At 45.3% G+C, this 57671-nt stretch carries 51 protein-coding genes and 1 tRNA gene (2 of these 52 only partly in view); 24 read left to right on the top strand and 28 right to left on the bottom strand.

All coding sequences use genetic code 11. The features are described 5' to 3' along the window. From ABHV44_RS01840 to ABHV44_RS01890, 11 genes are all read right to left on the bottom strand, one after another. A protein-coding gene (locus ABHV44_RS01840; RefSeq protein WP_459072934.1) for a cell division protein FtsX crosses the window boundary here: on the bottom strand, positions 1–232 show its beginning. 644 nt of this gene lie to the left of the window's left edge; only the first 232 of its 876 coding nucleotides appear in the window; its start codon is at positions 230–232; its stop codon lies off the left edge, out of view. Positions 233–310: 78 nt separating this feature from the next. Beyond that, positions 311–1150, bottom strand: coding sequence for a DUF4249 domain-containing protein (locus ABHV44_RS01845; protein WP_459072935.1), 840 nt, complete (start codon positions 1148–1150; stop codon positions 311–313). A gap of 1 nt (position 1151) precedes the next feature. Further along, on the bottom strand, positions 1152–3527 hold the full coding sequence (locus tag ABHV44_RS01850) for a TonB-dependent receptor (protein ID WP_459072936.1): 2376 nt from the start codon (positions 3525–3527) through the stop codon (positions 1152–1154). A 184-nt stretch (positions 3528–3711) separates the two neighbouring features. Then, positions 3712–5130 (bottom strand): pyruvate kinase, encoded by a 1419-nt coding sequence (gene pyk, locus ABHV44_RS01855; RefSeq protein WP_459072937.1) that lies wholly within the window; start codon positions 5128–5130, stop codon positions 3712–3714. 12 nt (positions 5131–5142) lie between these two features. Continuing rightward, the gene (locus ABHV44_RS01860; protein WP_459072938.1) at positions 5143–5550 is read right to left on the bottom strand and encodes an IPExxxVDY family protein; all 408 of its coding nucleotides are present in this window, start codon (positions 5548–5550) and stop codon (positions 5143–5145) included. Between the two features lie 41 nt (positions 5551–5591). After that, entirely contained in the window at positions 5592–6308 is a 717-nt protein-coding gene (gene rnc, locus ABHV44_RS01865; protein ID WP_459072939.1) for a ribonuclease III, read from the bottom strand. Between the two features lie 3 nt (positions 6309–6311). Next, on the bottom strand, positions 6312–7559 hold the full coding sequence (gene fabF / locus ABHV44_RS01870) for a beta-ketoacyl-ACP synthase II (protein ID WP_459072940.1): 1248 nt from the start codon (positions 7557–7559) through the stop codon (positions 6312–6314). Positions 7560–7580: 21 nt separating this feature from the next. Next, positions 7581–7817, bottom strand: a complete 237-nt coding sequence (locus ABHV44_RS01875; protein ID WP_459072941.1) for an acyl carrier protein — start codon at positions 7815–7817, stop codon at positions 7581–7583. Positions 7818–7912: 95 nt separating this feature from the next. After that, on the bottom strand, positions 7913–8602 hold the full coding sequence (locus tag ABHV44_RS01880) for a nitroreductase family protein (RefSeq protein WP_459072942.1): 690 nt from the start codon (positions 8600–8602) through the stop codon (positions 7913–7915). A 21-nt stretch (positions 8603–8623) separates the two neighbouring features. Beyond that, a complete protein-coding gene (locus ABHV44_RS01885) occupies positions 8624–9379 on the bottom strand; it encodes an ABC transporter ATP-binding protein (protein WP_459072943.1) in 756 nt (251 codons plus the stop codon). Beyond that, positions 9376–10116: an MlaE family ABC transporter permease gene (locus tag ABHV44_RS01890; protein WP_459072944.1), complete on the bottom strand. Its 741-nt coding sequence runs from the start codon at positions 10114–10116 to the stop codon at positions 9376–9378. Before ABHV44_RS01890 ends, ABHV44_RS01885 begins: the two co-directional genes overlap by 4 nt. A 105-nt stretch (positions 10117–10221) precedes the next feature. Here ABHV44_RS01890 and ABHV44_RS01895 point away from each other — a divergent pair, with 105 nt between their 5' ends. From ABHV44_RS01895 to ABHV44_RS01905, 3 genes are all read left to right on the top strand, one after another. Next, positions 10222–10392 (top strand): hypothetical protein, encoded by a 171-nt coding sequence (locus ABHV44_RS01895; protein WP_459072945.1) that lies wholly within the window; start codon positions 10222–10224, stop codon positions 10390–10392. Then, positions 10376–10999: a sprT domain-containing protein gene (locus ABHV44_RS01900; protein ID WP_459072946.1), complete on the top strand. Its 624-nt coding sequence runs from the start codon at positions 10376–10378 to the stop codon at positions 10997–10999. The genes ABHV44_RS01895 and ABHV44_RS01900 overlap by 17 nt, the downstream gene beginning before the upstream one ends. A gap of 70 nt (positions 11000–11069) precedes the next feature. After that, positions 11070–11819 carry a flavodoxin family protein gene (locus ABHV44_RS01905; RefSeq protein WP_459072947.1) on the top strand — a complete coding sequence of 250 codons (750 nt, stop codon included), beginning with the start codon at positions 11070–11072 and terminating at the stop codon, positions 11817–11819. Positions 11820–11854: 35 nt separating this feature from the next. Here ABHV44_RS01905 and ABHV44_RS01910 read toward each other — a convergent pair whose 3' ends face one another. Continuing rightward, complete coding sequence (locus ABHV44_RS01910; RefSeq protein WP_459072948.1) at positions 11855–12835, bottom strand: hypothetical protein; 981 nt, start codon at positions 12833–12835, stop codon at positions 11855–11857. A gap of 143 nt (positions 12836–12978) precedes the next feature. Continuing rightward, positions 12979–14325 carry a magnesium transporter gene (gene mgtE / locus ABHV44_RS01915; RefSeq protein WP_459072949.1) on the bottom strand — a complete coding sequence of 449 codons (1347 nt, stop codon included), beginning with the start codon at positions 14323–14325 and terminating at the stop codon, positions 12979–12981. 351 nt (positions 14326–14676) lie between these two features. Here mgtE and ABHV44_RS01920 point away from each other — a divergent pair, with 351 nt between their 5' ends. From ABHV44_RS01920 to ABHV44_RS01930, 3 genes are all read left to right on the top strand, one after another. Continuing rightward, positions 14677–15768, top strand: a complete 1092-nt coding sequence (locus tag ABHV44_RS01920; protein ID WP_459072950.1) for a mannose-1-phosphate guanylyltransferase — start codon at positions 14677–14679, stop codon at positions 15766–15768. A 106-nt stretch (positions 15769–15874) separates the two neighbouring features. After that, positions 15875–16234, top strand: a complete 360-nt coding sequence (locus tag ABHV44_RS01925) for an arsenate reductase family protein (protein ID WP_459072951.1) — start codon at positions 15875–15877, stop codon at positions 16232–16234. A 107-nt stretch (positions 16235–16341) separates the two neighbouring features. Continuing rightward, positions 16342–18876: a DUF7619 domain-containing protein gene (locus tag ABHV44_RS01930; protein WP_459072952.1), complete on the top strand. Its 2535-nt coding sequence runs from the start codon at positions 16342–16344 to the stop codon at positions 18874–18876. 4 nt (positions 18877–18880) lie between these two features. On the opposite strand, the gene folB is transcribed toward ABHV44_RS01930, so the two are convergent. From folB to ABHV44_RS01960, 6 genes are all read right to left on the bottom strand, one after another. Beyond that, positions 18881–19231: a dihydroneopterin aldolase gene (gene folB / locus ABHV44_RS01935; protein ID WP_459072953.1), complete on the bottom strand. Its 351-nt coding sequence runs from the start codon at positions 19229–19231 to the stop codon at positions 18881–18883. Between the two features lie 11 nt (positions 19232–19242). Next, entirely contained in the window at positions 19243–20778 is a 1536-nt protein-coding gene (gltX, locus tag ABHV44_RS01940) for a glutamate--tRNA ligase (protein WP_459072954.1), read from the bottom strand. A 99-nt stretch (positions 20779–20877) separates the two neighbouring features. Then, positions 20878–21621 carry a tryptophan-rich sensory protein gene (locus tag ABHV44_RS01945; RefSeq protein WP_459072955.1) on the bottom strand — a complete coding sequence of 248 codons (744 nt, stop codon included), beginning with the start codon at positions 21619–21621 and terminating at the stop codon, positions 20878–20880. A 156-nt stretch (positions 21622–21777) separates the two neighbouring features. Next, a complete protein-coding gene (locus tag ABHV44_RS01950) occupies positions 21778–22758 on the bottom strand; it encodes a c-type cytochrome (RefSeq protein ID WP_459072956.1) in 981 nt (326 codons plus the stop codon). Between the two features lie 73 nt (positions 22759–22831). After that, positions 22832–25057 carry a helix-turn-helix domain-containing protein gene (locus ABHV44_RS01955; protein ID WP_459072957.1) on the bottom strand — a complete coding sequence of 742 codons (2226 nt, stop codon included), beginning with the start codon at positions 25055–25057 and terminating at the stop codon, positions 22832–22834. Between the two features lie 332 nt (positions 25058–25389). After that, positions 25390–25962 carry a hypothetical protein gene (locus ABHV44_RS01960; RefSeq protein WP_459072958.1) on the bottom strand — a complete coding sequence of 191 codons (573 nt, stop codon included), beginning with the start codon at positions 25960–25962 and terminating at the stop codon, positions 25390–25392. A 90-nt stretch (positions 25963–26052) separates the two neighbouring features. On the opposite strand from ABHV44_RS01960, the gene ABHV44_RS01965 reads away from it, so the two are divergent. The 10 genes from ABHV44_RS01965 to ABHV44_RS02010 all read left to right on the top strand — a co-directional run bounded on the left by ABHV44_RS01965 (position 26053) and on the right by ABHV44_RS02010 (position 41945). Further along, entirely contained in the window at positions 26053–29583 is a 3531-nt protein-coding gene (locus ABHV44_RS01965; RefSeq protein WP_459072959.1) for a two-component regulator propeller domain-containing protein, read from the top strand. Next, complete coding sequence (locus ABHV44_RS01970) at positions 29570–29899, top strand: GIY-YIG nuclease family protein (protein WP_459072960.1); 330 nt, start codon at positions 29570–29572, stop codon at positions 29897–29899. Before ABHV44_RS01965 ends, ABHV44_RS01970 begins: the two co-directional genes overlap by 14 nt. 637 nt (positions 29900–30536) lie before the next feature. Then, positions 30537–31265 carry a hypothetical protein gene (locus tag ABHV44_RS01975; RefSeq protein ID WP_459072961.1) on the top strand — a complete coding sequence of 243 codons (729 nt, stop codon included), beginning with the start codon at positions 30537–30539 and terminating at the stop codon, positions 31263–31265. 150 nt (positions 31266–31415) lie between these two features. Further along, a complete protein-coding gene (locus ABHV44_RS01980; protein ID WP_459072962.1) occupies positions 31416–32519 on the top strand; it encodes a PD-(D/E)XK nuclease family protein in 1104 nt (367 codons plus the stop codon). Positions 32520–32613: 94 nt separating this feature from the next. After that, entirely contained in the window at positions 32614–35673 is a 3060-nt protein-coding gene (locus tag ABHV44_RS01985; RefSeq protein WP_459072963.1) for a type I restriction endonuclease subunit R, read from the top strand. After that, positions 35670–37286, top strand: coding sequence for an HsdM family class I SAM-dependent methyltransferase (locus ABHV44_RS01990; protein WP_459072964.1), 1617 nt, complete (start codon positions 35670–35672; stop codon positions 37284–37286). Before ABHV44_RS01985 ends, ABHV44_RS01990 begins: the two co-directional genes overlap by 4 nt. After that, positions 37240–38658: a restriction endonuclease subunit S gene (locus ABHV44_RS01995; protein WP_459072965.1), complete on the top strand. Its 1419-nt coding sequence runs from the start codon at positions 37240–37242 to the stop codon at positions 38656–38658. The genes ABHV44_RS01990 and ABHV44_RS01995 overlap by 47 nt, the downstream gene beginning before the upstream one ends. 17 nt (positions 38659–38675) lie before the next feature. Next, on the top strand, positions 38676–39362 hold the full coding sequence (locus tag ABHV44_RS02000; protein WP_459072966.1) for a hypothetical protein: 687 nt from the start codon (positions 38676–38678) through the stop codon (positions 39360–39362). A 119-nt stretch (positions 39363–39481) separates the two neighbouring features. Next, positions 39482–41350, top strand: coding sequence for a GmrSD restriction endonuclease domain-containing protein (locus ABHV44_RS02005; RefSeq protein WP_459072967.1), 1869 nt, complete (start codon positions 39482–39484; stop codon positions 41348–41350). Between the two features lie 34 nt (positions 41351–41384). After that, the gene (locus tag ABHV44_RS02010) at positions 41385–41945 is read left to right on the top strand and encodes a hypothetical protein (protein ID WP_459072968.1); all 561 of its coding nucleotides are present in this window, start codon (positions 41385–41387) and stop codon (positions 41943–41945) included. 41 nt (positions 41946–41986) lie between these two features. Here ABHV44_RS02010 and ABHV44_RS02015 read toward each other — a convergent pair whose 3' ends face one another. Beyond that, on the bottom strand, positions 41987–42481 hold the full coding sequence (locus tag ABHV44_RS02015) for a hypothetical protein (protein WP_459072969.1): 495 nt from the start codon (positions 42479–42481) through the stop codon (positions 41987–41989). Then, a complete protein-coding gene (locus ABHV44_RS02020) occupies positions 42478–43296 on the bottom strand; it encodes a hypothetical protein (RefSeq protein ID WP_459072970.1) in 819 nt (272 codons plus the stop codon). Before ABHV44_RS02020 ends, ABHV44_RS02015 begins: the two co-directional genes overlap by 4 nt. A 324-nt stretch (positions 43297–43620) precedes the next feature. Here ABHV44_RS02020 and ABHV44_RS02025 point away from each other — a divergent pair, with 324 nt between their 5' ends. Together ABHV44_RS02025 and ABHV44_RS02030 are read left to right on the top strand one after the other, a co-directional pair. After that, a complete protein-coding gene (locus tag ABHV44_RS02025; RefSeq protein WP_459072971.1) occupies positions 43621–44466 on the top strand; it encodes a GIY-YIG nuclease family protein in 846 nt (281 codons plus the stop codon). After that, the gene (locus ABHV44_RS02030; protein ID WP_459072972.1) at positions 44459–44878 is read left to right on the top strand and encodes a hypothetical protein; all 420 of its coding nucleotides are present in this window, start codon (positions 44459–44461) and stop codon (positions 44876–44878) included. The genes ABHV44_RS02025 and ABHV44_RS02030 overlap by 8 nt, the downstream gene beginning before the upstream one ends. 233 nt (positions 44879–45111) lie before the next feature. Here the strand turns inward: ABHV44_RS02030 and ABHV44_RS02035 are convergent, their stop codons facing one another. Next, positions 45112–45606, bottom strand: coding sequence for a hypothetical protein (locus ABHV44_RS02035; RefSeq protein WP_459072973.1), 495 nt, complete (start codon positions 45604–45606; stop codon positions 45112–45114). Between the two features lie 270 nt (positions 45607–45876). On the opposite strand from ABHV44_RS02035, the gene ABHV44_RS02040 reads away from it, so the two are divergent. From ABHV44_RS02040 to ABHV44_RS02060, 5 genes are all read left to right on the top strand, one after another. After that, positions 45877–46215, top strand: coding sequence for a single-stranded DNA-binding protein (locus ABHV44_RS02040; RefSeq protein WP_459072974.1), 339 nt, complete (start codon positions 45877–45879; stop codon positions 46213–46215). A gap of 826 nt (positions 46216–47041) precedes the next feature. Beyond that, positions 47042–47767: a succinate dehydrogenase cytochrome b subunit gene (locus ABHV44_RS02045; RefSeq protein WP_459072975.1), complete on the top strand. Its 726-nt coding sequence runs from the start codon at positions 47042–47044 to the stop codon at positions 47765–47767. Positions 47768–47789: 22 nt separating this feature from the next. Beyond that, positions 47790–49793 (top strand): fumarate reductase/succinate dehydrogenase flavoprotein subunit, encoded by a 2004-nt coding sequence (locus tag ABHV44_RS02050; protein WP_459072976.1) that lies wholly within the window; start codon positions 47790–47792, stop codon positions 49791–49793. 44 nt (positions 49794–49837) lie between these two features. Continuing rightward, positions 49838–50590 (top strand): succinate dehydrogenase/fumarate reductase iron-sulfur subunit, encoded by a 753-nt coding sequence (locus tag ABHV44_RS02055; protein WP_459072977.1) that lies wholly within the window; start codon positions 49838–49840, stop codon positions 50588–50590. Positions 50591–51196: 606 nt separating this feature from the next. Continuing rightward, positions 51197–52012 (top strand): hypothetical protein, encoded by an 816-nt coding sequence (locus ABHV44_RS02060; protein ID WP_459072978.1) that lies wholly within the window; start codon positions 51197–51199, stop codon positions 52010–52012. A 145-nt stretch (positions 52013–52157) separates the two neighbouring features. Here the strand turns inward: ABHV44_RS02060 and ABHV44_RS02065 are convergent, their stop codons facing one another. From ABHV44_RS02065 to ABHV44_RS02075, 3 genes are all read right to left on the bottom strand, one after another. Beyond that, on the bottom strand, positions 52158–52430 hold the full coding sequence (locus ABHV44_RS02065) for a hypothetical protein (RefSeq protein ID WP_459072979.1): 273 nt from the start codon (positions 52428–52430) through the stop codon (positions 52158–52160). A gap of 150 nt (positions 52431–52580) precedes the next feature. After that, a complete protein-coding gene (locus ABHV44_RS02070; protein ID WP_459072980.1) occupies positions 52581–53870 on the bottom strand; it encodes a M23 family metallopeptidase in 1290 nt (429 codons plus the stop codon). Between the two features lie 283 nt (positions 53871–54153). Beyond that, positions 54154–55128 (bottom strand): tryptophan 2,3-dioxygenase family protein, encoded by a 975-nt coding sequence (locus ABHV44_RS02075; protein ID WP_459072981.1) that lies wholly within the window; start codon positions 55126–55128, stop codon positions 54154–54156. A 110-nt stretch (positions 55129–55238) separates the two neighbouring features. Here ABHV44_RS02075 and ABHV44_RS02080 point away from each other — a divergent pair. Further along, positions 55239–55310: transfer RNA gene (locus ABHV44_RS02080), tRNA-Arg, on the top strand. Positions 55311–55424: 114 nt separating this feature from the next. Here the strand turns inward: ABHV44_RS02080 and ABHV44_RS02085 are convergent. The 3 genes from ABHV44_RS02085 to ABHV44_RS02095 form a co-directional block, all read right to left on the bottom strand. Continuing rightward, a complete protein-coding gene (locus ABHV44_RS02085; RefSeq protein WP_459072982.1) occupies positions 55425–56204 on the bottom strand; it encodes a transporter in 780 nt (259 codons plus the stop codon). A 103-nt stretch (positions 56205–56307) separates the two neighbouring features. After that, positions 56308–57087, bottom strand: a complete 780-nt coding sequence (locus tag ABHV44_RS02090; RefSeq protein WP_459072983.1) for a hypothetical protein — start codon at positions 57085–57087, stop codon at positions 56308–56310. A gap of 12 nt (positions 57088–57099) precedes the next feature. After that, positions 57100–57671: the 3' portion of a succinylglutamate desuccinylase/aspartoacylase family protein gene (locus tag ABHV44_RS02095; RefSeq protein ID WP_459072984.1), read on the bottom strand. The gene runs 373 nt beyond the window's last position; 572 of the gene's 945 nt are visible here — the last part of the coding sequence; the start codon falls outside the window, past its right edge — the gene reads right to left on this strand; the stop codon is at positions 57100–57102.

Consider the following 57671-nt stretch of genomic DNA (forward strand, 5'->3'; position numbering starts at 1 on the left):
CTTCCGCTTCGAGAAATTTCTTTAGCTGCAAAATCTCAACTTCTTTCACATCGTCCTTCAGAAAAACCTGAACTGTAACGTTCTCGCGGAAGTAGGTCGAAAGCTTGTTAGCGTTGATCAGCACGAGACTCAGCATTCCCAGCATGAAGAGCACCAGGGCAATCCCGATAATGGTAGAAAGCGTGGCTGTCCAGTTTCTGCCTGATGACGATTTGAAAGGTGATTTCGACATGGCGACTAAATTAACAATTGCATTTTCAGTGCAAACGGGAGCTTCTGCAATTTTATTCCCAATGGATAGTTAACTACCTCATTCGGGAATAATGGCCGTGCGTGAACTCACGCTGGCAGCGCCAAAATACCCGATGGCGCCTTCCGAAAGATTGGTTTCCACATTGGCAGGTGGCGTGTCGAAAAGACCTCCGCCCCAGTCGGTTTCTGTAAGAATCCCATTAAAAATGTCGTAGGCTTTGATTCCGATGTTCCACTGCTCCAGGTATACTGTGTCTCCGGCATTGGCTTCTTCGCCAATTTCCAAAATGTCGATAGCCGTGTTGGCCACGTAGTTTCCATCGTAGAGATCGTCATTTACAAACGAGAGCTCCGAGAGCGTATCTCGCTGCTGTTCACCGTTCACTTCCAAAAACCAGGTGTAGCAATCGCCAAGTCCAGCAAGCTCCTGAGTCCACACTTTTACTTCGTAATAGGGGTCGCCTTCAAAGCCAAACTCCTCGAAAGGATCGATGTATTCGAAAGCCATTGAGTCGACCGGAGCGACCGGCCTCATAAAGCTCGTAGCTGTGTAGGTTTGCCCTTCGTAGTCGATGGTGAGCGTGTAGGTTTTTCCGGCTTCACCAGCCACATCAGGAGTAGTCTGGTAAATTCCCGGTTCGTTTTCGCTGAGTGTCCAGGTGGTTTCACCATCGCTGATGGTCACCTCAGCACCCATCACTCTCGGTGCAGGCTGATTTTCAAAGTAGCTCGAAGTGAGCGTGAGTTCCACAGTGTGAGCCTTTTCCTGATCGGTAATCCATCCTTCCACAACAAGACGTTCGTTTTCCTGATCATTCAGCTCCAGGTCAATTCTTTCTGTGCAAGAATAAAATCCAACACAGAGCAGAACAGGCAGTATGAATTTCAAATTTTTCATGTTAAAAGCTAAAGTTATAGGTGATAGCAGGGACGATTGGGAGCAGGTAGACAAGCTCCGCGTACGTTTCGTTAGGCATGTTGGCATCTTGCCTAAAGTTTATCAAATATGGATTTTTGCGGTAGTAGGCGTTGTAAACGCTAAACACCCATTCTCCGTCCCATTTGCGTGTTTCGTTCTTTTTGCTTTGCAGCGTTGCTGACAGGTCGAGTCGATGGTAGGCAGGCATTCGCTCACCATTTCGGTCTGAGTAAACGGGCACCACTTCGCCCATGTACTCAAACCTTCCTGTCGGGAAAGTGACTGCAGCTCCGGTGGAGTAGACAAAATTGGCTCCGAAGCTCCATCGCTTGTTGAGTGTGTAGGCGGCCATGATGGAGAGGTCGTGGGTTTTGTCGTACTGAGCCGGGAACCAGTCTTCCTGTATTTCCGGAATTTTCCTCTCGGTGCGGCTCAAGGTGTAACCGATTGTCCCTGTGAGGTCGCCCACTTCTTTGCGAACCATGAGTTCCAGACCGTAGGCTCTTGCTTCACCAAACCGCAGTTCACCTTCGAGGTGCTTGTTCAGCAAAAGCTGGGCGTGGTTTTTAAAGTCAATCGAGTTTTGCATGCCTTTGTAGTACACTTCAACTGATCCCTGAAGTTGGTCGTCCAAAAAGTTTCTGAAGTATCCCACTGCCACCTGATCCGCAATCTGTGGTTTCACTGTTGGGCTCGAAACAAACCAAACATCCAGCGGTGAAGCTGAAGTGGAGTTCGATGCCAGGTGCATGTACTGGTACATTCTGTTGTAGCTGGCTTTCACGCTGCTCGATTCGTTGAGTTGATAGTTCAATCCCAGGCGCGGTTCAAATCCGCCAAAAGCGTTGTAAACGTCCCACTTGCCGTAGTAGGTAGAGTCCACTGGTTCGTAAACATCATTGTAGTCCCACTGCGTGCCTTCGCCCATGTTGAGAAATACCGAGTATCGCAGACCGTAAATTGCTGTGAACTTTTCAGTGATTTCGTGTTCGTTACTCACGTAAATTCCACCTTCGAGAGCATTGTCGAGACTAATGTTGATGTCGTTCAAAATCGACTCGCTGCCAGTGGACCGGGTTTCACCAGGGTTTAATTTGTGCTTGATCAGCGAAGCACCAAACCTCAAATTATTTCTGGAGTTTGCGTAGTAGTTGTAGTCGGCTTTTAGTGAGATGTCCTCGATGTTGCTTCTCCACTCAAAGCCGAGCTGGTCGTCTTCCTGAGCCAGACGGTAGTCGTAGTCAGAGTAAACAAAAGTGATGTTTGAAAAGAGCTTGCTGTTGTAAATGTGATTCCATCTCAGAGTCCCGGTAGTGTTTCCCCAGGCAAAGCTGAAAAGGTCGGAAAAGCCAAACACATCGCGACCGAAGTAGCCGGAGGCAAAAAGTCGGTCGTTTTCACTGAGCTTGTAGTTGGCCTTGGCGTTGAAATCGTAAAAGTAAAGCCTCGAATCCTGAAGTGCCTGTTCGGGCGAAAGTTTAAGGAACAAATCCACGTAAGTCCTTCTTCCGGAAATGAGAAATGCTCCTTTGTCTTTTTTGATTGGTCCTTGCAGGGTTAATCTTGAGGCAACAGTTCCGATTCCTCCAGAGCCGGTAAATTCTTTAGCGTTTCCTTCTTTCATGCGGATGTCGAGCACCGAAGAAAGTCGCCCACCGTAGCGAGCGGGAATTCCGCCTTTGTAGAGCTGCACATCTTTTATGGCATCTGAGTTGAAAACCGAGAAAAACCCGAGCAGGTGAGAAGCGTTGTACACTGTAGCTTCATCCAGTAGAATGAGGTTTTGGTCTACAGCACCACCGCGAACGTAAAATCCCGAACCGCCTTCTCCAACGGTTTGCACGCCTGGCAAGAGCTGAATGGCTTTTATCACGTCCACTTCGCCCATGAAAGCGGGAATCTTTTTGATGGCTTCCATGCTCATGTTCACAGTACTCATCTCGACCGATTCCACATTTTTTCGGGCTTCGGAAGTGCCTTCAACTACAGCTTCTTCGAGTTCCACACTAGAAGGTGAGAGCTCCAGGTCGAGCTTCACATCTTCGTTGAGGTCAATCGTTTTTGTCTCTGTTTTGTAGCCGATAAAAGAAAAAAGCACTTCGTACTCTCCTTTCGGTACCGACAGTGAGTAGTAGCCATAGGCGTTGGTGCTCACGCCCCGCCCTGTTGATTTTACGGTGACCGTGGCTCCGATTAATGTTTCTCCGGTTTTGCTATCTGAAATGGTGCCGCTGAGTGTCGACTTATTTTGTGCGCTTGCCGTGAGGCAAAGGAGAAAAAGGGCACAAACGGAAACTGAAGTTTTCAGCCATTGCAGCTTTAGCATGGAGCTTATGGCCTTAGTAGGGTTTAACATAGGTTGGAAAGCACTATTGATTTTGTTGTAATCACTTCTCCATCAGCAGACAATCAATTAATTGGCAGTCTTCTAAATGGAGTGCAAATATTTGGATAAAACTCCATTCCTCAACACCCAATTGTGTTAAGCAATTAGAAATTATCCATGAACGGAAATCAATGAATGCCAGTCGGCAAGAACCTTATGTTTTTGTGAGCTTCACCATATTCGACATGCCCATTTCCGAAATTGGCATCGAAGCGATGTTGATGATCAGATCGCCCTCTTCGATGTGACCTTTTTTCTTCAGGATGTACTTGATGTCGGCAATGGTGTGATCGGTGCTCACCATTTTGTCGTAGTAGATCGCACGTACACCCCAAACCAGGCTCATCATCGAAAGAATCTTCTTGTTTCCGGTGAAAACGAAGATGTGTGACTTCGGTCTTTGGCTCGAGACTTTTATTCCGGTGTATCCCGAGTGAGTCATGGTGATGATCGCTTTGGCGTCAACGCGTTTGGCCAGTCGGCACGCATTGTAGCAAATCGAGTCAGAAATAAATCGCTCTTCGCGAGATTCTGCCGGAGCCGTTTCGTGGTAGTAGATGCTTTCGAAATTTTCAACTTCTTGCACAATGTTTACCATTGCTTTAATCACCTGAACAGGATATTTTCCAACGGAAGTTTCCGCGCTGAGCATCACGGCATCGGAGCCATCCATTACAGCATTTGCCACATCATTTACCTCAGCCCTTGTAGGCCTGATGTTGGTAATCATCGATTCCATCATTTGAGTAGCAACAATTACCGGCTTGCCGTTTTTGATGCACTTTTTGATCAGCATCTTTTGGATGAGCGGAACGTTTTGCATCGGGATTTCCACACCCAGATCTCCACGTGCTACCATCAAGGCATCCGTTTCCTTAATGATGTCGTTGATGTCGTCAATCGCTTCTGGCTTTTCGATTTTTGCCACCACCTTCGAGTCTTTTTCCTTTTCGCGGATGATGTGCTTCAGCTCAATGATGTCTCGCGCAGAGCGGACAAAAGACAGTCCGATCCAATCCACATTTTGATCGAGTGCGAAGTCGAGGTCCTTAAGGTCTTTTTTCGTGAGGCAGGGAAGAGAAATCTTTGTGTTGGGGAGGTTGATTCCTTTGTTGGAAGACAGCACACCTCCGTAAATGACTTTCAGCGTTACTTCATCTTTGCCGTTGGTAGAAAGCACTTCGAGTTCAAGTTTCCCGTCATCAAGGAGAACCTGTTCGCCTGGCTTCACATCCTTTGGAAATTGCTTGTAGGTGGTGGAAACACGCTTTTCATCGCCAACTAGCTCTTTGGTCGTTATCACAATTTCAGACCCCGGCTTAATGTCCACACCATCGTCTTTCATATCGCCAACGCGGAGTTTCGGACCCTGTAAATCAGCCAGAATTGCTGTGTGAGTTCCGAGCTCTTCATCAAGTTTTCGCACGTCAGAAATCACTCTTTGGTACTCCTCGTGGAGGCCATGAGAAAAATTCAACCTCACAACGTTGAGCCCTTCCTGAATCATTTCTTTGAGCACTCCCTTATCGGAAGATGCCGGTCCTATGGTCGCTACTATTTTTGTTCTTTTCATGGTATTCTTTAATCAATCCAAAACGAGGTTTCCCTTCGATTTGAGGTTTTCTACAGCAATTTCGAAAGCTGTTATCACAATCGGAATTTTTCTCACGGTCTTCAGCAACTCGGTGGTGTCAACAGGCATGTCGTTGTTTAGCCTCAGCAAATAATCGACCTGCTTGTATTCCGGGCAAATGTAACCACCCTCGGCTCGGTTTGCTATCAGGTCGAACCGCACTCCTTCATCTTCTTCGTGAGTGTAGAGTGTGTGTCGACTGGTGCTGTTCTTTAGTGTCATTTCAATAGGTTGTTGCAACGACATCTGCAGACCAAGTGCCCTGTTCAGAAACCAGCACAGTCTGTATTCCTTTTCGTGACAACTAATGCCCAAAAGTAGAAAATCATAGTCGTACTCGATTTCCAGTCGGTGTAACATAAACCTAATTTAACTTCGGTTGCAAGGTAGTGCAGAAGGAGCTACCTTCTGACGAGCTTTTTCAACGCTTTTTTTGCGGCTTGTTGCTCAGCGAGTTTTTTGTTGGTACCAATCCCTCTTCCTGCTTCGGTGCCCTCGACCTTCACGGCCATCTCGTAGGTGCTTTTTCCGTTACTGAGTTCTTCTTTCACCATTTCAAAGGTAAGAGACTTCCGGTGCTTTTGACACCATTCGTGAAGCTTCGATTTGAAATCCGTAGTGGCGTGCACTTTCTTTTCCAGATCGTACTTTTTCAGCAATTCCAGTGTAACTCGCGAAGCAAAATCGTAGCCTTTGTCCAGGTAAATCGCTCCAATTACTGCTTCCAATGCATTGCCGACCAGCGATTTTTGAAGCTCCTGCTTTCCGAGATTCAGCTGAAGGTTTTTGTCGAGCTCGATTTTCTCCCCAACCACGTTGAGGTATTTTCGACTGACCACTTTGGCTTTCATTTTTGTGAGCTGGCCTTCGGGAGTTTTTGGATAGTTGGCGTAGAGGTAGTCTGCCAAAACTGCATCGAGGATGGCATCACCCAAAAACTCAAGGCGTTCGTTGCTGTTCTTCACTCCCCGTGCAATCGATTTTGAAGCAGAGCTGTGTCGCAAAGCCTGCACGTAATAATCGAGTTGCTTCGGTTTGAAGCCAAAAGAATTTTTGATGAATTGAGAAACCTGCTTTTCGCGGTCGGTCGTTTTCTTAAACCAACTGATATTCCACAAAGGCTATATCTTTTTGAAGATTGCAGAAGTGTTGTGACCTCCAAAACCGAAGGTGTTACTCAAAGCGGCTTTGATTTCGCGCTTCTGAGCTTTGTTGAGCGTCAGGTTGAGATTGTTGTCCATCTCAGGGTCTTCGTGCTCGTGGTTGATGGTTGGAGGTACGATGCCATTTTGAAGAGCGAGAATACAGGCAATAGCTTCAGCAGCTCCTGCGGCTCCGAGCAAGTGTCCGGTCATCGATTTTGTAGAAGAAATGTTGAGGTCGTAAGCGTGATCACCAAAAACGTCTTTGATAGCAATCAGCTCCGCAACATCTCCTAGTGGAGTGGAAGTACCGTGCACGTTGATGTAATCGATCTCTGATGGATCCATGTGTGCGTCTTCGAGAGCCGCTTTCATCACATTGATTGCACCCAAACCTTCAGGATGTGGCGCTGTCATGTGGTGAGCGTCTGCAGACAGTCCGGCACCTACAACCTCGCAGTAGATTTTTGCTCCACGTGCTTTGGCGTGCTCGTACTCTTCGAGAATGAGTGCGCCAGAACCTTCACCGAGGACGAAACCATCGCGGGTTTTGTCAAACGGACGAGAAGCAGTCTTGTAATTCTCGTTGTTTTTGGAGAGCGCGTGAAGTGCGTTGAATCCTCCAATTCCGGCTTCGTTTACTGTAGCTTCACTACCACCTGTTACAAACATGTCGGCTTTTCCGAGACGAATGTAGTTAAAGGCATCAGCCAGTGCGTTTGTAGAAGATGCACAAGCAGAAACGGTTGTAAAGTTTGGACCCCTTAGGCCGTACTTAATAGAGATGTGGCCGGAAGCGATATCCGCAATCATCTTGGGGATGAAGAACGGGTTGAATCGCGGAGTGCCGTCACCTTTAGCAAAAGCGAAGCACTCTTCCTGAAAAGTTTGCAAACCACCAATTCCCGATCCCCAGATCACTCCAAAGCGGTCGGTGTTTACACTTTCCAGGTCGATGCCACAATCTTTCATTGCCTGCTCGGCAGTCACCAAAGCGTATTGCGCATAAGGGTCGAGTTTGCGGGCCTCTTTGCGGTCGAAGTGATCTTCCGCGTTGTAGCCTTTCACCTCGCAGGCAAACTGGGTTTTGAATTTAGAAGCATCGAAGTGCGTGATCGGAGCCGCACCACTAACGCCATTAGTCAATCCCTGCCAATATTCTTCGACAGTATTTCCAATGGGTGTCAGGGCACCTAAACCGGTTACGACCACGCGCTTCAGCTCCATAAATTCGGGGGTAAAATATTTTTACTTAGTGTTGTTTTCGATGTATTCTACAGCCTGACCAACAGTCTGAATTTTCTCAGCCTGGTCGTCTGGGATAGCGATGTTGAATTCTTTCTCGAATTCCATGATCAGCTCTACTGTATCCAGGGAGTCCGCTCCGAGGTCGTTGGTGAAGCTAGCTTCGTTGTTTACTTCGCTTTCATCAACGCCCAATTTATCAACGATGATGGCGGTCACTTTAGAAGAAATATCTGACATTTTAAACGGTTTTTGTGATTAATCAGGCTGCAAAGTAAGCAAAACTTCTTTTTTAAAACAAAATTTTGAATTCGCCCTCAAACAAGGCGTATAAGTCAATGCTGGCCTGTGTTTTGGCGACTGTAATATACAGCAATCTCATCTAATTCCTTTCGCTTTAGATCGGGGATTTGAGCATTTTCTGCAGGATGCCCAACAGGAATGAGTAAAAAAGGACGCTCATTCTTCGGCCTGTCGAGGATTTCGGAGAGAAAATTCATCGGGCTTGGTGTGTGTGTTAAAGCTGCCAAACCAGACTGGTGAATAGCCGAAAGAAACATTCCCGCTGAGATGCCAACAGATTCGCTAACGTAGTAGTTTGTCTGTTTTTCACCTTCAGCACTCTTGTCGTACACTTTTTTAAAAATGATCACCAGGTAAGGAGCAATTTCCAAAAACGGCTTGTGGTGATCGGTGCCGAGTGGCTCAATAGCATCGAGCCATTCATCACTCATCCGGTTGGTGTAGCTCTCGAGTTCTTCGGCTTCTGCTTTCTCTCGAATTTCTTTTTTCACTGCAGGGTCGGATACGATGCAGAAGGTCCACGGTTGTTTGTGTGCCCCTGAAGGTGCAGTGCCAGCAGTTCGAATGGCGTTTTCAATAATTTCCAGATCAACAGGTTGGTCAGAAAACTCGCGAATACTTCTCCTAAGGTTCATGAAATTGTAGAAGTCGCGGCTGCGCTTCAACATTTCCTCATCGCTGAATTGCATCCCTTTATAAGGTATGAATGCGTGTTTGCTCATGATAAAAAAGTTAAGGTTAGTCTACTTAAGGTTTTCACGCACCTGCTGCATGAATTCCGAAGCATATACAAATTCGTTCAGCTCCTTGTGATCGGTTTTTAGGATTTGGTCCTTGGTACCGTGCCATGCAATCAGTCCTTTGTGAATAAAGTTAATCTCGTCTCCGATTTCAATCACGGAGTTCATGTCGTGAGAAACAACCACGGTTGTGATATTGAACTCTCGCGTGATGTCGTGAATCAGATTGTCGATTACAATTGCCGTCTGCGGATCGAGGCCAGAGTTGGGCTCATCGCAAAAAAGGTAACGCGGGTTCACAGAAATCGCACGGGCAATACCCACGCGTTTTTTCATCCCACCACTTAGCTCAGCTGGCATCAGGTGGTTCGTGTTCGGGAGATTCACTCTTTCGAGGCAGGTGTTCACCCGATCGAGCATTTCCTTCTTGCTCATCTTTCCTAGCATCTGGAGCGGAAACATGATGTTTTCCTCCACCGTTTGAGAATCGAAAAGGGCAGACCCCTGAAAAAGCATCCCGATTTCTTTACGGATGGTTTTTTGCTCCTTTCGGGTCATGGCGTAGAAATCCCGGTCATCGAAATAAACCTCGCCAGAATCAGGCTTAACCAAACCTACGATACATTTGGTGAGAACCGATTTTCCCGATCCACTCTGCCCGATGATAAAACTCACCTTTCCGGGAGTGAAATTCGCTGTGATGCCTTTAAGAACATCGTGTTCGCCAAACGACTTCGATATGTTTTTTACTTCTATCACAGGAGCATGAGTTGTGTTAGAACGTAGTTCGACAAAATAATAATGACGCTGCTATTGGTAACCGCCTGGGTGCTCGATCGACCCACCTGCAAAGCACCTCCGCTAGTATAATAACCGTGAAATGAAGAAACAGATGTGATGACGAATGCGAAAACAACCGTCTTCACAAGCGCATAAAAAACGGTATACGCTCTAAAATCGAAACGGATTCCGTAAGCAAAGTCGTTCATTGTGATGACTCCAGACCACTCTCCAACAAGAGCCCCGGCATAAATCCCCAAAAACATGCTGATCACAATCAAAAAAGGAAAAAGGAAAATGGCAGCAACAATTTTGGGTAGGATGAGAAAGCTTGCCGAATTGATCCCCATGATTTCGAGCGCATCGATCTGTTCGCTCACACGCATGGTTCCTATCTCTGAAGCGATGTTGGAGCCGACTTTACCGGCCAAAATCAGAGAAATGATTGTGGGACTAAACTCCAGAATCATGGTTTGCCTGGCGGTGAAACCAATCGTGTAAACCGGAATCCAGGCACTTTCGATATTCGAAGCCGTTTGCAGCGTAATTACCGCTCCCATGAAAACCGAGAGTAGCGAAATGATTCCCAGCGATTTCACACCGATTTTGTCGGCTTCGAGAACCGTCTGGCGCCAATAGATGATGAACCGCTCTGGTTTTGAGAAAACCTGAGCGAGCATCAAGAAATACCTGCCGACTTCGCTGATTAGATTCATATGAAGTTGCTAAAATAAGTATTGACAACCGAACATCGGAAGGGGCTAATAAATTTCACTTCACCCCGTTTTATTATTCATACTTTTGACAAAACTGCAAATAAGATGTCGACTAAGCGTTATCCGGTTTATTTCTTTTTGGTGTTTTTTCTCATCGCACTCACAATGAGCTCTTGCGCTGGAAACAGACGAAACAAAAAATGCGATTGCCCCACCTGGGATCACATCGATTTGTCAAACTCTGCTACACAAAACTCTCTTGAAAAATTCGACTGATCTCGAAAAAGGACTTTCGCGATTTGTTCCTGGCGAAGCGCTTCCGTTGGTTTGCAAATACCTGCGGACACATCGTTGTCATCTAAAAGTGACCCCGGGAAGAAAATCTAAGCTCGGAGATTTTCGGCCAGCACATGGCAAAAGAAAAGTTCATCATCTCAGTGTGAACGGTGACTTGAATCGCTATGGGTTTTTGATTACCCTCGTTCACGAAATTGCCCACATGACCACCTGGGAAAAACACCAAAATAAAGTGAAACCTCACGGTGTGGAGTGGAAGACTGATTTTAAGGAATTGATGGACCCGATTTTGGAGCTGAGCATTTTTCCAGAAGACGTTTACCGCGCTTTGACGAAATACATGAACAATCCTGCAGCTGCATCGTGTTCCGACCTAAACCTTTCGCGAGCTCTGCGCAACTACGACAAAAACAAGTCGACCATCCACCTCGAAGAGCTTCCGGCTAACTCCACTTTTATTTTCCATGAAAAAAGAGTGTTCAAAAAAGGCGAAAAACTGCGCAGGCGATATCAGTGCATCGAAGTTTCTTCCAACAAAAAATACCTTTTTCATCCGCTGGCAGAAGTGAAGCCAATTGAAAACTAGTGTTTCAGACTTTTTGTGAACTTTGGTTCCTAACGATTGATTAGTTCCTACGAACAGAATCGATTCTTTTATGGAACTGAGTAACTATCAAAAGGAGTTAAATGAAAACAGCCCGGTCGACTTCTCTGACCTGAAGGCAGTTTTTATCAATTGCACATTAAAAAAATCCCCTGAAATTTCGAACACAGCCGGATTGATGGATATGTCAAAGTCCATCATGGAGGGTAATGGCATCAGGACAGAAATGATTCGCGCTGTTGATCACGACATCGCCACGGGCGTTTTTCCCGACATGACCGAGCACGGGTGGGACAAAGACGAGTGGCCACCTATTCAGAAAAAAGTAATGGACGCGGACATTTTGGTGATTGGAACTCCCATCTGGCTTGGCGAAAAATCTTCGGTGGCCTCGAAAGTGATTGAAAGACTCTACGGTTGTTCCGCTGAGCTAAACGAAAGTGGCCAGTACGCCTACTACGGAAAAGCAGGCGGGTGCATCATCACTGGGAATGAAGACGGCATCAAACACTGCGCTATGAATTTGCTCTACTCATTGCAGCACCTCGGGTACACTATTCCGCCACAGGCCGACTCGGGCTGGATTGGCGAAGCAGGTCCCGGTGCATCCTATCTCGATGAAGGAAGTGGCGGACCGGAAAACGATTTCACTAACCGCAACACGACCTTCATGACCTGGAACCTGATGCATTTGGCGAAATTGCTAAAAGACAATGGTGGTGTTCCGGCCTATGGAAATCGTGCAACGGAGTGGAAGAAGAAAGCAGATAAAGATCATCCGAATCCGGAGTACAGGAATTAAAAGATGCTGCTGTCATAAGTAAGTGCAAGACTTTTCTAGAGCACTTCAATTCTTCCTTTCGCCAAGAGAATGATTGGCATCTTAAAAGATACAGTTCTGATCTCACCTTCTTTTATGTTGACATTAATGTCGTTGTCTCCGCAATAGCGATTTAGAAAATAGGGGACATACACTCTAACTTTATGATTACCGGGTGCAAGCTCGAAGAAAGTCATCCCCCAATCATGAGCAGATGTCTCACCATTAACTTCAATTTTTGGAGTACAAAAAAACATTAGCCAGGCCAGGGGATAGAATGAGGTTTTAACATGAATTCCGGATCTGACCTTAGACTTTCTGATGTTGTCTCTGTGGGTTTTTTTATCTGTAGTGCTTTCAGCAGATTGGGTAGGAAAATTTGTCGAAGGAGATTCTTCGCCAGTTCTATTGGCGGGTGAAGGATTTTTGCTGAAGCTGAACTGACATATTTTGAGGATGTAGGATTTGACATATTCAAGATCTTCTTTGAGAAGAGCTTTTTTATCATCCCAAATTTCGAGCAGTGTGAACTCTTTTTCATCCTGAGAAACAATTGAGAGTCTCCCTCGCACGCCCTGGCTTTCAATGTCTCTGTCCGTTCGTATGATTAGGTCTGTAATATCCTGCTGTCTGAAAGTCAACTCTTTATCTTCATATACTGAGAAAAACCGGATTCTTCCTTTTTCAAAGACCTTGAGATCGATATTTCCTGCCTTTCTGGATTTAGTCTTTTTTCTGGCTGAAGCTCCAAATCCGAATAAAGCGACCGACAGGAAAATCAGGATAATAAATGATCTGCCAACAGCCGCTATCAATATTAGAAAAATAAGAAGTGCAAGCGCACCGGCTATCATTGGAATGGTTGACTTCAAAAAGTTTTCATTAGAGAGGTTTCCAGAACCTCCAAGCTCTAGAGAGTCTTCGTTTTCGGAGAGCTTAAAGCTCAGCTTATGTCGGTCTAGTTTTAGTTTTAAGGTGTAAGAGTTGAGCTCTTTCATTTTGGTAGTTTTGGTTAGTTCAATGGTTGTTTTTCAAATATATATAAAGAATTGAAAATCTCAGGAATGCGTAAGATGAACCAAAAACAAATACACAAATAAAAATTCAGGGTTGGGAGTCGCTTGGCCAGTTGAACCCCGGTTTACATCCCCAAATACCAGGAAGCGATAGAAAAATAGATGAGCACCCCTGAAATGTCTGCAATAGATGTGATCAGCGGTGCGCTGGCGGTGGCCGGGTCGGCTCCAAAGCGCGTGAAAACAAATGGAAGTGTTAACCCAACGATACTTCCAACCACCACGATGCTGACCATGGTGAGCGCTACTACGACAATGATATCTGGAGCGCGGAAACTCGCCACCAGCCCTACAGCAAGCGCCATCGTTACACCGAGTAAAATTCCCACAAGAACTTCTTTTCCAACCAGTCTGAGCCAGTCTTTCATCTGCACTTCGCCTGTGGCCATGGCTCGAATCATGAGCGTTGCCGACTGAGCTCCGGCATTTCCTCCACAATCGATGAGCAGCGGCAAAAAGAAAACCAGCGAAACGACCTCGGCAATCGTGTCTTCAAAACTGGCGATTGCCGCTCCTGAAAACACGTTCATAAAAACAAGGGCGAAAAGCCAAACGATTCTCTTTTTGAAAAGGTAAGAGACTTTTGCTTTCAGTGGATTCATCACGGCATCTGAGATGGAACCAAATCGGTGGAAATCTTCTGTTGCCTCTTCTTCTGCTACATCGAGCACGTCATCGACAGTAACTATTCCCAGCAACACACCCCGGGTGTCGGTCACCGGAAGGGCAATTCGATCGTAGTCGCGAAAAGCTTTCACGGAGTTTTCCTGGTCGTCTGTAGCCAACAACGCCACAAACTTGTTATCCATCAGATCGCTGATTTTTTGATCGGGCTCGGCCAGCAAAATTTCTCGCACGCGCAGGTCGTCAATCAACGTCCATGACTCGTCAGTCACGTAAATCACGTTGAGCGTCTCCGAGTCTTTTCCAAAGTTTCGGATGTGCTGAAGTGTTTCTCTGATGGTGAAATGCGGGCGTACCGCCACAAAGTCTGGCGTCATCAGTCGACCGATACTTTCTTCGGGGTAGCCGAGAAGTTTGGTGGTGACTTTTCGCTCTTCCGGGGAGAGAATTTGGATGAGCCGCTGTGCTACAGGTCCCGGCATTTCCTCGAGCAGCTGAGTACGATCGTCAGGGTCGAGATCGTTCAGTAGACTGGCAAGTCGATTTTGCTTTTCCGCAAGCACGTCAATCAGTTCTTGCTGCTTGTCGTAGGTGAGATCCTGAAAAACGTCCGTTGCCAGTTCGTGCGGAAGCAGTCTAAAAACGATGATGTCTTCGGGAGCATCCAGGTCGGTGAGCAGCGTGGCGATTTCGTAAGGCTCCCAGGTCTCGAGTTCGTGACGGAGGTTGAGCAACTCCCGCGCTTCAATCATTCGCTCAATGTGCTCTCTGTCTAAAGCTTCTTCCATTTTTTCTGTAACCTGTTCAGACAAAAGTATCCAATTTATGGCAAGAAAATCTGCAAAGCTCAGCTTCGTAGAATAAGAAGTTAACGAGAATTTAAAACGAGCTGGACTTCTTGTCGACAGTGGTATTCCTATAAGTTTGGCTGGTTCAACCTGTGGCGAAAATCAAAATTTGATGGACGCTTTTTAGTAGTTTTGCTGCGGCTGTGAAAATGCGAGAAATTTTGCTTTTCAACCTGGATGACAACGCAGCTGCTCGATCTTTAGGTTTATAGCAGACGGAAAATAAATGTGATGAAATGGAAATGGTTTGTGTGCTCGCTCGCAAACCGCGCTGATTAACCTCAATTGACAATGGCAAATAAAGACAACTATTGCATAATAATGGCCGGAGGAGTGGGAAGCCGCTTTTGGCCGATGAGCCGATCGACTTTCCCAAAGCAATTTCACGACATCCTCGGAACAGGGCAGACACTGATCCAGATGACTTTTGAGCGCTTGTCGAAGATTTGTCCTGAAGAAAATATTCTGATTGTCACCAATGTCAATTACAAAAACCTGGTTTTAGAGCAACTCCCCCAAGTTGCTGAAGAGCAAGTGCTCACCGAGCCCTACATGCGAAACACAGCACCGTGCATTGCATACGCCAACTTTAGAATTCAGGCGCAAAACCCTAATGCTTCAGTCATTGTAGCCCCTTCCGATCACCTGATTACGCGAGAAGATGAGTTTGTGAAAACCATAGAGATTGCTCTGGAGCAAACCCGCAAGAGCGGCAACCTGATGACTCTTGGGATTAAGCCATCGCGCCCCGACACGGGCTATGGCTACATTCAGTTCGAAGATTTTGATGAAGCTGTGGACGATCGGGTAAAAGAGGTGGTTACGTTTACAGAAAAACCAGATATCACCTTGGCTAAGAACTTCCTGGCATCTGGAGATTTCTACTGGAACTCTGGCATTTTTGTGTGGACGCTCGAAGCCATTCAACGCTCTTTCAGTCAGCACCTGCCAGACATCTACGAAGCCTTTCAGGCTGGAATGGGCAAGTACAACACTCCAGAAGAAGAGGCTTTCATAAAAAACACCTATTCCACCTGCGAGAACATCAGCATTGACTATGGTGTGATGGAAAAAGCGAAGAATGTGAATGTAGTGCTTTCAGACTTTGGCTGGAGCGATTTGGGAACCTGGGGCTCACTCTATACGCACGTGCCGCAGGACGATCATAAGAATGCAGTTATCGGTAAAAATGTAATGCTCTACAACTGCGCCAACAACATGGTGAATGTTCCAAAAGACAAGCTGGTTGTGCTGCAGGGATTAAACGGCTACATCGTGGTAGAGTCGAACGACACGTTGCTTGTCTGCAAAAAAGAAGACGAGCAAAAAATCAAAACCATGGTGCAGGACATCAAGGTGGAAAAAGGCGATAAGTACGTTTAGCCGTTTTTCTTAAAGATCCTGCAAGTGTTTGTCGATCAGTTTTTTATTGACTTTGTGAGATGGATTAGCTATCTTCATAGCGTTCACCCATCAAAATCTTCAGGTCATGCACTACGACAAAAACGAGTTTATTCTGCTTTACAACAACAATAACGACAAGGATCGCAAAACACTCGCATACGCCCTCACTATAACCAAAAAAATCAATCGCCAGGAGGTAAATTCTGTGCGAGTTTCCGACACTCTTTTTGGAATGCTGCTCGACAAGTTGAAGCTTGACGGAAAGTCACTGGTCAACAAGGCAGATCCTTATTATCAGGAAAATATTCGCGGACGGGAACTCACCAACGATGAGTGGTACTCGGTGCTTAAAAGTCGCCCCTCACTGCTCAGGTCCCCTGTGGCCATGTATCGCAACAAGTGTGTGATCTGCGAAACTCCTACCGATGTTTATCGGGTGACTTAACTTTTGTTTTGATAAACCGGCTCTTTGCTTTTCAGTAATTGCCGGTTTTTTGTGTTTCTGATTTTCAGCGATTTAATATCTTACCATCGAATCTAAACTATTCTACTATGTTTTTACTGAGAACCTTTTCCCTTTTTGCAGCAATCCTCTTCACTGCCACCGCTGGTTATTGTCAATACGAAATCGACCCTGCATTCCTTTTTGAAGCTACTGACATAGACGGCAACACACACAATGTTCAAGAGTATTTGGACAACGGCACACCTGTTATTCTCTTTCACTTTTATCAATATGAAAATCAAAATGGAGAAATAAGCCAGAACTCCTGGGAGCTTCACGAAGAAGCCAACCTTCCCGCACTTTACAGCTCTAATGGAATGGGAGGAACAGGCGATGTGGTAATTCTCTATGTAGCTACATACGGCTTTCCCGATGAGCAATCGCTTTCAGGCCTCGACTACTCTGAGGACTATGGCCCAGGATATGAAGACCTGAGCTACACTGAGAACAATCCCATTCCAATAATTCTCGCATCAGATAATGATGAGATAAACGAATATTTCATTGAGTGGGGACCTTTTTTAATTCTGTGCCCTGAGAATGAAATGTGGGGAGCAGGTCCAGAAACAGACTTCATGCAGAGTATATATTCAAATTGCTGTACAGATCTTGAAACATTCGACCCAGCATTGCCCGAAGGATCCTACAATTCTTCCCCAAACTGTGACCCGACAGAGTTTGAGTACACCATTGCGAACGAAAGCACCACACCTATCAACAGCCTGGATATTGATGTGTATGTCAATGGGAATTTTTCGGAACAAATTACAATAACCGAAACCCTTGAAGGCTGTACATCCCAGAACTTCATCTACGAATCGGATAACTTGCAGGGAGGTGAAGAGATTACGTTGGCTATTGCTAATGACAATGATCAACTTTATAACGACACAATCTCTCTCTCTACTCAGGAGGTGGATACCATAGGCACTCACATCATGGGAGAGTTGGTTGACGTGCAAGGGCAACAGTATTACATGTCACTTCACTTGTTTCCTTCTTATGAAAGTGCGTGGATTGGACAGCAGAATGACTGGCAAAATCATCTTTTTGTTCAGGAGCCAGGATGTTATCGTCTTGAAATGGAAAACTTCTGGGAAGACGAGCAGGTGACGGTAGAAAATGGAACCTACCTGGTCGGTTCTTTGGATGAAAACCAGGTGATGACCGATACAATTTTTTCAGGCGAAATAATCGACCCGTATTACTTAGCACTAGAAAAAACCGTATTTATCGAAGGAGATCCAGCAGAGCCTTTCATTTGGGGATACGTCTTTGAGGACACAACTTACCAGCAGTTTTTCGACCCGGATTTCAACCGCATTGCTGGAGTGCAAGTGGATTATGGCAACATGACCACTTTCACCGACAATGACGGCTACTACGAGTTTGAAGATTATGTTCTGTTTCAGGATGTGACTATAACCTACAATGAAAGCGACTGGCCCGTTTACACAAACCCAAATGCTGGTGAGTGGGAGCAAAATACTTTCTTCTACAATTTTGGACTCAACTCGGATGATCCGGTTTGGGATCTTCAGCCGTTTTGGAATTCGGGAATTCCGTTTCTGTGCGAAACCGACTTTCAACAAGCTATACCGATAGAGAATGTAGGAAATCAACCCACTACAGGAGAATTGATTTTTACTCACGACCCGGCTCTTACAGTAGAAAACACTTCTCCTCCTTTTACTTCGCAAAACGGAAACACACTCACTTTCGATATTTCGGAAATTCAACTCGGTGGTTGGACCACCGTTTGGATCGAGTATGAAGATGCCACTGCAGACTTGCTCGGCACAGAGGTTTCCACGGACTGGGAACTGAATACTTTTGACGACCAGGGAAATGTTGTGAACACAGTAACCCAGTCGCAGACCGATTCACTTTTTTGTTCTTACGACCCCAACGACATCTACGGGTTTCCGCTCGGAGCCGGACAAGAAGGGTTGATTGCAGACTCCACTCAAGAGCTGAAATACCGCATTCGCTTTCAGAATACCGGAAACTATCCGGCAACAACTGTCGTGGTGAAAAACACGATTCCCGAGGAGTTGAATTTGTCGAGCTTCAACCCCGGCAGCTCCTCTCACGAGTACTCGGTGACAATCAACCAGGAAACTCGCGAAGCGACCTGGACGTTCGACAACATCATGCTTCCCGACAGTGCCTCGAACCCAGAGGGCAGCATCGGAACACTTTGGTACGAAATCAATCTGGTAGAAGATCTACCGTGGTGGACCACCATTGAAAACTCGGCAGAGATTTACTTCGATCAAAACGATGCGATTTACACAAATACCTCTATTCACACCATCGAAGGTGAGGTGTCAGTTCACGAAAATGGACCGCTGGCCAACTTTGAAATCTTCCCAAATCCGGCAAATGATGAACTTTTCTTAAGCGGAAATATCCCTGTGGGAGAAGTCCTTGAGATTAGAGACATGCAAGGAAGGCTGGTGAAAGAATTCCTATGGAAAAACGAAAATGAATCACTTTCTGTTTCAGATCTTCCAGCAGGTGCTTACATCGTGAATCTTCGAGGATTCTCCGGGCAGAAGAAATTGCTTATTGCCAGGTAGTAGACTACTCCTCCAGAGTTACGCTCACGTGGTGCACGTGGCCGTTGATCGGTGGGTTGATCTTGCGAACGGTGACAATTACTTTTTCGGCTGTGTCGAGCGTTGACTTGAGCTTGCGGACTATGCGAAGTCCAACATGCTCGATGAGTTTCGCGCGGATTTTCATCTCCTCTTTCACGACTCTGTTCACCACCACGTAGTCGATGGTTTTGGTGAGGTCATCGTTTTCCGCAGCTTCCTGAAAATCGGTGTGAAGCTCTACATCCACTTCGTAGTCGCAACCGATAGTGCCTTCTTCATCGAGGCAGCCGTGGTAGGCGTAAACCTTTATTTGATTAACTCTGATAATTCCCATTCTCTCTATCTCTATGCTTTGGCGAGATCACTCACGCCTTTGTCCATTCTCTCCATTGTTTCTTCGCGGCCGATCAGTTCGATGATTTCGAAAAGCGATGGACCACCACCTTCTCCGGTAAGCACCAGGCGCAGTGCTGGTCCGGCCTGGCCAAACCCAACGCCTTTTTCCTCGAGATATGATTTGAAAGTGTTTTCCAGCTCTTCGGCTTTCCAGTCGCTGAGTTTTGCAAATCGCTCTTTGAGGTCACTCACGATTTCCGGTGATTGCTCTTTCCACTTTTTCTTCACCGTTTTGGCGTCATACTCAGTTGGTTTTTCGAAAAGGTACGATCCGTCTTTCAGCATTTGCGGGATAAAAGTCACTCGCTCTTTCATCAGTTTACTCACTCTTTCCAGGTAGTTGAGGTCGCTGTTGAACCCGAGTTTTTCGGCTTCCGGCTTCAGGGCTTCAGCAATTTTGCTGTCTTTCATTTGGCGCAGGTAGTTTTCGTTGAACCAGTGCGCTTTTTCAGGATCGAATTTAGCTCCGGCTTTTTGCACTCGCTCAAGAGAAAAAGCTTCTACCATTTCCTTCATGGTGAAGATCTCCTGCTCCGTTCCCGGGTTCCAGCCCAGCATGGCGAGCATGTTTACAAAAGCTTCCGGCAAGTAGCCTTCTTCTTTGTAGCCCATCGAAATATTCCCGCTTTCAGGGTCTTTCCACTCGAGTGGAAAAACCGGGAAGCCGCCTTTGTCGCCATCGCGCTTGCTGAGTTTACCGTTGCCGTTGGGTTTGAGAATCAACGGCAGGTGGGCAAATTTAGGCATGGTGTCTTCCCAGCCAAAGGCTCGGTAAAGCATTTTGTGAAGCGGTGCTGAAGGCAGCCATTCCTCTCCGCGGATCACGTGAGAGATTTCCATCAGATGATCGTCTACGATGTTGGCCAGGTGGTAGGTCGGCATCCCATCCGATTTAAAGAGAATCTGATCGCTGAGGTTGCTGCTGTTCACGCGAACCTCTCCGCGAATTTCATCGTGGAATATTATTTCTTCATCTGCAGGCATGTCCAGACGGATCACGTACTCGGCACCTTCATCGAGCAGCTTTTGAGTTTCTTCTTTCGAAAGGGTGAAAGAATTACGCATCTCACCGCGCGTTTCGAAGTTGTACTGGCGGTTCGAGGCTTTTGCTTCTTCCAGTTTTTTGCGCATAGCGTCCAACTCTTCAGAAGTGTCGAAAGCGATGTAAGCTTTTCCTTCATCGAGCAGTTGATCAACGTATTTTTTATAGAGGTCTTTTCGCTCCGACTGGCGATAAGGGCCAAAGTCACCACCTTTTGCAGGGCTTTCATCCGGTTCAAAACCACACCACTGCAGCGATCGCATGATGTAATCTTCGGCACTTGCCACGTAGCGTGTTTGATCCGTGTCTTCGATACGAAGCACGAAAGTTCCGTTCAGCTTTTTAGCAAAAAGGTAGTTGTAAAGTGCAGTGCGGACTCCACCGATGTGGAGTGGTCCTGTGGGGCTTGGGGCGAAACGTACGCGAACAGATGGATTGGCCATATCTTATTTGATTTTGGACTTTTTGAATTCTCTAGTGGCTGACTCTAATTTGGCTGCAAAGATAGTTTAAGCCCGGAGGTTAGCCAATCTTTGAAGAGGTTAATAGATCACACGGCCATTGCCGCGTACGGCCGCCATTGCTGAGTAGATTAGGATGACGCCAGCCAAGATTAGCGGAAAATAGAAGAGACCAAAGTCAGAGTCGTTTTGGTCGAGGGAAATTGCAACAAAGGCCCACACAATGGTAAGGCTGTAAAAGAAAGCTCTAAATTTTTGTAGGACGACAAACGCGAGAATTGTGGCAATAGAAATTAAAGTATAAAACCAAAATTGCTCGCTGAAAGCCATGAGCAAGTCAGAGTTTAAGGAGTTAAAACACGAAGAGAAATTGACCACTGTTGCAACGGTGATCCAGCCGAAGTAAACCTGAAATAGCCAGGCGACCCAGCGGGGGACGGCTTTCTCCTCCTTGTTGATCAAAATATTGATATAGATCAGTGAAACCAATACTCCGAGCATGGCAATCAAACTCGACCAAATGAGTTCGAAATGAAAAAATGCGAGCCAGACTCCATTGAAGAACAGGTTAACCCACAGGGCCGGAGAAAATTTGTCGATTGCAGAGTAGCGCCTGCCAGCCGGTGTGAGTTGAAAAATTGCAAAAGCGATCAATCCCAGGTAGATCAGTCCCCAGATAGAGAATGCATAGGGAGCGGGATTTATGAGAGTAGCATATTTCTCTGAGAGCTCAGCGAGCGTGACATCATTTAGCGGTAGGGAGGTAGTGAAGTAATTCCAGCCAATGATCACTAAAATCAGCAATAGATTTAAGAGTCGGTTCAAAGTAGATTAGGTTTTTTTGGAAACACTAATGTAGAAAATTGAATCTTGCTCCCTGTATTAAATTACAATCACGACATTTATTCAACAAAACAAGGGAAAAACCACCAGCGGCTTTTAGGGGGTTTCTCCTGTCTAAATCCCTTTCGTTGCTCACACCTACTTTTTCGCCACAAACTTTTCAACTTTATTTTCGATGGGCTCCAAACTGTGCAGATAAGTGAAGATCGCGGATAACTCGTCTTCACCCAGGCGTGAATAGTAAGTCCAGGGCATAATGGAGTTGAACTCCCCATTCTCTACTGAAGATGGTTCGAAAACTGAATCGCTGTATTCCTTAAATCGATTTATGAACGATTGCTCTGACCACCGGCCAATGCCTGTCACCTGATGGGGAGTGATGTTGGCTGCTGTAGAAACTCCACCTTCGGGAAGTCCAAAACTCATTCCGCCAGCCATGAATTTGTCCATCTGATATTCGCCTTTCACTTGAGGCGTGTGGCAATCGGAACAAGCAGCTGCATTCACCAGATACTCTCCATACTCCAACTTATTTGTTTTATCCGGGATTTTCATTTTTGACTCTTGCTTGCTCGGCATGGTGTTCACCAAAAAGTTCAGAGGGAAATCGAGTTCTCTTTCCGGGTAGGATCCCGGCTTTTCGGGCAATGTTCGCAAGTAGGCGATCACCGAGTAAATTTCTTCATCTGGCACTTGTCCATAATGTGGATAGGGCATGATCGGGAAAAGTGCCTCTCCATTTTTATCTACCCCTGCGGTGATTGCGCGATATATTTCTCCATCGGTCCAGTTTGCGAGATTTGTGGGAGTGATGTTGGGAGCATACATTTTTCCCGGGAAAGCCATCTTTTCGTCCCAGAGTTCACCTCCTGCGCCTTCTGTCCCATGTTTAACCGGTCCAGTGAGTTTTGAAAAGTCTCGTTGAGCATGACAATCCATGCAGCCCATAAGATTATTCGCCAGGTATTCTCCACGAGCAATTCGTTCGGGAGTAGCTTCAATGTTGAGCTCAGGAGCCTCCCCAACATCGGGCAGGGCAGTCGAAACATAGGTTGCTGCTCCAGCAACCACAACGATAAGGATCAGCAGAATGATCCCAAAGATTTTTAGGATTCGCATAGCTAGTAAGTATTTGATTTTGGTTACCACCAAATTAGTCAAATACTATATTGGCCTGACAGACAGTGATGTATTAATCATCCACCCTCTGATGCACCGCTTGCACCATTCTGATTTTTCCGAAGCTATATTTTCCCTTGAGTTTTGAGTGAACGTCTTTGAGTGACTGGTGAAAATTGTTTCCAAAACCCGTTTCGATTTTCTCGATTTCGTCACTCTTGAGGATTTCTTTAATGCTGATTTCTCCCAAACTGATCCCGCGGGCGATGTGGCTTTCGATGGTGGTTTTCGCCAATTGTCGCTCATCGGCAATTTCGGCAATGGATTTCCCGGAGCGGAAAAGTGAAAAAGTCTTGTCGTAGGTTTCTCCTTTTGCAAGTCCTTTCCGCTTGCGGCCGGTTTTCGTGGAAAGGTTTTTTGGGTTGTCTTTCACATGTTGAGCGGCTTTAGCCACGAGCTCTTTTCGAATTTTATCGCGCTCGGCTTTTAGACTTTCCTGCGGCTCAATCTTTTTGTTTTTGACGATACATTCGCTCAAGTACTCGGCCTTGAGCACCTCTTCGATGCTTTTGGCGATCAGCTGGTCCAGCTCCTTGAGCAAATTCGTGTAAGTCTTGGTTTTCGAAAGTTGCGACACCTCTTCGATGTGCACCAGAAGCTGTAGGTTGACAGCGCTGAGAAACTTCAGGTAGTAGGCGCTTCCCTTTTTCACTCGAGTGAGCAGCAACTTGTGATTTCCCTCGCGAATCAGGATGGTGATTTGGTTGCGAAAGCGCTGCGTGTTGATGTGCTCGTCAAGAAATTTTTGCTTAATGTCATCCAGAGCTGTGCGCATTTCTTCATCTTCGAAATCGAGCTTGTCGCCTGCCTTCTTTTTGATGTAGTCGATCTGCTTCGGCACGGCCGTAAAGTCGAACGTGTCGGTGAGCATCTGGTGGAGAAAACGACTTTGATGGGCTTTCAGAAGCTCGGGAAGTTCCTCGTCTCTTTTGTAGCGACTAGAAAAGCCAACCACTTCCTGATCGGAACTGATCACGCTGTCCGAAATTTTGGTGCGCAAGGTTAGCCCTTCGAGCGAACGCAGTCGCGAAAGCGCCACGTAAACCTGCCCCGGAGCAAAGGCTTTTCCCACATCGATCACGGCTTTTTCAAAGGTCAACCCCTGGCTTTTGTGAACGGTTATCGCCCAGGCGAGTTTTAGCGGAAACTGAGTGAAAGTCCCGATCGTTTCTTCCTCGAGCTCTTTGGTTTTCGGATCGATGGTGTAGCGGATGTTTTTCCAGGTGTGTCGCTCGAGTTGAAACTTGTCGTGACCATCCATTTTCACCCAAATGTCGGTATCGTCAAGTTCGATGACTTCGGCCAGCTTTCCGTTGAAGTAGTTGTTTTCTTCCGTGTCGTTTTTGATGAACATCACTTTGGCTCCCACTTTCAACTCCAGACTTTCGGGAATGGGAAAAATGTGTTCCGGGAAATCGCCATCCACCGAGGCTTCGTAGTAGTGGCTCGGCTGTTTGATGGCATCGAGCGCATCGCGATTCATGCTGTCGGCAAGTCGGTTGTGGGTGGTGACGGTGATGGCGTCATCTGCGGGTTTGTCGGGCGAGTAGTGCTCGTTGAGCGCAGCAATGTCTTCTGCTGTGCAGCGATCGTTTCGCAGGTTGTTGAGGATGTCGATAAACTTCTGGTCCTGCTGACGAAAAATCTTGTCGAGCTCGATGTAGGTGAAACCATCGGTTCGCAGAGCTTGCGACTGAAAAAAGTGAATGCTCGGATAAAAGTGCTGCAGGTGATGCCACTCGTGGTCTTTAACGATTGGCGGAAGCTGAAAAAGATCTCCGATCATCAGCAGTTGGACACCACCAAAACTTCGTTGGAAATCGCCTTTGGCCGCCTTCAGTCGGTAGTCGATGGCATCGAGAATGTCGGCCCGCAGCATGCTCACCTCATCGATCACCAACAGGTCGATGTTGCGGAGCACCTGTTTGCGCTTGCTGTTTAGCGAATGCCTGCGAGCGAGTTCGTGGCTGGTGTAGAAATTACCATCGGGAGCATTGTCAAAATCTTTTCGAACCGGCAAAAAGGTGCCGAAGGGCAGCAGAAACTGCGAGTGGATGGTGACGCCCTTTGCATTGAGCGCGGCAATTCCCGTGGGTGCTACCACGAGATAATTTTTGTGAGTGGCTTTGGCGAGGTTATGCAAAAACGTGGTCTTTCCAGTTCCGGCTTTACCGGTAAGAAAGATGTGACTCGAAGTGGAGTTGATGAACTGTGCGGCTAATTCGATTTTCGTTGGCATGCTAAGAATATTTGCAAAAACTCGAATTTACAGAGTTCGGATGAGTAATTCAAATGTTGGAGAATCAAAAGATTACGCCTGAGGTTAGAACTTTTTACAGCAGCTTCTTTTCTCAACAAAGCAGCGATTCGCAGTCCATCCCTGACGAGCACAAATTTAGGATTATCAGCGATGACGACATAATTTCGTTCCGCTGCCTTCCTCTAAAACATGAAGAACATGAAGTGATGAAGGTTCATTAAGGTCTACTTAAGTACTTCAATGAAAGCTCTTAATGTCTTCATTTTAAAACACTGGAGTTGGTAGCTTTGCACCTTTTTGTGCCTCTACCTTCAGGAAAAGAAAAACTCCACTCCCTTCGCACTTAGATAAGCTGCAACAATCGGCAGAACCAGATCTCCCAAAATCAGCGGAAGGGCAACTTTGCGATACGGATAATTGCTGAGCGCGAGCAGACCAGTGAGAATGTTGTTGGGGAAAGGAGTGAAGCCAACGTAACCAAAGATAAAAAGCTGGATCACCAGGTCGGATTTTTTCTTGAGCCATTTGAGTGTGTTGCTCAACCAGTTTTTGAGCTTGCTGGAAGCCACGCCACGCGCTGAAACACCAAAGTAGTAGAAGAACGTGTCGCCAATAGCCAGGCCGATTCCGGCAACCAGTCCGATGAACAGCGGATCTAGCTTTCCGGCAGCCATGGTCACAATCACCGGGTAGGCAGAGAAAGTGGTGAAAGACGAAAACGCGCCAATCACCGCCACCAGAAAAACCACCAGATAGCTGTTGCTGACACCGATCATTTCTACGATTTCCCTCGGTGAAAAGTAAAACAGCAGCACCGTCCACCCCACTACAAAAGCCAGGATGCCCCAAAAGGGAAGCGAACGTTTTAGCGATTTATCGACCATGTTTTTCAAAAAGGTGAGCTGATAAAGTAGGGCAAAAAATTGAGGGAAGTTGTAGCTTTGGTTCAACTTTCAACCAAAAGAGATCTTTCGATGGTAAAATACTTGCTCCTAACTCTCAGCGTCCTGATTTTCTCACTTCAGGGATTTTCTCAAACCGAACAATGGACAATTTACACTCCGGACAATTCGGGATTGCCAAGTGATCAAATTCGTAATCTGACATTCGACAACAACGGAGATCTGGTGGTTGCCACAAACCTCGGTATAAGAAAATTTGACGGTACCAACTGGACTGCTTATGACGGCAATGGTACAGGTTTGCCGAGTAACAATATCAGAGAGATTGCAGTTGATCCCGATGGCAATATTTGGGTGGCAACTGCCAGTGGACTGGGCGTTTATAACGGCACTACCTGGACGACCTACAATGAGTTTAACTCACCACTTCCAGATAATTCTATAAGATCGATGGCACTAGACTCCAATGGGAACGCGTGGATAGGAGCTTCCAATTTCAATGGAACTTCTGGCGGACTTGCGCATTTTGATGGAACGAACTGGACAATTTACGACACCGACAACTCTGACCTTCCTAACAATTATGTAAGATCGATTGCCATCGATGAAAATGATGATCTTTGGTTGGGATCCAATTCTGGCCTCGCCTTTTTTGACGGCACCGACTTTACAATTTACAACACATCAAACTCAGACCTACCATCTAATCAAGTCCGAGCACTGGCAGTAGACAGCGATGGATTGTGGATGAGAAGCGAAGGGCTCACCTTTTTTGATGGTACCAACTGGACGAATTACAACGAGAATAACTCACTACTTCCAGAGAACGAGATCATGGAAATCGCTATCGACTCCTTTGGAGGACTTTGGATGGGCTTGTTCTCTGAGGGACTGGTATATTTTGATGGCACCAACTGGACGCACTACACAGACACCAATTCCGAATTGCCTTATAACCTGGTGCGGGCAGTCAATGTGAGTGAAAATGATGTCAAATGGGTTGGAGGAACGATCAACGGATTGGCAAAACTCGAGACCTGCACTTTTCAGGTTGATCAAATCGATGTGACGAACCCAACTTGTTTGGGCGATGAAGACGGATCGATAACGGTCAGCGCTACAGGCGGAACAGAGCCTTACACTTTCAACTGGGTGGATGGCCCACAGGATTCTGACACCTACAATAATGTCGGGGCTGGCGAATACACCGTAAATATTTCGGAAGTCGGTGGCTGCGAGCTTCAAGTCAATGTCACCGTAGAAGAAGGAGCCGATGTGGAGGTTACTCTGGATGCGACATCTCCGCTGTGTTTTGGAGAATCCAACGGAACCATCACAGCCACAGCCACAGGCGGGGCAGAACCCTACACTTTCAACTGGACAGATGGTCCTGACAATGCCGCGACCTACTCTGATCTTGCTGCAGGCGACTACACAGTTATCGTCACAGACGGCAACGGATGTGAAGCAGAAGCTACTGCAACGCTAACTGCACCAACAGAACTCACCGCACAGATTGAATCTTCGACAGATGAAACTTGCGCAGGTCTAGAAAATGGAAGCATTACCGTTACTGCCAGCGGAGGAACAGGCGCCCATCTTTTTAGTCTGAATGGAGACACACCGCAAACTAGCGGGATTTTCAATGGCCTGGCAGCAGGAAACTACACCATCACTGTTACAGACGATAATAACTGTGAAACAGAAGTCACGGCAGAAATTGCCGCAGGAGCAGAAATAGAAGTGACACTCGAAGCAACTGATCCACTTTGTTTTGGAGACAGCAACGGATCCATTACGATCATTGTAACGGGCGGACAGGAACCCTACACATTCGACTTGACTGGCGCACCAGAGGGTTTTCCTCCCTACACTGATCTTTCTGCAGGAGTCTATACCATTGGCGTTTCTGATGCCATCGGATGCGCAGCACAAGCTACAGCAACACTCAACGAACCAGAAGAACTCACCGCACAAGTTGAATCTACAACGGACGTAGCATGTGCAAGCGAAAACGATGGCAGCATCACAGTGACAGCGATCGGAGGAACAGGCGATCACAGTTTTAGTCTGAACGGAGAAACACCACAAGCCAGCGGCACTTTCAGTGGGCTGGCTGCGGGGAATTACACGATCACCGTAACAGACGAAAATGGATGTGAAACAGAAGTAACTGCAGACATCGCTGGTGGAACTGAACTGGATATCACATTTGAATCGACTTCTCCGCTGTGTTCTGGAGAAAGCAACGGAACTATCACTGCTACGGCAACAGGCGGAGCAGAACCATACACCTTCAATTGGACTGACGGACCTGACGATTCTGCGACCTACTCAGATCTTGCTGCAGGCGACTACACCGTGAATATCACAGACAACAACGGATGTGAAGCAGAAGCAACGGTAACGCTTACTGAGCCGGAAGAACTTAGCGTACAAATTGAATCATCGACAGATGTTACTTGCGCTGGCTTTGACGATGGTGGCATCACAGTTTCCGCCAACGGAGGTACAGGAGCTCAACTCTTCAGTCTGAACGGAGACACACCGCAAACCAGCGGAATTTTCAACGGTCTCGCAGCAGGAAACTACACCATCACGGTGACCGATGCGAACGGTTGTGAAGCGGAGGTTACAGCAGAAATTGCCGCTGGAGCTGTAGTTGAATTGACACTGGATGCGACTGATCCACTTTGTTTTGGAGAATCCAACGGAGCTATCACCGCCATAGCAACTGGCGGACAAGCGCCCTACACGTTCAACGATACAGATGTTTCTGACGATGCTGTAACCTACTCCGACCTTGGTGATGACACCTACACGATTACGGTCACAGACTCCAACGAATGCGAAGCAGAAGCCACAGCCACACTCACCGAACCTGAAGAACTTACGGCACAAATTGAATCTTCAAACGATGTAACCTGTGCTGGGGATAGTGATGGCAGCGTCACGGTGACAGCCAGCGGAGGAACGGGTGCTCACCTTTTTAGTCTGGACGGAGGCACACCACAAACCAACGGAACTTTTGAAGGCCTCTCAGCAGGAGATTACACCGTCACGGTAACGGACGAAAATGGGTGTGAAGCGGACGTTGAGGTGGTCATTGACGAGCCCGAAGCAGAAGAAGCGGATTTCGATTTCACTTCAGATCAGGGCGAGGTGACTTTTACTAACAATTCCTCTGAAGGCGATTACCTCTGGGATTTTGGAGATGGAAACACCAGCGATGACGAAAACCCGGTTCACTCATACGCAGAAAGCGGAACTTACCAGGTCTGTCTAACTCTCACGACAGACTGCGGAGAGTTTACCACCTGCCTGGACGTTGAGGTGATCATCATCAGCGTAGAAGAAGGTGAAGCGATTGCAGTACGTGTTTACCCAAACCCGGCAAGCGAAAAGCTGATTTTTGAAGTTTCGAAAGGCGAAGCACGCACCATAGAATTCCGCGACACGCAAGGCCGACTGCTAACCACCCAGCTTGTGGATTCGCAAAAAACCTCCATCAACATTAGCAGCCACAGCTCAGGAGTTTACTTCTACCGCATCCTCAGCCAGACGGGAGAGGTGGTGAAAAGAGGAAGAGTTGTGGTGGAGTAGGAGGTTTATTACGATCGTGAAAACCGGTTACGTCTACATCACCAGCAACCGCAATAGAACTACCCTTTACGTTGGAGTTACCAGCAACATCAAAAAACGCGTCTTCCAGCACAAGTTTGCTAAAGGCTCAAAATTTACCAGCAAGTACAACTGCTGTGACTTACTCTACCTCGAGACCATCCCCGGCATGATGAACGCCATCAACAGAGAAAAGCAACTGAAACGCTGGCACCGCGATTGGAAGTGGAATCTGATAAAAGAAGGAAACCCGGAATTGAGGGATTTGAGTGAAGGGTGGTTTGGGGATTCTGGATGACTATTGCGGGGTACTTGCACAGGTCCTGACACTGAAACAAGTTCAGTGTGACAGTTCAGGACGACCGTCTTCGATTGGACGATTTGGGTGGGAGGGTTTTCGTTTCTATTCTACAATCGTTCTTTAGATGGTGGAGCCCAACTCACTGTAACCGTCAATTGAAAGCGAGTCACCCTGAACTCGGTTCAGGGTCTCGCGAGTTCACCTCAATGGCCCATCGAAACCCCACTCTTCTCCTCCCCGCCTTTCCTGATCCACCACCGCGCGCTGGCCTTTGCTAACCCTTTCACCTTCATCTTCTCCACGCCCGGCCGTTAGTCGATTCTCAACTTTTTGTTGTAGAGCAGCCCTTCAACCACGTTTCAGGAAGGCGAACCTGTTAAAATTCAATTCATTCTGCCGGTGAGAGTCGGGGGTGGTGAATAAAATCATCGTACTTGGAGAACGACCTTTCAACTGAGCTAAGAGAAATTCAAAGAGCCCGCTCGTCAGAATGGCGAAGCAGTAAAGTTTCAGGAAGTTGTACCCGTAAGGTTTCCGTTGATTTTTGAGAGAGTTGGTGAGGGGTAGAAATGGTTAAGACACTAGAATTGAATACACCATGAGATTTCTATTCACTTTTATCCTCAGCATTCTTTTGGCAGCCTGCAACCCACCAGAAGACAAAGTTGAAAAAGCGACTACTCCAACTGACAGTGAAAAAGAATATCGCGATAGGGATTACTTCTCTGATGTCATGGTAGATTTCAAAGAGGAACACTTCCATGATATGTACTCTTTTCAAGACAGCGTTGAGATTAAGAGCTTGCAAGCCACAGTGTATCTTCTTTGGCAGGACACGTCTCATGGTACAGACTACCTGCTAATTCGAAATCATAAGACAAAACAGATTATTTCAGTACCAATTTCCAGGGCGTGGTTCAAGACTGTACCCGAAACGGATGATGTTCTACTAACCATGAAGCGGGATTCAATTTCATTTAAAGCCTCACAGTTGGACCTGGGAATAGAGCAGTTCCTCAACCAACCTGAAAGATCCAGAAAGAAAGCAATCAATCCTAACCAACTCGACTCAATACTCTCAATACATCCCCATTACTCCAAAGGGAGAATTCATGCCCAGCAAGAGTTGGAACAAACCCTGATTAGTTTATTCGAGAGGGATTCAATTCCAAGCGAAGGACTCCAACTGATTATTGACTCGCTTAGTTCAGGTTTAAAAAGAAACAAGACTCTAATTTGCAATCAGGGTGATGCCTATCTGGACGTTTTTCAACTTCCACCGGATCTCCCAGAACATGAACAGGAATTGAACCGAGTTGTCTATTGGGACTTGGAATTCTACAGGTTGGGAAGTCAAAATTGAAACTGGCCCTTTGTCAGAATCACTTAAGGCCCTGCGGTGTGTAGTTGATTCACGGGAGGGGTCACTAAGGGGCACCGACTTTAGGTGGTGCCTAAGTGAAGTGACGTGGTTGGACAAAAAGGTACAAACTTAAATTCCTAGCTTCGGCTCATGAAAAATTTGGACCCGGATTTATTTCAAGTCCTCACACTTGACATTCCCGAAGCAACTCCACGCGAAGTTGGATTTCTGGACGTTGCCGGTCATTCCACTCGAGAAACTACAATCTGCAATGTTTACAGCTACTTCTTGGATCCTGAGCTTTCTCCTCTGCTAAGTCCGCTGATGCTCGAGGCGCTCGAGGATCTGATCGAAGAAAAATACGCCCGAAAGAAAGTTAAGAAGGAACTGGATTTTTCTGAATTTGAAGTCATGCTGGAGCTAGGAACTGGCAATGGGCGAATCGATATTGTGATCGAATCAGAAGCTTCTCAAAGTGTTGTGATCATCGAGGCGAAAGTTTACCACGTGCTGGACAATGATTTGGAAGATTACTGGAATCGGTTTCCGTATGCCGACAATCGAAAGGTAGGAATTGTGCTCGCTATAAACCCATTTTCGGATCTCGACATTAAAAATGAAAATTTCATCAGTGTTACCCATTGGGAATGGCTGAATAACGTGTGCAGCAAAGGGCTTCCGGTAAACCTTCCTATGAAGGATTATCTGTACTTCAATGACTTCGTAAATAATATGAATCGCTTAACAAAATCTAGCGAAATGAATGAACAGGCAAAATTCTACTTTGACTACTCCTCGAAAGTTGACAAAGCTATCGAAACCAAAAGTGAAGCTTTAAAATACGTCATTGCACAGCTTCACGAAGTTGCCGGACATTTTGATCTGGAGCTCTTCGGAAACAGTGATTCCTGGAGACACATCAAATCCAATAACAACGATCAGGTGTACTACACTTTGTTGCCACTGGAAATACTTGAGAAAAAGCAAGTACTGGTAATTCTTGAAGTCGCAGGAGACAAAAGAAGCGTAAGAGAGAGTTATCAAGAAGAAATGAAGGACGAGGTCTCCAAAGGAGAATTGAACTTGAGCCATAGCAACCTTTCTCATGTTACGCATATTGTTTCCAAAACCTATACTTTAAAAAAAGAGAAGATGGATCAAATGGCTGCTACCCTGATTGAAGGAATAGAAAATGACCTTGAGCCTGTGAGGGAAAAGCTGAAAGGAATACTGGAAAAATCAAATAAAAATTAATTTTTAGATCATTAGCGTAAACAAATGAAGAAAGTAAGCCTACAAGCAAGTTTTCCGATTTTGCTATTTTGGCTCGACTAATTCTGCACTCTCAATGGCCTTCAACGAAGATTCTCGTGTGAAAATCCCTACTATCCTGCACCTGACCAGGTTGGGTTATAAGTATCTTTCTTTGAAGGATGCAAACTGGGATTCGCGAACGAATATTTTTCCTGAGATTTTTGAGGAGAGCTTGTTGCGAATTAATCCTAATGTAAGTGCTGCAGAAGTGGAGAGATACTACGAGGATCTAAATTTACTTCTCGACAATGAAGACTTGGGTCGTGCCTTTTACCAAAAGCTCGTAGCCAGAACTGGAATTAAGCTGATCGACTTCAACGATTTCGACAACAACAGCTTTCATGTAGTTACTGAGCTCCCGTACAAAAATGATGAAGATGTCTTCAGGCCTGATGTGACCATTCTTGTAAATGGAATGCCACTTGCCTTTATCGAAGTGAAAATTCCGAATAACAAAGATGGAATAATCGCTGAGCGGCAGCGCATGTTCCGCAGGTTTCAAAACAAGAAGTTTCGCAAGCTGCTCAATCTGACTCAGGTGATGGTTTTCTCCAATAACATGGAGTATGAGGACGGTGAGATAGAGCCTCTGCAAGGTGCGTTTTATGCAACTACGGCTTATGGCAAACCAGGCTTCAACTATTTCAGGGAAGATGATCCAGAATTTATAAATCAGGAACTGCCGGAGATCGAAGAACCTACCGAGAACAAAGTTCTACGCGACAATAACTTGATCGCGATCAAGACATCTCCCGAGTTTTTACAAAATAAGTCACCACAAAAGCCGACCAATCGAATCTGCACCTCACTGTTCAGAAGAGAGCGATTAGCTTTCATTCTTCGCTATGCCATTGCTTACGTAGAAGAAGAAAAAGGATTGCAAAAGCACATCATGCGCTATCCACAACTCTTTGCCACAAAAGCAATTGAAAAGAAGCTGGACGAGGGAATCAAGAAAGGAATTATCTGGCACACTCAGGGAAGTGGTAAAACGGCTTTGGCTTATTTCAACGTCCACTTTTTAACTGATTATTTCCAGAAGAAAGGCGTGGTTCCGAAGTTCTACTTCATTGTTGACCGCCTGGATTTGCTCATTCAGGCTTCTCAGGAATTTGAAGCCAGAGGATTGAAAGTTCATCGAATCGACTCTCGCGAAGAGTTTGCCAAGGAAATTAAATCAACCATGGCGGTTCACAATTATTCCGGGAATCGGGAAATTACTGTCGTGAACATTCAGAAATTCAAAGATGATCCTGATGTAATCCGCAACACCGATTACGATATAAATCTTCAGCGTGTGTATTTCCTTGATGAAGTTCACCGAAGCTATGCTCCGGAAGGAAGTTTCCTAGCGAATCTGGAAAACTCCGATAAGAATGCCATCAAGATCGGATTGACAGGTACACCACTAATCAGCGGAGATGTAAAGTCGAAAGCTTTATTCGGTGACTACATTCACAAGTATTACTACAACATGTCGATCAAAGATGGCTACACGCTGCGGTTGATTCGCGAAGAGATCCGAACAGACTTTGCGCATCGAATGAAGGAGAAACTGGATGAATTAGAAAAAATAAACATTCTCAAAGGAGAAGGAGATAAAAAGAAAGTTTACGCTCATCCTAGTTTTGTTGAGCCGATGCTTGATTATATCGTTGAAGATTTTGAGCAATCTCGCATTCAGTTTGGTGACGACAGTGTTGGAGCCATGGTAGTTTGTGACTCTTCTGAACAAGCACGAAAACTTTATGACTTCTTTCAGGAAATGTATGCGAATGTACCTTTGAGCCAGGTAGCTGAAGAAAGAGCAACTTACAGGTCAAGAAGGAATAAGGTAGATACAGCCGCTCTCATCTTACATGATGAAGGAAACAAACAAGAGAGAAAAGATCATGTAGACAGCTTCAAAGCTGGGAAGATCGACATCCTCTTTGTTTACAATATGCTTCTCACGGGCTTTGATGCTAAGAGGTTGAAGAAATTATATCTGGCAAGAGTGGTGAAATCTCACAACTTGCTTCAGACACTTACGCGAGTTAATCGAACTTACAAAGACTTTAAGTTTGGTTATGTGGTTGACTTTGCCGACATCCAAAAGGAATTCGATAAAACCAACAAAGCTTATTTTGATGAGTTGCAAGAAGAGCTTGGAGATGACCTGCAACATTACTCGGACCTCTTCCTGAAGCCTGAAGAAATTGAAGAGGAAATAGACCGGATTTCCCGAATACTTTTTCCTTACACCACAAGTAACAAGGAATCTTTTTCATCAGAGTTGAGTGAGATTAACGACCGGGAAACGGTGCTGGAAATCGTGAAAGCTCTAAATACTTCCAAAAGTCTTTACAACCTTATTCGCCTGACTGGCAATTTCGACCTGCTAGAAAAACTGGACTTTCGAAACTTAAATGTTCTGGCTCGATTGGCCAACCAGCGATTGGATCTGATTAACAAACGTGAAGCAATGGAGCATGGGCGTGAGAGCGAGCAGTTGCTGAACATAGCCTTGGAAGATGTACTTTTCGCTTTCACTAAAGTAAAGTCTGAGGAATTAGTTTTGGCCGATCAGTTAAAAGATATTCTGAGAAGAACTCGTGAAGCTTTGTCTGATAACCTTGATAAATCTTCACCTGAATTCATAAACTTGCGCCAGGAACTGGAGCGCCTGTTCAAGAAGAAAAACCTCAATGAGATTTCGAAGGAGGAAATGGAATCTAACATCAAAGAGTTGAGGAAAATTTACGACAAGGCTATTGAAGACGACCGAAAGAATCGTCTTTTGCGTGCCAAATATGACAATGACGCCAAGTACGCTCGCATCCACAAAAGATTGATGGAAAAAGGCGAGCCAACCGATGACGAATTAAAACTCTTCAAAGCTCTCAACGACCTGAAAACTGCCACCGATGATTATGTGCAGCAAAATGCTCAGGCTCTGACCAATGAGGCTTTTATTGAGCGAATGGTGATGAAAAAGATCATTGAGGAGTTCAAGAAGAAAAACAATATTAATCTTAATGCAGATCACACTCGCTTCATCAATAAACTGGTGGTGCGAGAATATCTGAACGAATTTAACGGAGCTGCTGCATGACAGTTGATTACAGAGAAAAGACGAAAGAGCTCATTGATGACCTCAAGAGCGTGTGTGCGAACTACGGCCTCGGCAATGACGGAAACGAGTACAAGATCATTGTGCAGATGTTTCAGTACAAGCTGATGAACGACAAGTTTGTAGGTGATGTCAAGAGAAATCGTCCCGAACTGGCAGATGCCGATAACTTGCACGAGACGCTCGAGAATATGTCCTCCAGCGATTATGAAATGTTGCTCATGGAATTGGGTGAAAACGTGGCGGTATTGAAGCCAAAGCACTTACTCAGCTATCTGGCCTCCAGACAAAACGAGGACGAATTTCACAAAACGCTGGACGATACTCTCCGTGATATCGCTGCTACAAACAGCGACATATTTTCAGTGAAAACCCAGGGTGGTTCGCGCATTCCACTTTTTGATCGTTTGAGTGAATACATCAATGACACTTCGCGAAGAGACAATTTTTGTAAAGCGATAATCGGGAAGCTCACACCTTTTAGCTTTGAACATATTTTTGAAGAGAAGTTCGACTTTTACGCAACTATCTTTGAATATCTGATTAAGGATTATAACAAAGATGGTGGTGGAAAGTATGCCGAGTATTACACTCCGCATGCTGTAGCGAAGATTATGGCGCGTTGTCTGGTGACCGACAAAAGCGGTAATAAAAAACTATACGACCCAGCAGCGGGAACTGGTCAGCTGCTTATGAATTTGGCCCACCAAATTGGAGAAGATCGTTGTAGCATCTTCTCGCAAGACATCAGTCAAAAGAGTAGCACGATGTTGCGACTCAACCTGATTTTGAACAACCTGGTGCACAGTATTCCGAATATCATTGAAGGAAACACGGTTTTAAAGCCTTACCACAGTAAAGACTGGCCGGAGCATTTCGATTACATCGTAAGTAATCCGCCTTTCAAGCTGGACTTTAGCGAGTATCGCGATAGCCTGGACAGCAAAACAAATCAGGAACGTTTTTTTGCAGGCATCCCGAAAGTGCCGGGCAAGGCCAAAGACAAAATGGCCATTTACCTGCTCTTCATCCAGCACATTATGCATAGCCTCAATGAAACGGGTAAGGCAGCCATAGTGGTACCCACCGGTTTCATTACTGCCCAGAGCGGAATAGACAAGAAAATCCGTCAAAAGCTGGTGGAAGAACGTATGCTTGCAGGCGTGGTGAGCATGCCCAGCAACATTTTTGCCACCACGGGCACCAATGTGAGCATCCTCTTTCTGGATAAAACCAACAAGGAAGACGTGGTGCTGGTGGATGCCAGCAACCTGGGCAAAAAGGTGAAGGACGGCAAAAACCAAAAGACCCTGCTCAGCAATGAAGAGGAGGACCGCATCATTGAGGTTTTCAACAGCAAGCGGGCCGAAGACGACTTTTCTGTGGTGGTACCCTACGAGGAACTAAAGGCCAAAAACTACAGCCTGAGCGCGGGGCAGTATTTTGAAGTGAAGATTGAGTATGTGGATATTTCGCCAAAAGAATTTGAAGAAAAAATGGACGGCTACAAGGAAAGGTTGGATAAGCTCTTTGCGGAGTCAAAGAACCTTGATTCTAACATTCAGAATAGCCTTCAAAAACTTACTTATGGCTAGAACTACTTGGAAGAAAGCTACTCTGAAGAGTTTGTGCCATAGAATCGGTGATGGGTTGCATGGCACACCTGAGTATTCAGACTCGGAAATCTACTTTATTAACGGTAACAACTTAGAGAACGGGGCGATCAAGATCACGGAAAACACTAAGACCGTTTCTGAGGAAGAACTTGAAAAACACCATATCCCGCTGAATGAAAACACCCTCTTGATCTCTATCAATGGAACGATAGGGGAGCTTGGCTTTTACAATGGCGAGAAGGTGATGTTGGGAAAAAGTGCTGCCTATCTGAACTTTAAGAGTCCGATCAACAGGTTTTACTTTTACTATTTCCAACTACCTGAAATCCAGAAGTATTTTTGGAACGTTGCTACGGGTTCCACAATAAAGAACTTGTCTCTTAAATCCCTTCAAGATCTTGAGGTTCCAGTTCCAGAAGAGTTTGAGTGGAAACAAATAAGCTCAACACTTTCCTCTCTCGACTCCAAAATCGAACTCAACAACCGCATCAATGCGGAGCTGGAAGCCCTGGCCAAGACGATTTATGATTATTGGTTTGTACAGTTTGATTTTCCGATCTCCGCTGCCCAGGCCGCTGAGATGGGTAATCCAGAACTTGAGGGCAAGCCCTACAAAAGTAGCGGTGGTGCGATGGTGTGGAATGAGCAGCTGAAGAGGGAGGTACCGAAGGGATGGGGAAATTACTCACTTTCTGAAATTGGCGATATAATCGGTGGCAGTACTCCCTCAAAAGCCAAAAAGGAATATTTCACTGCTGGAGGTAGCGGCATTCCATGGATCACGCCAAAAGACCTTGCGGGTAGAAAGGGTAAGAGGTTTATTAGCCACGGTGAGTTTGATGTAACCGAAGCTGGGAGAAAATCAGCTTCCTTAAAGATTATGCCAAAGGGAACGGTTCTTCTTTCGTCTCGTGCGCCTGTGGGTTACATGGCAATTGCCAAAGAACCTGTGACCACTAATCAAGGCTTTAAATCACTCGTGCCCAATGATGGATTTTCAACCGAGTATGTTTTTCTGACGGTCCAGCTGTATTTACCCGCAATTATTAAAAAAGCTTCGGGTTCCACCTTTGCCGAAATATCCTCTTCCACATTAAAGACAGTAGAAATTGCGTCACCTCCTCATGAACTGATTGAAAAATTCACAGCTACAGTGGCACCAATGTTTGCTCAACAAGATGTATTGGAGCAAGAAAATCAAGAGCTGGCCTCGCTGCGTGATTGGCTGTTGCCGATGCTAATGAACGGGCAGGTGAACGTTAATTCTGATGAAGATTCGGAAAAGAAGAATTATGAGAAATCGGATGTGGTGAATTTTGCTGCGGAGGAGAGGGAGAATTATAAAAAATAATTTTAATACATATACACATGCAACTATCAGTTAAACCAAACCACGAGCTTGAGACTGTCTTAATTTTTGGCAAGGAAGGAAAAGACTTCCGGCTAGATGACTTAGCAGAATTTCTAAGACATTTAAAAGGAGTTTACGGTTACTTATTAAACAAGCCCGAATTATTTCAAGATTTTCTTCTTTATGACACTGCAAAAGAAGACCAAAGATTATCACAGCTAAGTCAACAGCTACCTATTTTACTGGAGAAAGAAGGTTTAAGCAAGAATTCTATAACACGCTACTACAATAAAGACTTAGGTGATTCAGAACTTTTTATATCACAAATTAGGAAGCAGAGCCCATTGATGATCACCATCTCAGTAGCGAGTCTGGCTTTAGTTGGCGCTGTAATACTCTCAGGAGGGAAGTTAAACATATCCCTCTCGGGTATAAAAGTGGAATTGAATGCAATAGGAGACGGTTTGAAGAAGTTTCACGAATTCGTTCAGATCAGTAATCACAATAGAAAAGGTAGAGAAGAAGCAGCTTTAATTGTGAAGGATGAACATCAAAAATTGAGCGAGACGCCTGAGGACACTCTAAGGGAAAGCATTAAAAGGTTAAAAAAGGCTTTAGCAACAAGAGATTTATTGGATACAACAAGGAATGCTCTTGAAGAAGAAATTGTGAAGAAGGAAAAGGAGTTAGCAAGAAGGAGGTAACGGTCATTTGAACGAGAATCCTGCCCCTCTATTTCATCTGCTGTTGTCTATGTTGACAAACGGTCAGGTGAAGGTTGGGGAATGATTAAAGAAACCTTAACAAAAAATCGAAAGCAAAAATGAGCGTAGAAGCACGTGACAGAAAAATAGAGAATTGGTATCATAAAATTAGACACGGAGAGCTAAAGTTACCTCGCTTTCAAAGACATGAATCCTGGGATAGGAACAGAATTTCTAGTTTGCTTGCCACTATTATCAATGATTTACCACTGGGAATAACCCTTGTTCTAAATGTCGATAAAGAGCAGTTCATATCTCGCTATTTGGTCACTGCTGAATTTACTGAGCCTCCTTTCCCAAAGGTTCATGAGCAACTTCTGGACGGACAACAAAGGTTGACGGCAATATGGCGAGCTCTTCACAACAATTACGAGTGGGAAAAGTACTTTCTCTATCTGAAAGAGTATGACACCTATTGGGAAGAGAACGGCCCTCTGGAGGATGTAGATGAAGAAAAAGCTGCCACTGCAATAGTCCAGAATAGGTGGATCCAGAAGAAAACGGACAAAATGATGCCTCTCTGGGCTGACGAACCCACTGAGTCTCTAAAGCGAGGTTGCATTCCGCTAGAACTTCTGCGTCCAGAAGATATAAGCTCAGAAATAGAGGATTGGATTGTCGCTGCTCTTACCCCATTTAAACCACAGTCCGAAGATTCAGAATTTGCAGAGAAGTATGAAGTTTATGCTGCAAAGAAACAGAGGCTAAGTACGGTTATCAACAGCTATCGAGAAACAGTTAAACATTACAATTTGCCTTTTTTGGCCCTGCCATCATCTACTTCTAAAGAAACCGCGCTGAGTGTTTTCATCAATATGAACACAAATAGTAAACCACTCACACAGTACGATATCATAGTAGCAGAAATTGAAGGTTTACAGGACACCTCACTACATGAACTGCAAGAGAAATTAAATACTGAACATCCCTCTATTTCGAGATATTTCGATTTGTCTTTTCTTATCCTTTACACCAGCGCACTTATGCAAAATAAAGCTCCTAATAAACGGGGTATTTGGGATATGGACAAGAACGAAGTAGTTCGAAAATGGGACTCGATGGTTCAGGGACTAGCGAGTATGGCTACTTTTATGGAACAGAATCGAATCTTCGATGAAGATCGACTGCCAACCAATGCGGTGCTATCTGTAATAGCAGCATTGTATACTCAATTTGATAAACATGGAGATAAGGGAGGTCAGCTTCACATACTCCTAAAAAAATATTTGTGGTCTTCGTTCTTCACCGATCGATATGAAAATTCAGCCGCTTCTCGTGCTTTTGCAGACTACATGAACATGGTCGGTTTCCTTTCAAATGGAATCAAACCTGAAAATGGGCAGCAGTATACCTTGAAAGACATCCCTGTATTAAATCGCGATTTATTCCCAGTTGCGACTGCTGATGAGCTTCTCCACATCACCTGGCCGAAGCGAGTGAGCATCAGAGGTCGAGGAATTCTGGCGGTGGCAAATTATTTTGGAGCATACGATTTTGCTGACGGTTCACAGATAACTTCCGATAACGTTAGAAAAAGGGAGTATCACCACATTTTCCCTGATGCTTTAGTAAAGGAAGCCAATGATTACTTTGAAGAGGAAATCAATAGCACGATTGCACTAAACTGCGCTCTTATCACCGGCAAAACAAATCGTGTGATTGGCAGAAAAGAGCCTTTGACTTATTTAAAAGAACGTTATGATTGGGCCTCTGAAACCATCATTAAACAACGCCTACAAAGTCACTTGATTCCAGTAGATGAACTAAAGGCAGGCGACTATGAAGGACTCACTATAGGAGAGAAAGCAGAAAAGATCAAAACGGACTTCAACAACTTCGTTCAAAAGAGAGCCCAACTGATTTCAAAAGCTGTCTACAAGCTAGTTGAAGGGGAAGAAGTGGATTCAACTGAACTAGGAGAATACTGAAATCTGCATTATCAAGTAAAAACAGCTTTTAACTATGGAACATGGATTTACTACTTGGAAAGATATTATTGTTGTGCTTGTAAATGTATTAGGGGTAGCAGCAATAATAATCGCAGTACAATCATACAGACTTAAACAGAAGAGCAATTATTTTCAGGTAGTTAACAATTTGGTCAACAAGTATCAGGATAATTTTCTTGCACAGAATTATTTTGATAACGAGACAAGGAAGAAGTTCATCGACTTTGTAAATGAAGAACTATTCTACATTCAGTACGGTTATGTTCCTTTACCTATTGCAGTTGAATGGATTGATGGCATGCTCGATGTCCTACCTGTTATCAACAATGGGAAACAGTATTTCACGAATCCCAATTCTTTATTTAATTCTAAAATAGAGGATGACATCTTGAAGACCTATCCCAGGATCAAAAGAGCTCTTAGCATCACGTCCATTAACGATCCAGTAGACCTAACTAATAGTTCAAATATCGCCCTCAGAAGGGAGGTTGTTTCTGAAGTAATAGGTAACATTTTCAATAGTAAGAAAATGAAGAGAAGAGCTAAAAATGAGATGGATAAAATTCATTTCTGAACTTTCGATTAAAGCTTTCAAGCAGCGTGGTACAGAATCAGTTACTCCTGTCCTTGGAGATTTAAAATCTTATTTAGAATGAGTAAGCAACGCCATAGTGTTAGCGAGATAATAATTACTCCCGCAACGCTATAGAAGAAAAGCACCTCAACTTCTTTCCATGAGTTAATAAGTTTCAGCAAGTATCCTGATAGAGCAACAACTATTAATGACTTTATACATTTTTTGAACTGCTTAACTGTCTCGATGTACAAGTCAGACACAAAGAATAGTTCGAAAACGCTATTCGATTCACTGTAATTCTTCTTTGAGGCTGTTGTGTTGATTTTAAACGTAATCAGTATAGCTAGTAAAGTTATGATGAAACCTGCTGCAGTGAAACTAATCGGAGGAATATCTCCCGAAACTGATAAAACTCTAGATTTTTCGGGTAAGGCGATAAAGTCAATCTTCAAGCATAGCATTAATACTGCTAGAACCACAAATGAAACACAAAGATCCCACCATACCGGGTGTTTGAAATATTTATCAATCATTTCTCTAAGGATTCCATAAAATCGTCAAAGTCCTGCTCTATTAGCTCGTAAAGATGTCTTTTCTTTTTGATCTCGTTCAAGTCAACTTCTTTTATCACTTCTTTCTTTCCTTTCAGTAGATTGAACACTTCTTCTGCTCCATCCTTATCTTCATATTTTACTACGAAATTTTCAAAGCAATCAATATTAACTGGTTTGGATTGGAACTTTTTAAGTAGATTCTGTATCATCGAGTTAGCTTCCTTATTTAAGGCAACACTTTCAACATTTTTTCCTGGTGCTTGAAACATAGCTTCAAGCTTTAAGAATTTTGGTTTGAGCTTATGGCCAATCGAGTTTAAGCCAGTGAAATACTGTCCAACGATATCCTTGTCCATTGCAGTTATCTTTTGAGGCTGCAGCTTAATGTCGATATTCAAAACATTCTTCAAGCTTTCAAGGGTTTTATCAATAGAGTTGTCCATATACAACCCAACCTCTGTTGCCCGGGAAAGTTTCAGCTTATGTCTTGCAATATTACGGAGGTAATATTCCACGTCTGAAATTCTAGGTCCGTGATAGTTGTATTCAATACAAATTGTTGCAGTCTTTCTGGAGAAGTCTATGTAAAAATGAGTTTCTTCCGCAACACTTCCTCCCATCTCTTTGAGCGGCACTAGTGTGAATTTATCTTTTGGTTTGATCTTGGGGATTCTACCAGCCCTTAACAAGGCCAGAGAACAACGAATTCTTCTTTCCTTGTGCATAAATACTGCACTAGTCATAAACAATTCTCTAGGAAGCTCATTAGTTCTTTGATCATTTCTATCGATCAAATAACCTCTATTTTCTCTTTTTTCTTGAGAAATAAAGGTAATTACGTCTCTTAGAATTCTATTGCTATCATATTCATTCTGTAGATCTTTGTAAGGCTTGAATCTCAAATAATAAAAGTGAAATCGTAATGGAGTGAGCGTAGTATCGTTATTCATAGTTAATTCTGAGAGTGAATCTGGTTCTTGTTCTTATTGCAAAGTAGCAAATTTTGAATAAGAGTAATTGGAAAGTCACACAGTCAATTTACTTTTACAATGGAGCTTTACTAAGCAAACAGTATATTGCTCTAATAATAACCATCCTCTGAAATCCTTAGCTTAAACATGCCCTTCCCAAAAACTATAAAACTCTTCCTGATCGATGGCGAGCCCAACGGCCGGATGACGTGTGAGCTTTCGAACTGGACAGGCAAAGCCTATAAAATTCCGAGGATCAAAATCAAAGACTGCACGGACAGGCCTGATCTGACGAATCCAGGAATTTATTTATTGTTTGGTAGAGATGAGTCTGGGAAAGAGTTGGTCTACATCGGTGAGGCAGAATCTGTTTTCAAGAGACTGGTTCAGCAGCTTAGCTCGAAAGACTTTTGGCATGAGGCCATTGTTTTTATCAGCAAGGACGAAAACCTGAACAAGGCGCACATTAAGTACCTGGAGAACCGTCTTCACGACAAAGCGAAGCAGATCAATCGCTATCAAATTGATAATTCAACAGTACCTACACTTTCTTCCATCTCGGAATCGGATAGAGCTGAAATGGAAGAATTCATCGCCAATGTGAAGCTACTTGTCAACACACTTGGCCACAAAGTCTTCGAAGAAAAGCGTGAACACAACGCAAAAGTGAAACAGAAGAGTTTTTTCATCAAAGCCGCTCGTGGTGCAGATGCTCAAGGAGAACCCACTTCTGAAGGCTTTGTCGTTTTTGCCGGCTCGAAAGCTGCTGGCTCAACTGTGGCATCAATGACTTCCAACTTAGTCAACTTTAGGAATAAGTTACTAGATCAAGGAGTTTTGATCGACAAAGGGGAATGGTTGTCTTTTCCCGAAGACCAGGTATTCAGCAGTCCATCTACAGCCGCATCAATTGTTCTCGGCAGAAACGCCAACGGCCTCACCGAATGGAAGCTGAAAGATGGAACCACTTTGAAGGAGTTTGAGAGTGAGTGATTTTCCAGGTCAAGTAAACAACCGCTCCTTCTATTACTTCTCAGCTCTTTCACAAAACTGGAAAGACCAACTCCCTACATCAAACTGGCTCCTGCTTTTGATTGGAGATTCAAGAGATGAAGATCTAATGAACGAAATCGCCCGGGCCTCACTCGAGAATAACGTAGCTTACGTTTCCACTCTGGGAAAAGAAGCTGAATGGATACATGACTGGTTTGATGAAGTGGCGGCTATTCGTTCACTTCCCGCAAAGGCTGAAGAACCCATTACAACTTTTCACGATGACTTTGAAGAAGGAGTTTGGTTTGCTTTTCACGCGGCTTTTGGAAAAACAGAAATTGGAAAGGTGGTTTGTGTAGACTTCACTGGTGCTCACCAAAGCAAGCTGGAAAAAATTCTAGCAAGCTTTTGATTGAAGCGGAATCCCCCTGAGCCGATTGCGCTCTCTAATCGGCTCATAATATTCAATTCGCGAGCCGAGTAGTAGTTTGAATTTCATCAAAGAATTCCATCCACGAACCAATTTCGTCTCGATGTAAAATAAGAAGTGAAATCTGGTGATATCTGCTTATTTTATCAAATATGTCAGAATAAGAGTTTTCACAGAGGCTTATTTTGACATTTCTGTAGATGGTAAAGCTCAGGTCATTTTTGTTTCACGTCTTTCCAGAAGGCCTTTGCTGCTTCTCCATAAGTTTTGTGTTCCGGATGATTGGCTATATAATTCTTAAATAAAGTGATGTTCTCTTTTGACACATCAGATTTCTCTAAAACGGATTTGGCTTTTTGCCAATGACTATCAGTAATTTCAAGATTTTGAATTTCATACTGCGGAGATGCTTCAGCTCTGTATGACTTATAGACTTCAGTTTTTTTAAATTCATCGAATCTTGTATAAAAGTCATTGTAAGTAGCTGTGCTGTCCGATGACGCGTACATTTCTCCCCAATATGGCACGCAATACTCGAGATCAAATTCATCAAGGGTTCCGCATTCCAGTTGCTTTTTTAATTGGTCCACAAATTCCCCGGGGGATGAATCTATTTTACTTTGTAGGAACTCTTCACAAGATTGGCCTGCAACTGTGCAGGAAAGAAGTAGGCTAATAGCGAAAAGAATAATTTCGTGCTTAAATTTCATTGGACTCGCTAATATAAAAGATCCTCATCTCCAGTCGTTTTTACTGATAGGCTTTTTTCACTCACAACTAATTCAAGCTATCAGAATCAAAATCGCCCGCCAGCCCTGCAACCCACCCGTCAGCAACCATTAGCAACCGGCTATTAAACGCTTAGTTACGTTTGATTACCGACTCCTTTTTTGGTACCGCCACACATTTGCACCAGATGATCGACAAACAACTGTCGGTCAGTTTTTAAAAAACATTTTATTAATCAAAAATCACACGTTATGAACAGCATTAAAAACAGAGTGCAACTCATCGGACACCTTGGAAACGACCCTGAAGTAAAAGAACTCGAGGGCGGTAAAAAACTCGCAAAACTCAGCATCGCTACCAACGAAACCTACAAAAATGGCAAAGGCGAAAAAGTAGAAAACACCCACTGGCACAATCTCGTGGCCTGGGGCAAAACGGCCGAGCTCGCAGAAAAGTACCTGAAGAAAGGAGCGGAAGTAACCATTGACGGAAAGCTGCAAAGCAGAAAATGGGAAGACAAAGAGGGAAACAACCGCTACATCACAGAAGTGGTAGTCAACGAGTTTTTGATGATGGATAAGAAAAATTAAACGGATTTCCTGACTTAGTTCCCTTTCAGCCAGTCATTACGGCTAAGCCTCCTGCGAATTGCGAGGATCGGCCTTGAGCTCGTGCAAAAATTTTTCAAAATCAAACCTTAGTGAGACCGGGAAGCCGCAGGATCACCCGGCCGAACTTAGGTTTGATGAAGCTAAATTTTGATAAGAGGTCACAGCCTTGATTTTTTTCTTTCTTTTTTCATCAAGGAAAAAAGGATAAAAAGGACAAGCATAACGAATGGTCTAGTTTCAAAGGGAAGTGAATCAATAAACCGAAAAATTAATTCCCCGAATTCTTATTCCACATTTCACTAAAATCAGCTACCTCAATTCAACCGGGGCAATGATTTGCAAACCCGCAGTGGCCTCCGATTTCCACAGCGATTAGACCTCATGAACCATTTCATTGTCCCCTTGTTAAAAAACCGTTCACTCAAGTGCGAGTGGGCGGTTTTTTTGTGTTTTTGAGAAGGATTATTGATTTGGTTCCAATTTTAGAATGAAGACTTTTTTCAATCTATTCCTTTCACGGATCTCTCGACTCCGCTCGAGAATCGGCCAACGCGCGAGTGCCGGTTGTCGAGCGCTTGTGCTGAGTTCGATCGAAGTAGAGTCGAGACAAATGGGAAGGAAGAAATTTGATATTGAAAAATTCTTGGAAGAGAACAAGCCGGCCTTCAATTTGGTTGGAAAACTAAATCAACAATCTGTTCTTATTACAACCCAATCAAGAAGGTTTCTAAATAGGAATCAACCTTGTTTGGCTAAGCCGTGAGGGTTAACTTTGCCACCAATTAATAAATCTGACCGACAACGTATGAGCAAATCTGCTTTTCTAAAGTCATCTCTGGCCAAAAAATACTGGATGGCTGCCACCGGACTTTTTCTCTGTCTGTTTTTAGTGGGCCACCTGGCCGGAAACCTGCAACTCTTTGTCACTGGCGAAGAGGGACAACTCCAGTTTAACGAATACACGAAGTTCATGACCACCAACCCAGCGGTGAAAGTGCTGTCGTACCTCACGTACTTCAGTATCCTTTTTCACGCCATTGATGGTATCGTGCTCACAGCGCAAAACCGCAAGGCGCGCCCAGTGAAGTACGCCATGAGCAAGCCGCAGAATAACACCATGTGGTCTTCGCGCAACATGGGAATCCTCGGAACGGTGATTCTCGCGTTTATCGTTACTCACATGGCCAACTTCTGGTACGTGGTGAAATTCGACTCCTCCATCCCCATGCAAAAAATGGGACTCGATGGCGAAATGCTCGAAGAGCCACTCAAGGATTTGCACACCGTGGTGATGGACTTTTTTAACCCGAACATCAACGAATTTGCACTAATCATGGTGATCGTCTACATCCTCGGACAGATCGCTATCGCTTTTCACCTCGTTCACGGATTTCAGAGCGGTTTTCAATCGCTCGGCCTCAGGCATCCGAAGTACACTCCGGTGATTAGAACAGTGGGATACATCTTTGCGATTGTAGTACCGTTGGCTTTTGCCACGATCCCCGTTTTCCTGTACATGTCGCAATTGTAATTGATCAATAGAAAGAAGGATTATGTCAGTACTAGACTCCAAAATACCCGAAGGACCACTTGCAGAAAAGTGGACCAAACACAAGAACGATATCAACCTGGTGAACCCGGCCAACAAGCGGAAGCTCGACATCATCGTGATCGGAACCGGATTGGCAGGTGGTGCGGCAGCAGCTTCTTTTGCAGAGCTGGGCTACAACGTAAAAGCATTCTGCTTTCAGGATTCTCCACGTAGGGCGCACTCCATTGCCGCTCAGGGTGGAATCAACGCAGCAAAAAATTATCAGAATGACGGTGACTCGACTTACCGCTTGTTCTACGACACCGTGAAAGGTGGCGATTACAGAAGCCGCGAAGCCAACGTCTACCGTCTGGCCGAAGTTTCTGCCAACATCATCGACCAGTGCGTGGCGCAGGGAGTTCCCTTTGCCCGCGAATACGGAGGAATGCTCGACAACCGATCTTTCGGTGGAGTACTCGTTTCTCGTACGTTCTACGCCAAAGGTCAAACCGGACAACAGCTTTTGCTCGGTGCCTACTCAGCACTTTCGCGCCAGATTTCAAAAGGTAAAGTGCAGATGTACAACCGCCACGAAATGATGGACGTGGTGAAGATCGATGGCAAAGCCCGCGGAATCATCGCCAGAAACCTGGTGACAGGAGAAATTGAGCGTCACAGTGCGCACGCAGTTGTGATTTGCTCAGGAGGTTATGGAAACGTTTTCTACCTCTCCACCAACGCCATGGGATCCAACGGATCGGCAGCGTGGAAAGCACACAAGCGCGGAGCTTTTATGGCCAACCCTTGCTACACGCAAATTCACCCGACTTGCATTCCCGTTTCAGGAGATCACCAGTCGAAGCTCACACTGATGAGTGAGTCGCTGAGAAATGACGGTAGAATTTGGGTGCCAAAAGAAAAATCAGACGTAGAAAAAATTAGAAGTGGCGAACTCCGTCCGGAAAACCTGCCGGAAGAGAAGCGCGACTACTACCTCGAAAGAAGATATCCCGCATTCGGTAACCTCGTTCCCCGAGATGTTGCTTCCAGAGCAGCCAAAGAACGTTGCGATGCCGGCTACGGAGTTAACAAGACCGGACAGGCCGTATTCCTCGATTTCAGCAGCGCTTTTGAGCGTTACGGAAAAACGGAAGCCAGCGTTCAGGGACTGGAAAACCCATCGAAAGATGAGGTGATCAAGCTCGGTAAAGAAGTGGTGAAGTCGAAGTACGGAAACCTCTTCCAGATGTACGAAAAAATTACAGCCAAAAACCCATACATCACTCCAATGATGATTTTCCCAGCGGTGCACTACACCATGGGAGGCCTTTGGGTGGATTACAACCTGATGACCAACGTTCCAGGGTTGTATGCCTGTGGTGAGGCGAACTTCTCCGACCACGGAGCCAACCGACTTGGAGCTTCTGCTCTCATGCAGGGTCTTGCAGATGGCTACTTCGTGATTCCAAACACGGTAGGAGATTACCTCGCTAACGACATCGCTACCGGACCAATCTCAACAGATTCTCCGGAGTTTGCCGAAGCTGAGAAAAACATTCAGGACAACATCGACAAGTTGATGTCTACCGGAGGAACAAAATCGGTAGACCACTTTCACAAGCGTCTCGGAAAAATCATGTGGGACAAGTGTGGAATGTCAAGAAATGCTGAAGGACTTAAAGAAGCGATTTCTGAAATTCAGTCGCTCCGCGAAGAGTTTTGGAAAGACGTTAGAGTTCCTGGCGATGCAAAAAGCTTCAACCCAGAGCTCGACAAGGCCGGCCGCGTTGCCGACTTCCTCGAACTCGGTGAACTCATGTGCGTAGATGCCCTCACCAGAGAAGAATCTGCCGGAGGTCACTTCCGTGAAGAACACCAAACCGAAGAAGGTGAAGCCAAGCGTGACGATGAAAACTATCGATTCGTTTCTGCCTGGGAATACACCGGAGATCTCAGCAAACCACAGCTTCACAAAGAAGAGCTGAAATTCGAAAACATCGAGCTGAAAACACGCTCTTATAAGTAACGGACATTTACCGGGCGCTGCCCGTGAATAAATAAAAGTACAGTATGAAACTGACACTCAAAATATGGCGACAAGCCAACAAGGATAGCAAAGGAAAAATGGTTGACTACAAGGTCGACAACATTTCCGATGACATGTCATTTCTCGAAATGATTGACGTGCTCAACCAGGAGCTGATTGAAAAGGGAGAAGATCCCGTGGCTTTTGATCACGACTGCCGCGAGGGAATTTGCGGAAGTTGCAGCATGTACATCAACGGTGAGCCGCACGGGCCTGAGAGAGGCGTGGCCACTTGCCAGCTTCACATGCGCTCGTTCAAAGACGGTGACACCATCTACATCGAGCCGTGGAGAGCTAAGGCGTTCCCGGTGCTCAAAGACCTTTCTACTGACCGTTCTGCTTTCGACAGAATTATTCAGTCGGGTGGGTTTGTTTCGGTGAACACATCTGGAAACACCATCGATGCCAACGCAACGCCAATTGAAAAGAAAAATGCCGACCTGGCTTTTGATGCAGCGACTTGCATCGGTTGTGGAGCTTGTGTTGCAGCCTGCAAAAACGCATCTGCTATGCTTTTTGTCAGCGCCAAAATTTCACAGCTTTCGCTCTTGCCACAAGGTCACCCTGAGAGAACGCAACGCGCGCTCAAAATGGTGGAGCAGATGGACAAGGAAGGCTTTGGAAACTGCACCAACACAGGTGCATGCACTGTAGAATGTCCTAAAGAAATTTCACAGGAAAACATCGCCCGCATGAACCGCGAGTTTATGCGCGCCAACGTGGTGAGCCGCGATTAAGAATGTCAAACAGAACGATTTAAAATAGAAAACCCTGTGGTCCTCGGATCGCGGGGTTTTTAGTTTCTTCACTTTAAACTTAGCCTTAGGGGCTGCAATAGAATTTACTGATGAATGAACGAGTTCCCATTTAACCGTTTAGTACAGGAAAGTCTCCTGCGAATCGCAAGGGTCGGCCTTGAGCTCGCGCAAAAATTTTTCAAAGTCGAGACTTACGAAGACCGAGAAGCCGGCTAGGATCACTCGGTCGAAGTTAGTTGAGACAAAGTAAAATTTTGAGTAGAGGTCACAGCCTTGATTTTTTTGTTTCTTTTTTCATCAAGGAAAAAAGGATAAAAAGAACAAGCATAACTATCAGTCAAGTTTCAACGGAAAGTGAATCAATAAACCGATAGGATTTTTATGAAGCTAATTTGGGCGCCCACCACCTTTACTGGCGGTGCCGGGCTTTCCGCTATATCTTGCCCTAAGTCGGGCAAGGATGCCGCGTCAATCCCTGGCGCGCGGCAATTTGGTTCTTTTAAAACCTTCCTTTTGTTTACCCGCATTTAGTATCTTGGGAGCCTTAGAATTAACGGCTCAACAAACCTGAATTAAGCTACCGCCATGATTCCTCATTCGAAAAAACTACACTGGTCCGCGCTGACAATGCTTGTCGTTTTTGCAATTTCCATTAGCAGTTGCCGCAAAGACAACAATGAAGAATGTTGCGACCCAACTGATCCAGAATGTCCAAATTACGATCCTTGTTTTGGAGTGGAAGAACCTAGTGCGGAGTTTTTTATAGAAGATCAAGCATGGGATGCTTTTGAGAATGAGCCCATATTTGTTCCTCAGCAGGATTTATTGGTTGGTTATGACATCAGGTTCAGATCGGAATACCAAAATCCGGAGTACACTCATACATGGTATATTGGCGTAGATACGTTTCCTAATCCTAGTGTCGTAGTAGATTTCAGTGATGTGAGCAGGCCAAATACAATTACTGTATCACATGTGATAGAATACCCGGTCGACTCCACTTGCTACCCATTGAGCTCAGGGAGAGATTCTGTATCAAGAACATTTGACCTGATGCACTACTGGGATGAACTTCCTACAGTTGGAAATACTTTTCGAGGAGTGCTTGAAGGACAGACAGACTCCTTTGATTTTCGTTTAAAGATGCACCTTCCTGATGGTAGTATTCCCCAGTGGGGAGATAGCTTTGCGGAAATAGGATTCTACCGCGTCAACTGGCACAATGATGGTGATTCCGTGCAAATGGCAGATAGTTTTACGGCAACCGAGCACTATCTATCTAAACGAGGTTCTTTGCCTATTGGGAATCTTGTAATTGATTCTAATACAAATGAAGTTCTCTTCGAATATAGATGGTTGAGTACAGAAGAATTTGTCTTCAAAGGGCGAGTTCTGGATTAGATATTTTCAAAACTAAATTGTTAGAAGCTATGAAGCATTGCTGGCGCGAGGTTTCAGCTTTTGCTGGAAGTCATAAAAAGCTAGATAGAAAGAAAAACCCGCTACTTGTCAGAGAGCGGGTTTACATTGAACAAAATTGATTATTCTATCCCGTCTTCATACTTCTCTTAAAAATCTTCGTCTTGCCTTTTCCGGCAGGGATTCCGAAATAAGTGTGCTTTATTCCGGTGTCTTCCTGAAAGGCTTCGAATTTACCGGGATCTTTAAACTCCGGAACCTGAAGACCTTCTCGCTTTATCACATCGTTTTCGAGCGTGATAAAACGACCTTCGGAATCTTCTTCAACTTTGTCCTCTCCGGTGAATTTGTCCCAGAGTTTATCTAGTGCATTCTTGTCTTTATCGCTGAGTGTATTCATTGTTCTGTGTTTTTGAGGTTCACAGATATCAATGGAAAAAGCGTTCCAGGGCCCAGCTCCAGGACGCTCGCAGCACTAGTGGTAACAGCACTGTGGAATTGACAAGAAGATTGTGGTTGAAATTTCGCAGTCAGGCGAGAGCAGAAAGCTTTAAGAATTGCCCTGCTTTGGCCCTTGCTGTTCGTTTTCAGCGAGCTCTTCAGTTTCAGTTTGCTCAACTGTGATTTGATCGAGTTCTTTTTTCTCCTTCTCCATCACTTCCTCAAACTCCTCTTTCACTTCAGGCTTGATCGGCTTTGATGGCGGGAACTTTTCTCTCAGGTGATCCACCTGGCGGCCGTTTTTCCAAAAGCGGAAACAAACGTGAGGTCCGGTAGCAAGTCCAGTGCTTCCCACGTAGCCAATCACATCGCCTTGTTTTACGCGCTGGCCGTTTTTCACAGCTCTGCGACTCATGTGGAGGTACTGCGTGGTGTAGGTGCTGTTGTGGCGGATCTTCACATATTTTCCATTCCCGGAAGTGTAGCTCGAAGCGATCACTGTACCGTCTCCAACGGCCAAAATTGGCGTTCCGTGAGCTGCGGCATAGTCTGTACCCAGGTGAGCTTTGTAGCGCTTCAAAACAGGGTGAAAACGCTTCTTGGTATAGCGGCTCGAGATGCGGCTAAACTTCAGCGGAGCTTTCAGGAAAGCTTTCTTCAGGCTGTTTCCTTCTTCATCGAAGTAGTCGCCCACGCTGTCTTGCTCAAAGTAAAAGCTGTAATAGTCTTCGCCCTGATGCTGAAAGTTGGCAGAAACAATTTTTCCAACGCCAACCACCTGATCGTCCACGAGCTTTTCTTCAAACTTCACGGTGAACTGATCACCCGGCTGAATGCGGTAAAAGTCGATGGTCCAGGCGTACATGTTCGAGAGCTCCATCGTGAGTGCCGGGCTGAGGTCGTTTTCCTGCATCGTTTCGTACAGCGAAGAGTGGATCACTCCAGATGCTTTTCTGATGCGCGTTTCTACTGGCTTTTGATCGCGGTAGGCGTAAACAGAATCGGCCAAACTGAAAACCACATAGTTTACGGGGTCTTGTTTGTAGATGAAGTATTCGCAAGTTTCAAGGCTGTCTTCTTTGGAGCACAGCACCACGTAGTCTTTTCCGGCATTGATTTTACGAACGTCAAAAGTCTCTTTCGATTCGTTTACCAGCTGATCAATCTTTTGGTAAGGAATGTTGTGCTTGAGCAAAATGTCGCTCAGGTAAGTATTTCTAGAAATCGTGCCCTCTTTCACGATGTAGTCGTCAAAATTAAAACCGAAGTTGAGGTTTTCGGGAGCGGGCAATGGTTCGATTTTCTCCGGAGCTTCCTGACGCTCTGCGGTTTCTGTGGGTTCGTTGCAGGCCGCAATTGAGAGTAGCATCGCTGCGAAGAGATAAAAAAGACGGTTCATGGTTCAAAAGTTTTCCTGTAGTAGAAACGAATAATTGCTAAGATATTATTACGGACGAAACCAAGAAAGTGTTCCGCTTAAAGTGATGAAAATTGGAGTGTTGATAAAGGAGAGTTCGGGGTTGAGGTAGCTCGAGGTTTCGGGGATTGAAATTTGGCTGGCTGGTCCTTGTCTCGGGTAGAGTCAAAATAGAGACAAGGTGGAGATAAAGTTGCGGAGCTCGACTTTCCTGGCAGTTTCCGTTTTGGAATTTGGGTTTTGGTACTTGGTGCTTTTTCCAGCGTTATTCGCCCTTTACTCCAAACACAACTTCTTTCACCCAGCCTTTTCCCCAGTCGCGGAGTTCTTCTTCGTTCCAGAGCTCGGGGTAGAAAATGCGTTTTTGAAAACGTGGAGGCAGGTACTTTTGCCAGTTGGTTCCTCCGGTGGCAGCAATGTCTTCCGGATCTTTTTGGAGGTAGCGAACGGCCGACTTGTAGTGTGAGAGCGGCCAGTTTACGTTCACGTTGGTGTCGAGCCAGCGCAGTGCAATGCGGATGTCGTCCCGGTTTTGCTCCTCAGACGGAAGCATCCTGTAAACGCGCCAGATGTTTTTATTGTGATACTCCTCAGCCATCTCGAGCAATTGCTTGTTGTACTTCTGCTCAAACTGTTTTAGCGTCAGCGTTTTATCTCCCGTGGAAAGCTCAGTAGCGCCCTCCTGCCAGTAGATGTGGCGATACATTGCAGGGATGTCTTCTCTGGTGAAATCTTCGTACTGCTCGCGGTGCTCCTTGTCTACAAGCCTGTTGAAAGGTGTGCAGCCGATTTCGATCATTCTGTACTGACCCGACTGAAATCCACTTGCAGGAAGCAGGCTCATTCTGAACTTGAGGAACTGGTCGCGCTCCATCCCTTCCACCATGATGTCGAAACTCTTGGTGAGAGCTTCGAAGTAGCGATTGATGCGCGTTACACGGTTTAAAAACCAGTCGCCTGTGGGCTCTTCGGCATTTCCGATCTGATCAATTTCGTGGAGGCAGAGCTTAAAGTAGAGCTCTGTGATCTGGTGATACATGATAAAAATCTCCTCATCGGGCATGCTCGTCATTGGCGTTTGCAAACTGAGCAGCGTGTCGAGGTGAATGTAATCCCAGTAAGTGAGATAATCGGCATAGAGCAAACCATCGAGGTACGACTCCAGGTCCTGACCCATGGCAGCATATTTTTGCTGTAGCTTCTTTATTTTTTCTACGATCTCGGGCTTCAAATCCTCCATAGGTGAAAATTTACAGAGTGAGTGGCGCAAGATAATCAAATTGTCTTTCTGCGGAAGCGGCCGTTCTTTCCCGGTCCCTCAAAAATATTTTACTTTTGGTGGCCCAAAATGGCCCCGTAGTTCAATGGATAGAATAGAGGTTTCCTAAACCTTAGATGAAGGTTCGATTCCTTCCGGGGCTACAAAAGGAGCAAGAGCAAGAGTTTGGAGCAAGAGAGGAAACTTGATTGCTTCTTTTGTCCCTCTTGCTTTCTTTCCTGTTGCAGTTGCTCCAACTCAAACTGAGGATCAGTTGGCTAACGCCAGACACTGATTCTCCACGAAACTCCGGCATTGATGAAAAAGGGATTGCTGTCTTCATTGATGGTGTGCCCACCTGCGTTGATGTCAAGTTGAAGATCTTCATTGACCAGGTAAAAAATGCCGTAGTCAAATTTCGATACATGATAAGTTCTATAAACGTCTCCGTAAATTTCGCCCAGAATCCCCAGCTTTTGAGTGATATTCAGTGATAAACTGGCAATGTATCGGTGTTCGGCAGGTTTATCTGTGGAATTTGGAAAATTCATTCTGTAGTTGAAAGTGAGGCCTACGCGATCAAAAAATGAATAGCTGGCCATCAGTCGTCCAAAGGGTGACAGCTGGCTGATTCCAAATTCTGGATCTCCGATAGGAAGAAAAGCACCTGCCTGAATTGCGAAAACGGGAAGAAGTCCCTTTTGCTCGTCATTAAGATTGACTCTGGCCCGAATAGCAGGAGAGGCAAACCCATCATTTGAGAACGTGTTTTCCGAAAAATTGTAACGAGTGGCGCGATAATTCCAGAGAGCCCCTACTTCAAACCTTTCCGTGATACCCACACGCAAGACGGCATCGGCAGTGTAATTGTGAATTCTATTGTTATCCAGAGTAGGAGTGTTGTAGCCGCCACCAGCTTGTAGCTGAAAAGTGCGCGCGCCTACTGTGCGAGCTCCGTTGGCCTGTCCCGGCCGGCCGGAAGCAATGTTTTCGGTGAATTGACTATGAGAGATAAAAGCACTTAGAAGTAGGGAAAAGAAGATGATTAATGACTTCATAATTCTGAAATAATTTTCGTTGAGAAGCGAGGTCTCGCTTCTTATCGGCTAAAAATCGGTCAGGAAGTTTGGCTTAACTCATTGCCTAACCTGATCAAACAGACTATTGTTTGCGCCCGACTCTCCAGGAAACTCCTCCGTTGATGAAAAACGGATTGAGCACTGAGTTCAGCGTGTGTCCACCGGCATTGAGGTCGAGCTGAAGATTGTCAGTCACCAACAGATAAAGTCCGTAGTCGAACCTGGCGATGTGAAGGTTTTCGAAAACATCTCCATAAAACTCCACAATCGCTCCGAAGTTGTCGGTGAAATTGTAAGAGAAATTAGTAACATAGCTGTGAACTACTGTTTCACTGTCGGGGTTTGCTCGCAAGCCGTAGTTGAGGTTGATGCCAAATTTATCGCCTATGCTGTAGCCGGCAATTAATCTCCCGAAAGGAAGGATTTCATCTGAGCTAAACTCCAGCGCATCCCATTTTAGTTGAGCTCCTCCCTGAACGGTGAGCACGGGTACGATCCCGTTTTGACGGTCGTTGATGTTGAGTCGGGCGCTGAGCGATGGAGAGTTGAGGCCTGTTCTGCTAAAGGTCTCCAACGCAGTAACGTACTCCACATATTGAAAAGTCCAGTCGAAGCTGAGCTCGAGATGCTCGGTGATTCCGTATCGAAGCGTGAGAGGAGTCAGAAATTCATTTGAATTGATAGTGGCATCATCGGGTGTGCTGTAGCCTCCGCCAAATTGCAATTGAAAAATGCCACCGCCCACTGTTGTCGCGCTGTAGGCCTGGCCCGGGCGATCGGAGCTAATTTGCTCTGTGTATTGTGCGAATGTGAAAATCGCTGAAATCCAAAAGAGGAATAGCAGTGAAATTTTTCTGACCATGAGACGAATTGTTTAGTAGGCGATGTGAAAAAGCGCGTCACCCTGGCTCACAACGGGCTTGTTGTTTAAGCCGATTACATAACCACTTTCCGTTGCTCTCACCCTGGTTCTAAAAGTAGCGTAGGGATCGGTAATAAAACCGATCTCCTGCTTTCTTGTGACTTCTTCACCGTTTTTCACTCTCGAATGGAAAAGTCCACTCGAACGCGCCCTTACCCACTTAGATTCGTCAAAAACAATCGGCTCGCCAGTTAGTTCATCTGCCTCGGCTTTGGTCATTCCGAGGTGTTTCATAACACGAACGGCACCGTTCATTCCCGCCTGTATGGCTCGCTCATCGAATCGCATTGATTCACCGCCCTCGAAGAGCAGCATGGGTACATCTCGTTTCAAGAGTTCGCGTCTCAGACTCGAAGCTCGGGTAGGCGAATTCAGAATAAAAGGCGAACCAAAGACCTTGGCCAGTTCAAGCACTCGATTGTCTTTCAACGAACCTCTCACTTGAGGAAAATTGCTGCGACTTTCAGCTCCGGTGTGGTAATCCAGCACGTAGTCAACGTGCGGAATAATTTCTTTCATCAGGT

Origin of the sequence: Halocola ammonii, assembly GCF_049334165.1 — a bacterium.
Lineage (GTDB): Bacteria > Bacteroidota > Bacteroidia > Flavobacteriales_D > Sanyastnellaceae > JBEGHD01.

Coding starts and splice junctions, on each gene's coding strand:
- ABHV44_RS02090 (WP_459072983.1), bottom strand. CDS start 57,087: ATGGTCAGAAAAATTTCACTGCTATTCCTCTTTTGGATTTCAGCGATT.
- ABHV44_RS02035 (WP_459072973.1), bottom strand. CDS start 45,606: ATGAAATTTAAGCACGAAATTATTCTTTTCGCTATTAGCCTACTTCTT.
- ABHV44_RS02055 (WP_459072977.1), top strand. CDS start 49,838: ATGAAACTGACACTCAAAATATGGCGACAAGCCAACAAGGATAGCAAA.
- mgtE (WP_459072949.1), bottom strand. CDS start 14,325: ATGGAAGAAGCTTTAGACAGAGAGCACATTGAGCGAATGATTGAAGCG.
- ABHV44_RS01890 (WP_459072944.1), bottom strand. CDS start 10,116: ATGAATCTAATCAGCGAAGTCGGCAGGTATTTCTTGATGCTCGCTCAG.
- ABHV44_RS02000 (WP_459072966.1), top strand. CDS start 38,676: ATGCAACTATCAGTTAAACCAAACCACGAGCTTGAGACTGTCTTAATT.
- ABHV44_RS01925 (WP_459072951.1), top strand. CDS start 15,875: ATGCACTACGACAAAAACGAGTTTATTCTGCTTTACAACAACAATAAC.
- folB (WP_459072953.1), bottom strand. CDS start 19,231: ATGGGAATTATCAGAGTTAATCAAATAAAGGTTTACGCCTACCACGGC.
- fabF (WP_459072940.1), bottom strand. CDS start 7,559: ATGGAGCTGAAGCGCGTGGTCGTAACCGGTTTAGGTGCCCTGACACCC.
- ABHV44_RS02010 (WP_459072968.1), top strand. CDS start 41,385: ATGGAACATGGATTTACTACTTGGAAAGATATTATTGTTGTGCTTGTA.
- ABHV44_RS02015 (WP_459072969.1), bottom strand. CDS start 42,481: ATGATTGATAAATATTTCAAACACCCGGTATGGTGGGATCTTTGTGTT.
- ABHV44_RS01920 (WP_459072950.1), top strand. CDS start 14,677: ATGGCAAATAAAGACAACTATTGCATAATAATGGCCGGAGGAGTGGGA.
- ABHV44_RS02050 (WP_459072976.1), top strand. CDS start 47,790: ATGTCAGTACTAGACTCCAAAATACCCGAAGGACCACTTGCAGAAAAG.
- ABHV44_RS02025 (WP_459072971.1), top strand. CDS start 43,621: ATGCCCTTCCCAAAAACTATAAAACTCTTCCTGATCGATGGCGAGCCC.
- ABHV44_RS01950 (WP_459072956.1), bottom strand. CDS start 22,758: ATGCGAATCCTAAAAATCTTTGGGATCATTCTGCTGATCCTTATCGTT.
- ABHV44_RS01910 (WP_459072948.1), bottom strand. CDS start 12,835: ATGAAAGAGCTCAACTCTTACACCTTAAAACTAAAACTAGACCGACAT.
- ABHV44_RS01895 (WP_459072945.1), top strand. CDS start 10,222: ATGTCGACTAAGCGTTATCCGGTTTATTTCTTTTTGGTGTTTTTTCTC.
- ABHV44_RS01860 (WP_459072938.1), bottom strand. CDS start 5,550: ATGTTACACCGACTGGAAATCGAGTACGACTATGATTTTCTACTTTTG.
- ABHV44_RS02065 (WP_459072979.1), bottom strand. CDS start 52,430: ATGAATACACTCAGCGATAAAGACAAGAATGCACTAGATAAACTCTGG.
- ABHV44_RS02045 (WP_459072975.1), top strand. CDS start 47,042: ATGAGCAAATCTGCTTTTCTAAAGTCATCTCTGGCCAAAAAATACTGG.
- ABHV44_RS01875 (WP_459072941.1), bottom strand. CDS start 7,817: ATGTCAGATATTTCTTCTAAAGTGACCGCCATCATCGTTGATAAATTG.
- ABHV44_RS01985 (WP_459072963.1), top strand. CDS start 32,614: ATGGCCTTCAACGAAGATTCTCGTGTGAAAATCCCTACTATCCTGCAC.
- ABHV44_RS02085 (WP_459072982.1), bottom strand. CDS start 56,204: ATGAAGTCATTAATCATCTTCTTTTCCCTACTTCTAAGTGCTTTTATC.
- ABHV44_RS01930 (WP_459072952.1), top strand. CDS start 16,342: ATGTTTTTACTGAGAACCTTTTCCCTTTTTGCAGCAATCCTCTTCACT.
- ABHV44_RS01905 (WP_459072947.1), top strand. CDS start 11,070: ATGGAACTGAGTAACTATCAAAAGGAGTTAAATGAAAACAGCCCGGTC.
- ABHV44_RS01965 (WP_459072959.1), top strand. CDS start 26,053: ATGGTAAAATACTTGCTCCTAACTCTCAGCGTCCTGATTTTCTCACTT.
- ABHV44_RS01850 (WP_459072936.1), bottom strand. CDS start 3,527: ATGTTAAACCCTACTAAGGCCATAAGCTCCATGCTAAAGCTGCAATGG.
- gltX (WP_459072954.1), bottom strand. CDS start 20,778: ATGGCCAATCCATCTGTTCGCGTACGTTTCGCCCCAAGCCCCACAGGA.
- ABHV44_RS02070 (WP_459072980.1), bottom strand. CDS start 53,870: ATGAACCGTCTTTTTTATCTCTTCGCAGCGATGCTACTCTCAATTGCG.
- ABHV44_RS02005 (WP_459072967.1), top strand. CDS start 39,482: ATGAGCGTAGAAGCACGTGACAGAAAAATAGAGAATTGGTATCATAAA.
- ABHV44_RS01960 (WP_459072958.1), bottom strand. CDS start 25,962: ATGGTCGATAAATCGCTAAAACGTTCGCTTCCCTTTTGGGGCATCCTG.
- ABHV44_RS01955 (WP_459072957.1), bottom strand. CDS start 25,057: ATGCCAACGAAAATCGAATTAGCCGCACAGTTCATCAACTCCACTTCG.
- ABHV44_RS01845 (WP_459072935.1), bottom strand. CDS start 1,150: ATGAAAAATTTGAAATTCATACTGCCTGTTCTGCTCTGTGTTGGATTT.
- ABHV44_RS02040 (WP_459072974.1), top strand. CDS start 45,877: ATGAACAGCATTAAAAACAGAGTGCAACTCATCGGACACCTTGGAAAC.
- pyk (WP_459072937.1), bottom strand. CDS start 5,130: ATGAAAAGAACAAAAATAGTAGCGACCATAGGACCGGCATCTTCCGAT.
- ABHV44_RS02075 (WP_459072981.1), bottom strand. CDS start 55,128: ATGGAGGATTTGAAGCCCGAGATCGTAGAAAAAATAAAGAAGCTACAG.
- ABHV44_RS01980 (WP_459072962.1), top strand. CDS start 31,416: ATGAAAAATTTGGACCCGGATTTATTTCAAGTCCTCACACTTGACATT.
- ABHV44_RS01990 (WP_459072964.1), top strand. CDS start 35,670: ATGACAGTTGATTACAGAGAAAAGACGAAAGAGCTCATTGATGACCTC.
- ABHV44_RS01880 (WP_459072942.1), bottom strand. CDS start 8,602: ATGAGCAAACACGCATTCATACCTTATAAAGGGATGCAATTCAGCGAT.
- ABHV44_RS02060 (WP_459072978.1), top strand. CDS start 51,197: ATGATTCCTCATTCGAAAAAACTACACTGGTCCGCGCTGACAATGCTT.